Source organism: Streptomyces sp. HUAS TT7 (genome assembly GCF_051550175.1).
In the GTDB taxonomy this organism is placed as follows: domain Bacteria; phylum Actinomycetota; class Actinomycetes; order Streptomycetales; family Streptomycetaceae; genus Streptomyces.
Map to the genome: position 1 here is coordinate 4,642,429 of NZ_CP196175.1, position 56,215 is coordinate 4,698,643.

Sequence of the window (56,215 nt, forward strand, 5' to 3'; positions counted from 1 at the left end):
GATGCGGCCGGCGTACGCGCCGGGCGACGGCGCGGTACGGGGCCGGGTCGGCACGCCGGACATCCTGTCCATGCTGGCCCTGGAGTCGGCGCTGGACGTGTGGGACGGGGTCCCGATCGAGGCGGTGCGAGCCAAGTCCCTGGCCCTGACCGACTTCTTCCTCGAATGCGTCGAGGCGTACGTTCCGGCGGGGCGGGTGTCGTCGCTGACACCGGTCGCGCATGCGGAACGGGGCAGTCAGGTGTCCTTGAGCTGCGCGGAGGCGGGCGAGGTGATGCGCGCCCTCACCGCGCGGGGTGTGGTGGGCGACTTCCGCCGGCCCGACGTCCTGCGCTTCGGCTTCACGCCGCTGTACGTGGGCTTCGCCGATGCGGAGCGGGCGGCCGCGGAACTCGCGGCGCTGGTGGGCTGAGGGGGCTTTCCCTTGGGCGGGGGTGCCTGAGCCTGGGGCGGAGCCCCAGGGCACCCCGGGTTGCAGGGTGGGGGCGCCCTGGTAGCGTCCCTCGCGCCCGGGTGATCAACCGGCTTGGCCTGGCGAAAGGTTGGGGAATGACGGATTCCGCAGAGCGCGACGCGGCCGAAGAGGCCTCCGCCTTCTCCCATCCCGCCGTCGCCCCCGACACCACCGCCGCGTACGGCGACCACCCCGACCAAGTGATCGACTTCTACGCCCCCCGGAGCGGCCACGTTGGCGCCCCCCTCGTCGTGCTGCTGCACGGCGGCGCCTGGCGGGCCCCGTACGACCGCATGCACGTCACCCCGTTCGCGGACTTCCTGGCCCGGCGCGGGTTCGCCGTGGCCAACGTCGAGTACCGGCGCGGGAGTCTGCTGCCGCAGCAGGGGGGTGTCATTGGGGCCTCCCCTGCTCGAACGAAGTTGAGAGCTTGGGGAACGGTGGCCGGGCGCTGGCCCGACACCTTCGACGACGTGGCGGCGGCCCTGGACGCGCTGCCCTCCCTCGTACGGGACGCCGTGCCGCAGGCGGACCCCCGCCGCACCGTACTGGCCGGGCACTCGGCCGGCGGCCACCTCGCCCTGTGGGCCGCGGCCCGGCACGTACTGCCGGCCGGCTCCCCGTGGCGCACCCCCGGCCCCACGGCGCTGCGCGGTGTCGTGGCCCTCGCTCCCATCGCCCACTTCGCCACGGCTGTGGAGCTGGGTGTCTGCTCCGGGGCCGTCCTCCAACTCCTTGGTGGGGAAGGGGAGTTGGAGTCACGCGGTCCGCACGCCGACCCCGCCGCCCTGCTGCCCACCGGGATCGCCACGGCCGTCGTGCAGGGCCGGGAGGACATCGTCGTGCCGCAGGCCGTGGCGGAGGCGTATGTCGATGCGGCGGCCAGGGCGGGGGAGACGGTGGGGCTCACCCTGCTGGAGGGTGTGGGCCACTTTCCGCTGATCGACCCTGCGGCTGACGCGTGCGCGGTGGTGGCGGAGGAGATCGCTCAGCTGGCGTACTGAGCGCGTCCGCCTCCGCGGGGGTGCGGTTCATTCAGGTGCGGACCCCGTCTCACTGAACACCCCACCCCGGAAGGCGAGTTCAGCGAATCGCTCCCCCATCCGGCGATGCGTTGCCGCATCGGGATGCAGCGCGTCCGGCAGTGGCAGCTCCGCCGTGTCCCTCTCCCCGTACAGGGAACGGCCGTCCAGGTAATGCACGTGGGGGTCGTCCGCCGCGCGCATCGCCACTATCGCTGCCAGTTCCTCCCGGATCGTGGTCAGTGTCAGGCGGGTCGGGTCCGTCGTGTCGCCTGTGGCGCGGAACCTCAGGCGGCCGGAGGCCAGTTCTGTGAGGTCCGGGGCGCAGGGGCCCGGGGTGGTCTCGTGGATGGGGCACAGGATGGGGGAGATCACCAGGAGCGGGGTGGTGGGGTGGCCGTCCCGGATCGTGTCAAGGAAGCCGTGCACCGCCGGGACGAACGCCCGCAGCCGCATCAGATCGTGGTTGACCAGATTGATGCCGATCTTGACGCTGATCAGGTCCGCGGCCGTGTCCCGCATGGTGCGTGCGGTGAACGGGTCGAGCAGGGCGTTGCCGCCGAAGCCCAGGTTGACGAGCTCCGCGCCGCCGAGCGAGGCGGCCAGCGCCGGCCAGGTCGTCGTCGGGCTCGCCGCGTCCGAGCCGTGGCTGATCGAACTGCCGTGGTGCAGCCACACCTTGCGGCCCGAGTCCGGCACCGGCTCGACGGGCGCGTCGGTGCGCAGGGCGACCAGCTCGGTGGTCTCGTTGTACGGGAGCCAGATCTCCACGTTCTTGACGGTGGCCGGCAGGTCGGTGAAACGCAGGGTGCCCACCGGGCCGGGGTCGGTCGTGACGGACCCCGTTGCCATGTCGATGGTTGCGGTCCTGCCGCCCGCCACGCTGCCCTGACCCGCCAGGCGGCCATCTACCAGCAAGTCGTACATGCCGTCGGGACGAGCCGGCATGCCGACGTACACGCGCTTGGTCGGCAGCGTGTCCAGCTCCACGGTCGTGGCCCGGGTGCGGAAGGCGAGGCGCACGCCGGAGGGCTGGGTCTCGGCCATGGCGAGCTGCGCGTCGACGCCCCGGGCGCGGGCCCGGGCGGGCAGCCGGTGCGGCAGCACGCCGTGCTCGGTGTGCTCCAACTCGATGGCTCCGCGCAGGAGTTGGGCGGTTATGGGGGTCGTCGTCAGCTGGGTCATGAGGCCGGCCAGTTTCGTAGTAGGGCGTCGAGAGCGTCCAGGGTGCGCTCCCAGGTCTCCTGGGTGTCGGGCGCGCTGTGGCTGAACCCGCCGCCCATCTCCAGGCTGATGTAGCCGTGGAAGGCGCTGCCGAGCAGCCGCACCGCGTGCGTCTGGTCCGGCTCCGTCAGGTCGTAGCCGCGCAGGATCGCCCGCGTCATCTGCGAGTGCCTGCGTCCCGCGCTCGCGGCCGCCGCCTCGGCGTCGAGTCGCAGCTGGGTCGCGGCATAGCGGCCGGGGTGCTCGCGGGCGTAGTCGCGGTAGGCGTTGCCGAGCGCGGCCAGGGCGTCCTTGCCGGACCGGCCGGCCACGGCGTCGGCCACCAGGTCCGCGAGTTCCGCCAGGCCGAGGAGGGCGATCCTGGTCTTGAGGTCCTGGGAGTTCTTCACGTGCGAGTACAGGCTCGCGACCTTGACGTCGAACCGTCTGGCCAGCGCCGAGACGGTCACCTGCTCGAAGCCGACCTCGTCGGCCAGCTCCGCGCCCGCCAGGACCAGGCGCTCGGTGGTCAGTCCTACCCGTGCCATGCCCTGCCCTTCCTCTCTCTCGCATGCGCGCTGCTCGCATGCCTCGTTCTGCTTCCTCGAAGACTACCTTAATCAATTACCCATTTGCCTAAAACATTTAGGCAATCTACCGTGATGTTTATGAAGCCGCTGACCGAGCAAGAGATCCGTGCCGCCTTCGTGAACTGCACCAAGGGCGAGGCCAAGCGCCTGGCCGTCCCGCGCGACCTGGCCGACCGGCCCTGGGACGACCTGGACTACCTCGGCTGGCGCGACCCGCAGGCGCCCGACCGGGGCTACCTCGTCGTCGAGCTGGACGGCCGCCCGCAGGGTGTCGCCCTGCGCTGCTCCAGCGCCGCCGTCGGGCAGCAGCGGCGCAGCATGTGCTCGCTCTGCCTCACCACCCACTCCGGCGGCGTCTCGCTGATGGTCGCGCCGAAGGCGGGCAAGCCCGGCAAGCAGGGGAACTCGGTCGGCGCGTACATCTGCAGCGACCTCGACTGCTCGCTCTACGTACGCGGCAAGAAGGACGCGGGGGTCGGGGCGCGGCTGCACGAGACGCTCACCGTGGAGGAGAAGATCGGCCGGACCGTGGCGAACCTCGCCTCCTTCGTCGCCAAGGTGACGGCCGCCTGACCCGGGCCACCGCGGGCTCGTAGAGGCTCGTGGCGGCGCGTAGTCCCTGAGGCGGACCCCGCAGGATCCCCATCTGGCCGGACGCCCCGGCGGGGCCCGCCGCCTACCTTGGTGGGTGTGAACGAGACGACCAGGCTCCGACAGGGGAGCGGCAGTACAGCGGGTGGCGGCGCCGAGCGCACTCCGGAGTTCCGGCTGGCGATGGACGCGTACGGAGGGCTGCGCAGGGACCTGTTCCACGACGCGTTCGCCTACAGGCCGCTCCCGCGCATGCGGACCGACGGGGTGATCACGCGCCGGCTCCCGGGCCGCATACGCGAGGCCGCGGCCTGGACCCCGCACGCCGTGGTCTGCTTCCTCGCGTTCATCGCCATGCTGTTCGGCTACACGCGCAGCCTGAACGGACTCGGCGGGGGCCTCGCCTGGATGCTGAGCGGGCTGATCGTGGCGGTGCCGGTGGTGATGACGCTGGTACGCCCCATCGGCGCGTTCTGGCTGTCCTGCGGGGCGACGCTCTTCATCGGCATGACGGGCGAGCACGGCAGCATGACCCCGTGGACGCCCGGCTCGGTCTTCATGCACCTCAGCGTCCTGGTCGTGGTGGCGCTGCGCACCCGGCCCCGCATCGCGCTCTGGATGTGGGCGGTGACCGTGGCCCTCGGCGTGGTGGTGGGCACCGCACGCGGCCACTCGGGCTCCTTGGGCAGCGTGCAGATGGTCTTCTTCTACGGTGTGGTCCTGCTCGTCATCTCCGTCGTGCACATCCGCAAGGACGCCGAGCGGCAGGTCAGCGCGGAGAAGTCGGTCACCGCGGTGGAGCGTGACAAGCGGACGGTCCTGGAGGAGCGCACCAACATCGCGCGCGAGCTGCACGATGTGGTGGCGCACCACATGTCGGTGGTCGCCATCCAGGCCGAGGCCGCGCCGTACCGGGTCGAGAACCCGCCCCCCGAGCTCGCCCAGGCCTTCGCGACGATCCGCGAGAACGCGGTGGCGGCCCTCACCGAACTGCGCCGGGTGCTCGGCGTCGTACGCGCGGAGGACTACGAGGCGCCGGACGCCCCCCAGCCCACCCTCGCCGACCTGGAGGGCCTGCTCGCGAACGTCCGCGAGGCCGGGCTTCCGGTGGAGAAGGTGATCACCGGTGCGGTACGGGAACTCCCGCAGGGCGTCGAACTCTCGGCGTACCGGATCATCCAGGAGGCCCTCAGCAACACCCTGCGGCACGCGCCGGGGGCCGGGGCGCGGGTGGAGATCGGGTACGTTCTGGGCGGGCTCGGCCTGCGCGTCGTGAACGGCCCCGCGACCTCCGAGGCCGGCCCCTCGCAGGGTTCCGGGCACGGGCTCACGGGCATGGCGGAGCGGGTGGCGATGCTCGGCGGTGTGATGACCGCGGAGCGGACGGCGGAGGGCGGGTACGAGGTGACGGTCTTCATCCCGGTGGAGCCGGCCGAGCCGAGCGAGCCGACCGGGGCATCTGGGGCATCCGCAGCGACGGAAACGGAAGAAAAGGCATGACGATCAAGGTTCTGATCGTCGACGACCAGATGATGGTGCGCGAGGGCTTCTCCGTACTGCTCGGCGCGCAGCCGGACATCGAGGTCGTCGGCGAGGCGGTCGACGGCCGCGAGGCGGTCGCCCAGGTGCGGGCGCTGCGTCCCGATGTGGTCCTGATGGACATCCGGATGCCCGGCATGAACGGCATCGACGCGACGCGCGAGATCGTGGCGTCGGACGACTCGTCGAAGGTGCTCGTCCTGACCACGTTCGACCTCGACGAGTACGTGTACCAGGCGCTGCGGGCGGGGGCCTCGGGGTTCTTGTTGAAGGACGCGTCCGCTCGCCAACTCGCCGAGGGCGTACGGGTGGTGGCGTCCGGGGAGGCGCTGCTCGCCCCCTCGGTGACCCGGCGGCTGATCAACGAGTTCGCGCGGGTGGTGCCGGTGCAGCGGGCGGGGGCGTCCGCGCCGGCCGGGCAGGTGGAGGAGCTGACGGACCGCGAGACGGAGGTCCTGGTCCTGATCGCCCAGGGCCTCTCGAACCAGGAGATCGCGGACCGGCTTGTCGTGGCGGAGTCGACGATCAAGACCCACGTGAGCCGGATCCTGGTGAAGCTGGGGCTCCGGGACCGCACGCAGGCGGCGGTGTACGCGTACGAAACCCGCCTGGTGACCCCGGGTTGATTCCCCCACCCCGCCCCTTCCCGCTGTGACACTCTGCGGCTCCGCCGCGTGGCCTCCGGGGGTGAAGGACCCTGGGGCTCCGCCCCAGACCCCGTTCGCGCCTGAAGGGCGCTCGTCCTCAATCGCCGGACGGGCTGGGTATGCCTGCTGAGCACCCCGCCAAGGACGACTCTGCTAGGGGCGCGGGGAACTGCGCGAGCAACCACGCACGGCGCGAGGTCGAAGGCGGGTTTAGGGGCGCGGGGCTGTGACATTGTGCGGCTCCGCCGCGATGGGGGTCCCCCCTGTTCGAGCGAAGCCGAGAACTTGGGGGAGCGACCAGCCACTCACGGCCCGCACTCAACACACCGGCCCCCCAACCCCGCCCCCTTGATCCCCAGCCACCCGCACCCCATTGTCGAGCCCATGAACCCCACCACCCCCTTCCGCCCAGGCGCAGCCGATTTCGTCGCCAACCCCTACCCCGCCTACGCGGAGCTACGGGCAGCCGGCCGGGTGCACCACTACGCCCCCACCAACCAGTGGCTCATCCCGCACCACGCAGACGTATCCACCCTGCTGAGGGACCGCCGCCTCGGGCGGAGTTATCAACACCGGTTCAGTCACGAGGAGTTCGGCCGGACGCCCTCGCCCGCCGCGCACGAGCCGTTCCACACCCTCAACGACCACGGCATGCTCGACCTGGAACCCCCGGACCACACCCGTATCCGCAGACTGGTCTCCCAGGCCTTCACCCCCCGTACGGTCGAGCGGCTCGCCCCCACCGTGCACCGCCTCGCGGAACGGCTCGTCGACGACTTCTGCGCGGCGGGCGGCGGTGACCTGCTCGCCGGGGTCGCCGAGCCCCTCCCCGTCGCGGTCATCGCCGAAATGCTCGGTATTCCCGAGGCGGACCGGCCCCTCCTGCGCCCCTGGTCCGCCGCGATCTGCGGCATGTATGAGCTCGATCCAGGTGAGGAGACTGCCGCCAATGCCGTACGCGCATCGCTTGAATTCAGCGCCTATCTGAGGGAGTTGATCGCCGAACGGCGCAAAAACCCCGGCGAGGATCTCGTCTCCGCGCTGATCGCGGCCTACGACGGCGACAGCGGCGGCCATGCGGCCAGGCTGACCGAGCAAGAGATGATCTCCACCTGCGTACTGCTCCTCAACGCCGGCCACGAAGCCACCGTCAACACCACCGCCAATGGGTGGTGGGCCCTGTTCCGCAACCCCTCCCAGCTTGCCGGGCTCCGCGCGGCGCCCGACGCTCAACTCCCCACCGCCATCGAGGAGTTGATGCGCTACGACACCCCGCTCCAACTCTTCGAGCGCTGGGTGCTCGAAGACATCGAGTTCGCCGGGCAGAAACTCCCGCGCGGCAGCGAGGTCGCCCTGCTCTTCGGGTCCGCCAACCGTGACCCCGCCCGGTTCGCCGACCCCGACACCCTCGATCTGACCCGCGCCGACAACCCCCACATCTCCTTCGGCGCCGGTATTCACTACTGCCTCGGCGCGCCCCTCGCCCGACTCGAACTCCAGGCTTCCTTCGGGCAGTTGCTCAAGAAGGCGCCCCGGCTGCGGCCGGCCGCCGAGCCGGAGTGGGGCCCCGGATTCGTCATCCGGGGGCTCACGCGCCTCCAAGTGGAGTGCTGAGCCCACAGATACCCACCGTTACACCCCCCCGTTCAGCCGGCGACATCCCGCCGCCGCAGCGCGCCAAGGCCCGCCCCTACCAGCACCGCCGCCACCACCGTCAGCAGCACCACCGGCGTCCACGCCATCTCCGTGCCGGGCAGCTTCGGCAGATGGCCGAAGGGGGAGACGTCCAGGACGGCCTGGGGGAGGTTCAGCGCGGGGCCGATCCAGCCCAGGGCCAGGCACAGGCCCACCACGCCGAGCGCCGCCTGCGCCAGCTTCGGGAACGCGCCGAACAGCAGCACCGCCAGGCCCGCCAGCGCCCAGATCGCGGGGAGCTGGACCAGGGCGGCGCCCAGGATCGGGCCGGGCTCCCTGCCGTAACCCGCCGCCAGGCCGAGCCCGCCGACCACCATGATCAGGGCGGCCCCGCCGAACGCGATCACCAGATGTCCGGCCGCCCACCGCACCCGGCCCACCGAGGCAGCCAGGACCGGTTCGGCGCGCCCGCCGGTCTCCTCGCCGTGCAGGCGCAGCACCGACGAGGCGGCGTACAGCGCCGCGATCATCCCCAGCATCCCGACCATCGTCGCCAGGAACGCGTCGGTCAGGCCCGACTGGCCGCCCATCCGCTGGATGATCTCCTTTGTCCGCGCGTTGTCGCCGACCAGATCGGCCGCCCCGTCGGTCATCCCGCCGAACAGCAGCCCGGCCAGGGCGAACCCGAGCGTCCAGCCGATCACGCCGCCCCGCTGCAGCCGCCGGGCAAGCCCGTACGCCGTCGAGATGCGGCCCTCGGCCGGCCCCGGCCGGGGCGGCACGAAGCTCATCCCGATGTCGCGCCGCCCGGCCAGGACGTACGCCGCCGCCCCCTGCGCGAGCACCGCCGCCACGATCAGCAGCAGCGCCCACCACCGCTCGCCGGCATACGGCCGCACGTTCTCGGCCCAGCCCAGCGGGGAGAGCCGGTCGAGCACCGAGGAGGCGTCCCGCGTCGCGGTGTCGCCCGCCGCCTTCAGCAGGAACGCCGCGCCGAGGACCGCCCCCGTGAGGCCCTTCGCGAGCCGGGCGCTCTCCGTCAGCTGCGCCATGATCGCCGCCATGCCCGCGAACAGCATCCCGACCGCCCCGGTGGTGAGGCCGAGGGCCACTGAACCCGCCGTGTCACCCGTCGTCTTGGCGAGCCCTGCCGTAATGATCAGAGCGGCCAGCGCATTGGCCACGAAGGCAGCCAGCAGTGCCGACGTCAGGGACGCGCGCCGCCCCACCATCGCCGAGGACAGCAGCTCCTGGCGGCCCGTCTCCTCTTCCTCCCGCGTGTGGCGTACGACGATCAGCAGGCTCATCACCGCCGCGAGTACGTATCCGAACCCGCCGAACCGCCATGCGGTCAGCCCGCCGATCGAGTCGTCGAAGACCGGCCCGTACAGCGCCCGCAGCGAGCCGTTGCCGTTCATCGAGTGCGCCACGTCCGCGCGCTCCGCGGCGGTCCTGTACACCTTCTCCAGGGTGCTCGCGCCGCTCGCGACGAGCCCGCCGAGCGCGACCGACCACACGGGGATCATCACCCGGTCCCGGCGCAGCGCGAGCCTCAACAGGGCGGCTGTGCCTGCCAGTTGACCCGAGCCGCGCACCCGTACCGCCAGGGTGGTCATCGCGCCACCCCCTGTTCTTCGGCGCCCGTGTAGTGGCGCAGGAACAGCTCCTCCAGCGTCGGTGGGGTGGAGATCAGGGACCGTACGCCCGACTCGGTGAGCGAGCGCAGTACCGCGTCCAGCTTGTCGGTGTCGACCTGGAGTTTTACCCGGCGGCCCTGGCTGCCTTCGATTTCGTGAATGGCCAGGTCGTACACGCCCGGCAGGTGCGCCAACCCATTGGGCACGCCCGCGAGTTCGGCGGTGACGGAGGTGCGCGTGAGGTGGCGCAGCTCGGCGAGCGAGCCGGTCTCCACCGTCCGGCCGCGCCGGATGATGCTGACCCGGTCGCAGAGGCTCTCCACCTCGCTGAGGATGTGCGAGGAGAGCAGTACGGTGCGGCCCCGGTCGCGTTCCTCCTCGACGCACCTCTGGAAGACCTCTTCCATCAGCGGGTCGAGCCCGGAGGTCGGCTCGTCCAGGATGAGCACGTCCACGTCGGACGCGAACGCGGCCACCAGGGCGACCTTCTGCCGGTTGCCCTTGGAGTAGGTGCGGCCCTTCTTCGTGGGGTCGAGCTCGAACCGCTCGATGAGGTCGTGGCGCCGGGACCGGTCGAGGCGGCCGCCCCTCAACCTGCCGTACAGGTCGATGACTTCGCCTCCCGAGAGGTTGCGCCACAGCGTCACGTCGCCCGGTACGTACGCCACGTGCCGGTGGAGTTCGACGGCGTCGGCCCACGGGTCGCGGCCAAGGAGCCGGGCGGCGCCCGAGTCGGCGCGCAGCAGGCCGAGCAGGACCCGGATGGTGGTGGACTTCCCGGCGCCGTTGGGGCCGAGGAAGCCGTGCACCTCACCGGCCTCGACGGCGAGGTCGAGGCCGTCGAGCGCGTGGGTGCGCCCGAACGACTTGTGCAGTCCGGCGACCGTGATTGCCTTCGTCATGCTTTTGAACGTACAGTACTTTCACGAAGTTGTGAAGTTAAGGAAGCGTATAAAGTCGGCGGCGGAACCGGGGCGGGGTGGCGAGGGGAGACGATGGGCTCATGAGCAGCAGCGTGAACAGGGAGCAAGAGGTGCCGGACGGCCGCGACGAGGACGCGGTGGGCCGGTTCGTCGAACGGTTCGCCTCCGAGCTCACCGAGGCGGGCATGCAGCGGATGGCGGCCCGCGTCTTCGCGGCGCTGCTCGTCTCCGAGACCGGCTCGATGACCTCGGCGGAACTGGCCTCGGCGCTCCGGATCAGCCCGGCGGCGGTCTCGGGCGCGGTCCGCTACCTCTCCCAGGTCAACATGGTCGGCCGCGAGCGCGAGCCCGGCTCCCGGCGCGACCGGTACGTCCTGCACAACGAGCTCTGGTACGAGACCTTCACGAACCGGGACCGCATCCTGACCCGCTGGGAGCAGGTCATGAAGGACGGCGTCGCGAGCGCGGGCGGCCCGGACACGGCGGCCGGCGCGCGGATGGCGGAGACGGCGGCGTTCTTCGCGTTCCTGCACGGCGAGCTGTCCCAGCTGATGGACCGCTGGCGCGAACACCGCACGACCCTGGACCTCCCGCCGATCCCGCCCCGCTGAGCCCGCCGACCACTGGGTCTGCGTTGCCGATCCCGCCCCGCTGAGCCCGCCGACCACCGGGTCTGCGTTGCCGGTCCCGCCCCGCTGAACGCCCGGACCGGCTCAGGCCGGCAGGACCAGCTCCCACGCCCCCGCGAGCGCGGTCCACGTACGGGTGCGGACCGGGCCCGCGACGACCTGGTCCGCGCGGTAGCGGAAGCCGCCCACCGGGCCCGAGATGGTGACGGCGTGCGCGGCCGCCCGGGCCCGCTCGCCGGTCCGGCCGTGCACGACGACCTGCGCGAGCCCGTCGCAGGAGGCGATCGACACCCCCGCCACCGGCCGGTCCAGGTCGCTCAGGAGCACCCCGTCGGCCTCCACCCGCAGCCGGTGCGCCACGGCCGCCGTGACCGGCGCGGGCGCCCGCACCAGAGTGCGGACCAGCGAGCGGACGGCGCCCCACGCCGAGGGAGGGGCGGCCGGCGCGGGAGGCGGACTGACGGCAGGGATCCTCAGGGCGCCGAGGACGACCTGATCACTGTCGTCGGCCAGGAGGTCGAGGCGGTGCCCGGTGCCGTCGAGGGCGGCCCGCGCGGCCGCGACCGCGCCCAGCGGCACGCCGAGCGAGCGGGCCAGCTCCAGGGAGTCGGCCGCGCCCACCGGAACCAGGGCCAGCGCGCCCCGGTCGAGCTCACGCTCGCGGTGCAGCAGCGTCACGGTGCGTAGCAGCGCCTGGTCGTCACCGACCACCACGGTGCGCCGGCCGCCCCGCCGGGCCAGCGCCCGCGCAAACTCTTCCGGCCCCTGTGGCCAGCAGATTTTCGTCTGTGCTCCCGCACACAGCACATCCTTCGCGATCCGTACGGACTCGCCGTCAATACGGCGGGCGACCGGGTCGATGAGCACGACGAGCTGGTGCGCAGCCGACACCTCGGTCCTTCCTCGGGTAGCATCTTTGTGCAAGAGCCCCTTGCGCTATTGCGCCAGGGGCTTCGTCTATTCCGGGGCAGCTTTCTACGGTTCAGGCCCATGGTGTACGCATCCACATGTGGAGCGCGTATGCCCCTGACCTTGGACATGCCCCGCCCGGAAGGGGTGTACGCCTGTGCCCGCACTTGTGCTGCTCGGTGCTCAGTGGGGTGACGAGGGCAAGGGAAAGGCCACCGACCTCCTCGGTGGATCCGTTGACTATGTGGTGCGTTACCAGGGCGGCAACAATGCCGGCCACACGGTTGTCGTAGGCGACCAGAAGTACGCGCTGCATCTTCTCCCTTCCGGGATCCTCTCGCCGGGGTGTACCCCGGTGATCGGTAACGGTGTCGTCGTCGACCCGGCGGTCCTGCTCTCCGAGCTGAGCGGGCTGAACGAGCGCGGCGTGGACACGTCCAAGCTCCTCATCAGCGGAAACGCTCACCTGATCACGCCGTACAACGTGACGCTCGACAAGGTCTCCGAGCGCTTCCTCGGCAAGCGGAAGATCGGCACCACCGGTCGCGGCATCGGCCCGACCTACGCCGACAAGATCAACCGCGTCGGCATCCGCGTCCAGGACCTCTACGACGAGTCGATCCTGGAGCAGAAGGTCGAAGCGGCCCTTGAGGGCAAGAACCAGCTGCTCGCCAAGATCTACAACCGCCGCGCGATCGAGGCGGGCAAGATCGTCGAGGAGATGCTCCAGTACGCGGACCAGATCAAGCCGTACGTCACGGACACCACCCTCGTCCTCAACCAGGCGCTCGACGACGACAAGGTCGTGCTCTTCGAGGGCGGCCAGGGCACCCTGCTCGACGTCGACCACGGCACGTACCCCTTCGTCACCTCCTCGAACCCGACCGCGGGCGGCGCCTGCACGGGTGCGGGCGTGGGCCCGACGAAGATCAGCCGCGTCATCGGCATCCTGAAGGCGTACACGACCCGCGTCGGCGCGGGCCCGTTCCCGACGGAGCTCTTCGACGAGGACGGCGAGGCGCTGCGCCGCATCGGTGGCGAGCGCGGTGTCACCACCGGCCGTGACCGCCGCTGCGGCTGGTTCGACGCGCCGATCGCCCGCTACGCGACCCGCGTGAACGGCCTCACCGACTTCTTCCTGACGAAGCTGGACGTCCTGACGGGCTGGGAGCAGATCCCGGTCTGCGTGGCGTACGAGATCGACGGCAAGCGCGTCGAGGAACTCCCGTACTCCCAGACCGACTTCCACCACGCGAAGCCGATCTACGAGACCCTGCCCGGCTGGTCGGAGGACATCACGAAGGCCAAGACCTTCGCGGACCTGCCGAAGAACGCGCAGGCGTACGTGAAGGCGCTGGAGGAGATGTCGGGCGCCCCGATCTCCGCGATCGGCGTCGGCCCCGGCCGCACCGAGACGATCGAGATCAACTCCTTCCTGTAAGCGGATCCGGAGTTGAGCGGGGCCCTGGGCAGCCCGGGACCCCGCTCAGCCGTTTGCGCAGTTCCCCGCGCCCCTTTAACCCGGCTTTCGGCCTGCGGGCCGTGGGCGGCTGGTCGCGCAGTTCCCCGCGCCCCTAAACCCGCTTTCGGCCGCGGGCCGTGGGTGGTTGCTCGCGCAGTTCCCCGCGCCCCTGGCAGGGTTGACCTTCGCAGGGTGCCCTCGCAGGCATACCCAGCCCGTCCGGCCTCTTGCGTGCCGCCCGTGCAGGCATTCCCAGCCCGTCCGGCGTTTGAGGACGAGCGCCCTTAAGGCGCGAACGGGGTCTGGGGCGGAGCCCCAGGAAACCTGGCTTCCCCTTACCCCAACCCCCGGCGGGTTTCGGGAAGGGGCGGGGTGGGGCATCCGGGGTCTGGGGCGGAGCCCCAGCGCACCCCGCTCGGGGCGCGCCGGAGCCCAAACCCCCTGGCGGGCCCGGGGGTTAGCCCCACCCGTGTGCGGGTAGGTGGCAGGATCGCCCCGAAGCGCCCCCTCCGGAAATGCTGGGCCCAGCAAACATCCCAGCCCCCCCGGAGGAGTCCGCACGTGCGTGAGCAGGCACCACAACGGCCCGGCCCGAACAGAGCGCGGCGGACCACGAGGCGCGGAGTGGCCACCGCAGCCGCACTGGCCGCCGGCATCATGACGCTGACCGCCTTCACCCCGCCCCCGCCCCCGGCATCGCCGTCCCCGTCGCCCCAAATCCAGCAGAGCCTCAACACCCTGGTCACCAACGACGGCTTCCCCGCAGCCCTGGCCGCCGTGCAGGACCGCAAGGGCCACACCCGTAACTACACGGCAGGCGTCGCCGACCTGACCACCAAGGCGAAGGTCCCGGTCGACGGCCAGGTCCGAATCGGCAGCAACACCAAGACGTTCACGGCCGTGGTCGTCCTCCAACTCGTGGGCGAGGGCAAGGTCAGCCTCGACGCCATGATCGACACCTACCTCCCGGGCCTCGTACGCGGCGACGGCATCGACGGAAGCCACATCACCGTCCGCGAACTCCTCCAGCAGACCAGCGGACTCCCCAGCTACACCAACGACGACGACCTGGAGCCCCGCTACTACGAACCCCGAGACCTCCTGGACCGGGCCCTCAAGCACAAGGCGGACTTCGCCCCCGGCGAGAAGTGGGGGTACAGCAACACGAATTACGTGGTGGCCGGCCTGATCGTCCAGCGGGTGACGGGCCGCCCCCTCGCCGCGGAAATCGACCGGCGCATCATCAAGAAGATCGGCCTGCGCCACACGTACTTCCCCGCCCCCGGCGACCCGACGATCCGCGAGCCGCACCCCAAGGGCTACGCCCAGGATGCGCCGGGCGCCCCCCTGAGCGACATCACGGAGATGGACCCGTCCTGGGCCTGGGCGGCAGGCCAGCTGATCTCCACGAACTCCGACCTGAACCGCTTCTTCGGCGCGCTCCTGGAAAACGGCCGCCTTCTCCCCGCGGCCCAGCTCAAGGAGATGCGGACGACCGTCCCCGCCGGGGCCCCCTTCGCCCCCAACACCCGTTACGGACTGGGCCTGTTGAGCACCCCGCTGTCGTGCGGCGGCGCCTACTGGGGCCACGGCGGCAGCTTCCCGGGCTACGAGACCCGGGGAGGCGCCACGGACAAGGGCCGTGCCGCGAACGTGGCGGTGACCCTCCAGCCGGCCGACCCCAAGGCGATGCCCCGAGTGGAGGCCCTGGTGGACAAGGCTTTGTGCGGCGCCGCGTAGCCGCGGACTCCCCGGGGCCTACGTCGGGAATTCACCGAGCCAGGCGCGGCGCAGGAGCTCCCCCGGCAAGTAGGGGGTGTCGATGTCGATGGCGAAGCCGGCGTCGTGGGCGAGGCACGCGATGGCGAGCGGGCCGAGGGCGAGGTAGCCCTCCACGCTCCCCTCCCGCTTCTCGGTGGCCGTCCAGTACGCCTTGTGAGCCCGGATCGCCTCCAACAGGGCTTGGTTGAAGGCCTCGTGGTCCTTGACCAGGAAGCGATGGAAGAGGCTGATGGGCTGGTAGAGGATGTTCTGGAGCAGATCGCGGGGGGCGATGGTGGCAACATCGGGGTTCGACGTCTGGATGGCGAGCGTCAACTTCTCGACCAGGCCCGGACGTTCGAGCCAGTAGGTCTGGAGCGCGTCGACCCAGTGGTAGACGTACTCGTCACCCTCGGCACCGGATGCGCGCAGCACGTCGAGGGGGATCTCGCAGAGCGCGGTCATCCGATCCTGGTCGCGGCAGACGATCGCGAGCCAGAACGCGGTCAGCCAGTTCCCCGCGTTCGCGTAGTACTGGGGCCCGGTCGCCGGGACGGTGTGGAGCTCGTGGCTGATCCGGTACTCGCTGGTGCCCTCCGTGGCGGCAGCCGCGGCGAACGCGGCGGAGTGCACCTGCATGGCTGTGACCACGGCCTCCCAGGTTTCCAGCTGGGAGCCGTCGGGGTTGACGGCGAGCCAGGCGTGCACGCAGGAGAGCGATTCGTTCAGAGCGAGACTGAAGTTGCGCGGCGTCTCCCGAAGGGTTTCGATCGAGTCCGCGAGATCTTCCCCGAGTTCCTGCGCGTACTCCTCGTCGTCGGGGCCGGGGCTGCCGTGTCGCGTTACGGTCACCGTCATCAGAAACTCCCGTCATCCCAGGTTGAAACGCCGCATGGAATATCCAGCGTACGTTCCTGCCTTGGGGTTCCCCTTCACGAGGATGTAGTCGATCTTCCCTCGCTTGAGGGCTTTGCTGAGCTCGCGGTAGAGCCGGCGCTCATTCTTGTTGGTACGCCCGCGTTCCTTCATTTCATTGAGGATGTCCTCGAAGTATTCACGGGACCCCTGGCGTGCGTTGAATCCGTTCGGCAGCCTGCGTTGACCGAGTTCGGTTTCGAGGCTGCTCTTCGCCTCGACCACGACGAAGCTGCCGTCTTCGCGCTTCCATACCTGGTCGAACTGGTCGTTGCCGTTCTTGGGGCCGTCGAGCGTCTCCCACTTCGCATCGGGATAGTGCTCCGGGATCACGTGATGCCTGGCGACCGCCTCACCGAAGGCCTCGGTGTCCTTCGTCATCTTCTCGTGCAGCGGTGCGTGCTCGGCCTTCGCCTCGTTCCAGGCGTCGAGGTTCTCCTGTGTCGGGTGTGCCTCGTAGAGCTTCTTGGCGTCGTTGACCTTCGGGTGGATCGCATTGTCGGCGGTGACCGACACGTGTCGGTCGTGGGCGGCCTGGTTGAGCGTGTCCCGGCTCTCATGCGTGATCACCGTCGAGGCGTCGCGCTTCACGTTGCCGCCCACGACGTACTTCTCCGGGATCGGCGGCGGCTCGTCGCTCTTGGATATCCACTCGCCCGTGGTCGGATGCCTGACGAGCTGCGGCGGTACGAGCCCGCTCTCGTCCGGGATGTTGGAGCGCTTCCGGTAGCCGTTGTCCTTGTAGTACTTCTCGAAGTATCCGTTCTCGTGCCGGGCGCGCTGGACCTGGTGGTCCATGATGTCGCGCGCACTTGCGCCGTTCCACCGGCTGGGGCCGTCGTAGCCCGGGTGCGGTCCGCCGCCACCGTGCCCGCTGCTCGGCGGCCCGTCGCCGGCGCCATCCGGCTCTCCGGAGCCGTCGTGGCCCCCGCCGTGCCCTGCGCCGCCCGTCGGGTGCCCTGCGTCGCCCGACGTAGAGCCGTGACTTCCAGGGGCCCCGCCGTGCCCGCCCGTCTCCGCCGCATGCCCCGCCGTGTCGCCCGCGCCCGCGGCCGGGGTCCCGCCGCGGGAGCCGCCCGTCGCACCCCGGTCGAGGTCGTTCGCAGCACCCCGGCCGAGGTCGTGGGCGGTGCCGCCCGCACTCGGTACGTGAGTTGAGCCGCCCGGGACGTGTCCGGGATCGCCGCCCCGGGCCCCGGCCATGGCCGGTTCCTTCACGTCCGCGCCGACCTTGACCGGCTCGTCCACATGTGGCAGGGAGTTCTTGAGGCGGGTGATGTCGTCGGCGCTGAGTTCGACCTTGGCCGGCGATATCGTGCCGTCGGGTTTGTAGACCTTGCCGTCGTCGAGGTTGAGGCGGCTGCCGCCGGGCCATTCGATGTAGTTGCCCTTGACGACGGGGACGTCGGGGTTTTTGACGTAGGTGCCGTCGATGTTGAAGCGGCCGCCGCCGGCGAGGACGTCGGTGTAGGCGCCGGTGTGGATGTTTTTGAGGCCGGTGAAGAGGTCGCCGACTTTGATGAGTCCGAATTTGCCGGCTTTGGCGACGTAGGTCATGGGGTCGACGACCTTGGCGACCTTGCCGGTGACGGAGAGGACCTTGGCGACGGCGCCGCCCTTGGCCGCGCTGCCGGAGCCGCCGGTGAAGACGGTGGTCAGGACGTTGAAGGTGACTCCGCCGGCGGCGCGGGCGGGGTTCTTGCCCCATTCGTCCCAGGCGACGAGTGCTTTGCCGGTCTCCTTCATCGCGGTCCGCGAGTCGCGGAGCCAGGACGGCATGTCCTTGTCGGGGACGGTCCAGAACGCGGCGGCGAAGGGGGTGGAGGAGATGGCGAGACCGGTGGCGAGTTTGGCGAGGCCGGTCCAGGCCTGGCCGGCCTTGTCCCAGCCGTCGGTGCCGACCAGGGTGCCCAGGCCCTTGATGGTGCCCCAGATCCCGTCGACGATGAACCCGTCCCACACGAAACTCTTGACCTGGTGCCAGGCCCAGGCCAGACCCGTGTACTCGCGCTCGGCGTGCCCGCCCCAGGGGGTCTCCTCGGCGTGCTGGAGGGCATCCGCCGAGTACCCGTACATGCCGGGCTTGTGGCTGCCGTCGTCGACGGTCAGCTTGCTCCCGCCGACCAGCGCGGTGATCTTGTCGTGGCAGGCCCGCTCGGCATCGGTGAACGCGGCGACGGTGGCACCGACGTCCTTCATCAGCCGCTCGTTGTGGTCGATCTTGCTCTGGTCGCGCCGCCAGTGATCATCACCCGCGATGCTGTCGGTGAACGCGAACGCTTCGGTGCGCAAGCTCTGCAGCTTCGCGACCAGCGGCCGCACCACACCCTCGTACTCGGTCAGCGCCGCGGCAGCCTTCTCCAGCCCGTCCGCGAAATCATCCGCCTTCGTCTTCACCGGCAGGGTGGTGGCGAACAACTGGTCGGCCTCGGGCGCCTGGTAACAGGCGGACAGCCCCTGGAACTCCTGGTGGACGTTGGACCCGCCGTCACGGAACTCACCGGCCTGCTTCGTCAGCGCCGCCGCGTCCTTGGCCAGCTGCTCCAGGTTGCCGGTGAACATCGGGATGCCGCCGGGCTCGATGACGTCCTTGCTCACTTACCCGCCCCCGCCTTGTCGTCCGGCTTCTCGACCGGCTTGCCGTCCGGGCCGAGTTCCTGGCCCTTGTCGTTGATGACGGGTTCCTTGACGGCCTGCTTCTGCTTGTTCGCCGCCATGTCCAGGTCACCCTTGGCGTACTCGGTCGTCGCATCGTAGGCACCGTTGAGCGAGTGCTCGGTGCGCACGGCGATGTAGCCCAGCTCCTGCGCCTTGTGCTGCATGAACTCGCCGAGGGCGCCGCCGACGGGGCCCATCGGGGCTTCCGTGCCGCAGTACGGGCCCGAGATCGTGCCCGCCGACGACGCCGCCGATTTCAGGCTTTCCTGCATCGCTGTTCCGGCCTTCGACATGGCCTCGGCCGCGGTGGCCGTCTTCTTCAATACGCCCGAAACCCCGGACGGTTTGATGTCCCAAGCCGACACGAAATCTCCCCCGTTCCCCGCCCGCTGCCCAACTGCCATGCATATGCGGCGAGTCGCCCCGCTCGCGTTACCTGCCCTGCCTGCCGTACGTGCTTACGTGCCTCAGCCGATGGCGTCGACGGCGGCCTTCGCCTTGGAGAGCGTGGACTGGGCGGTGCCGTCGTTCAGCTCCAGCGTGCCGCGCACCAGGCGGATGATCTCGCGGACCTCGGCGGCGGCCTTGTTCCAGCGCAGCTCCTTGCCGTGGTACTCGTCCGAGACGCCGTCGGCGGTGAACTCGGCCATCGCGGCCTTCACGGCCCGGTCGCGGTCGTTGAGCACACGCTCCAGGTGCCCGACGATCCCGGCGAGACCGCCCTGCACCTCAGTCGATGCGCCGGTGTCGTAGCTGAGCCGGTCCAGATTCTGACCCATGTCTGTATCTCCCCCTGTGCTTAGTGGCGTCCGCCGAAGCGGGCCGCGTCGAAATTGGCCGCCGACATGTTCTGGTGCGCGTTGGACTCCTGCTCGTGATCACCCGTGCCGAACGCCGTGTCCATCCCGGACTGACCACCCAGAATGTCCTGCAGCGACCCGTTCAGATCACCTGTGATCTCGTCCGCATGATTCTTGAACGAGTCGAACGCGGCCTTCCCCGCCCCGTTGAACTTGCCCTCCAACGGCTCCGCCGCCGCCACCAACTGCCGGATCAACGCACCCAGATCACCACTCGAACCCTCGGTGCTCTTCCCCAGATCGGACAGCGTCGTGGACCCCATGTCGAACTTCACGCACACACCCCCGTAATCGTCTTCGTCGTAACCGTTCGCAGTTCGCGGATTCCGCAGTACCCGCGAATCGCCACACGTGCCCCGTGCGACGCCTTGCATGTCTATCGAACGCGTGTCGCAGGTGCAACGCGCTTCCGTCGCAGGTTTGTCACCACAGTTTGTCCACGGGGCCCGGGTGCAGGGCGATGCGTGCGGCTCGGAACGAGGGTTCGGCGGCGCGGGACTTCGCGGTGAAGAACGCGGCCAGGGTGACCTTGTCGAACCCCGGCCGGTCGCTCGGGAGGGGGTCGTCGGCGGTGCCGCCCACGAGCACCGTCCCCGGCAACACCTCCCAGCCCGCGCCCTCGTAGAATCCGGCGAGCGGGCGGTCGCAGGTGAACAGGCCGAGGTCCAGGCCGTACGACGGCATCGCCTCGCGGGCCGCGCTCACCAGGCGGTGGCCGTGCCCCTGCCCGCGCGCGGCCCGACGCGTGACCACCGTGCTGAGCCCGCCCGCGCGCAGCGTGATGCCCGCGTGCTCGATCTCCTTGCGCAGGATGTCCAGCGCGGCGAGCACGACGCCGTCCTCGACGAGCAGCATCGACAGCGGGGCGAGTGCGGGGTCGTGGCTGAGCCCGCTGCTCGGTACGTCCGGCGGCCAGGCCTCGTCCTGGAGGGCGAGCACCTGGTCGCGCAGCGGGGGCGGGGTGACCGCCTCGGGGTAGGTCAGGATCGGCATCCCGCGATTATGGACTCGGCCGCCCAGCCGGTCGCCCCGCCGGTCGAAACCGCCTCCCCGTCCGCCCCCTCCGCACGGGTCGAAGGCGACCCGCACCGGTCGAAGACGAAGAACAGCCCAGCCGCCACCAGAGCCACGCCTCCCGCTGGTGCGGCGATCAGCGTCGAGGACGTAAGCGAGACAGACGCCCCCCGATGCTCGCCGTCGAGCCGTTGATGAGGGCCATGACCTCAGTCGGGCTGGGTGCATCGGGTGTGCGGTGCCGCTCCTGCGCCCCATCGCTGTCCAACCTTTCCGTTGGGATATCGGAAAGGGGCAGGGAGGGCGTTTGGTGCGTAACCCGGACGGGATGGTCAATCCCTGCCCAGGGTAAGGGGGTTGAGGAAGGCGAGCATGCCCCACGGCCATTGCACGGACCCGGTCCCTCGCCCCTCTCTGCGGGGGGCCATCGAGGAGCGCGGAGAGAGCGGACTGTGCGGCAGCCGCGCTGGTCCTCAACTATCCAATTAGTAGGGGGAGTTGATGATGCCGAAAGATGCGCATCAGCAGTGGAAGAAACTAAATAGCGGGGTCGGCTGGACCAACCATGTCGTAGGCGCGACACAGAAGCTGAGGTACGGGCAACTGGACGACCTGGGTGAGGTGGTGGCCCGGTCGGGCCGTGAGGTCGGGTTCGAACGCCTCGGCGCCGCCGGCAAGGGCCTGGGGCTTCTGGGAAATGTGGTGAACGTCAGCGTGTGCTCCAAGGCCCAGTGGGACCGGGACAAGGAGGAGCGGCCCGGGATGGGGGCCGTCGAACACGGGACGCGGTGCGCGTACCGGGGTGCCGTCGTCGGCGGCGCGGGTGCGCTGGGAGGTGGGGCCGGGACCGCCGCGGGCTCGGCCCTCGCCGTGAGCCTGGCAGGCGCCTACTCGGCGTTCATGGCCGGAGCCGCCGCCGGAACCGCGGTCGCCCCCGGTCCCGGCACCGTCGTGTGCGCCGTGGTCGGCGGCATCGTTGGCGGCGTCGTCGCAGGCATGGGAGCGTCGAAGGTCGCCGACGTGCTCGTCGACGACACCATCGACGACGTCGGCTCCGGCGCCACGGCGGCCGCCGACCACCTCAAGAAGAGGCTGAGCGCGGTACGAACCCGCTTCAGCCGCTGATCCGCCCCGCCTCTTCCCAGTCCAGGAAGGCCGTCCACGCGCGGGGAGCGACGGAGAAGGAGGGTCCGTCACTCACTTTCGAGTCCCGTACGTGGACGGCTTGGGGGCAGGTGGCTACCTCTACGCACTGCCCGCCGCTGTCGCTGCTGTGGGAGGACGTTTGCCAGGGGAGGCCTACTTCTATGCACTCGCCGCCGCTGTCGCTGCTGTGCGATGACTTGCGCCAAGCGATAGCCGTCTCTACACATTGGCCACCGCTGCTGTCGCTGTACGACGACTTGTACCAGGTGAGAGACACCTCGACGCACTGGCCGCCACTGTCGTCGCTGTAGCTGGACTTGAACCACCGGGGGGTGCTGCTCATCTGTGCTCTCCCGCCAACTCCTCGATGAGGCCCAGTGATTCGCGAGGACCCAGGGCCTGTGCTCGGATCTTCGCATAGCGTCGGGCATACGTACTCACCTTTGCGGGGTCGGTGATGAGCAGGCTCTCGCCTTGCAATTCCAGGTACCCAAGGTGGTCGTGCTCAGGGGTCTCCACGAGGGTCATTCCGCCCTGGTCGCCCGCATGCTCGCCGCTTATGCCGCAGTCCAGCGGCAGCACGTCGAGCGTCACATTCCGCCTGCGCGCACAAGTGGCGAGGTGTCGGAGCTGGTTGCGCATGATCTCCGCGCTGCCGATGGGCCTGCGCAGTACCGCTTCCTCCAGGATCAGCTCGATCGAGGCGGCCGGTTGTCGGTCGAAGAGCGCCTGCCGTTCCATGCGCGCTTGGACCAGTTGCTCGACCCTCTGTTCAGGTAGCGACGGGTAGCCGCCGCCGATCACTGCACGCGCGTAATCCTCCGTCTGGAACAGCCCGTTGATGAGGAAGACCTCGTACATCTGGAGCACCACCGCGCGCTGCTCGATGGTGGCGAAGTCCTTGAACTGCTCAGGGAACTTCTCCAAGCGCAGCGGCACCCGCGCGTCCTCGAAGATGTCCATCCCATCCCCGAGCACCCGCTCAAGCTCCACCAGCATGTCGTCGGACGCGGGCTGGGCCAGCGTCTCCATGGCGCTCACGGCCGCGCCGGAGAAGCCGAGTTCGCTTCCCAATTGCTCCTGGGTCCACCCCTTCCGTACGCGCAATTTGCGGGCCAGATTGGCCACCATCTGCGCTGTCGGTCCTGCCGTCACCTTGTTTTCCGCTCGTGCCATATGCGATCACGCTCCGACTCAACCGGTCTCAACCGGTCATAACTCAACCCCGCCGAATTCGACTCGCCTCAAAGGAGGTTGGGGCTGGTCAACGGCTCCCCGACGGTCCCCATGAGGCCATGGAAAACGCTAGCGGGACGGCCCGAAACTGTCCCCGTGGATACGCAAATTGGCGAGGTAAACCTGGACTGGATTCCGCTCTCCGGGTTCCATCTGAGAAAGGCAGGCGTGCAATTCGACGCCGTACGGATCGAAGGGGACGCGGGGTGCTGCGTGGCGGACCTGATGGAGGAGCTGACCGGGGGTGACCCGGGGCCGATCGTGGCGGATGCGACGGGGCGGCGGCCGGTGTACTTCCTGGTGCCGCCGCGCAGCACGTCCCACAGGCCGTGGCCGGAGCTGGCCGTGCCGTTCAACTCGGGGCCGGGCAGGGTGAGTTATGTACCGGTCCCGGCGCTGTGCGGGCACACGTGGCCGCTGTCGTGGCGGTGCGTGCCGTCGGGCCCGGACCGGTTCGTCCACACGCCGTTGCTGAACTCGGTGGTGTGGCAGCTCCGCGGGGCGGGGGATTCCGGTGGCCGGTGGCCGTAAGCGATCGGGGGGCGGATCGATCGCACGACCAGTCGGCCGGTGACCCGTCCGGCCCCGCGTCCGGCGTCCGGCTCGTCCCGCTCGCGGCACACCGTCGTCGGCGTTGGCCGGGGCGGCGTCTGTACGGTCCTCTATGACAGGGTGGACGGATGACGACGAACCACGGGTACTCATCCGATCCGCACTCCATCGGACTCGTACCGTGGTCGGACACCGCTTCCACCCACAGTGATCTCCTGGCGGCGAAAGAGCTCGTCTACGACCCTTGTGGATTCATCTGCTCGCAGCCGGTTCCCGAATCCGAGAGTGCCGAGTACGCCGCCCACGAATTCACCCTGGACAGTCTCGCTGTCCGGTTCCGGGCGGCCAAGACGACTCCCACGAAGGTCGGCCAGTTCGTCACCGTGTGGAAGAGGTCTCCGGGTGGGCCCATCGCGCCGTTCGACGCGGCGGACCCCGTAGACCTCTTCGTCATCAGCAGCCGCGACCAGGACCACTTCGGGCAGTTCGTCTTTCCCGTGGACGCGCTTCGCCGGCGCGGTGTCGTATCAGTGAACGGTGCCGGCGGGAAACGGGCCTTCCGCGTTTACCCGCCCTGGGTGACCACCACCAACCGCCAGGCCGCCAAGTCGCAGGAATGGCAGCTGGACCATTTCCTGCGCCTGGACGAGGACGGGCCCATCGATTCGGCTCGCGCGCGAGAGCTCTACCACCCGTAGGACCGGACAGGGTCGAACGACTCGTCCCTGGCGTGTTCAACTCGCTTTTCGTGCGGTGATGCTCTGAAGCCGTGCGATACCGATTTCGTCGGTCTGCTCGGCGTTTCCGGAGAGGCGGTGGATCAGGACCCAGGTGCCGTCGGGGAGGGCGCCGGTGAAGACGGAGGCGTCGCGGGTGGCGCCGTTGTGCCAGCGCAGGGGGCCCGCGGTCTGCCAGAACGGTGTGGGTTCGCCCAGCTTCCGCTCGACGAGCAGGTCCACGACCAGGCGGGCGGCGGCGCGGGGAGTGGCCCAGAGTCCGCCGGCGGGCAGGATGGCGCCGTCCATGGTCCAGGGGCGGACCGGGCGGCCGAACATCCCGGTCCGGTGGAGCCGCAGATGCGGCGGCGGGCTCACCGATATCTCGGTGATGCCGAGCGGGGCCAGGACGTGGCGCTCCAGAAGTTCCTCGTACGAGCTTCCCGTCGCGGAGGCGAGGGCGGCGCCCAGGACGGCGTAACCGAGGTTGGAGTACTCCTCGGCGTGCCCAGGGGCGGCGGTGGGCAGCGTGTCGAGCCGGCGTACGAGCGTGTCCAGGGCCTGGTCGTCGAAGGGGGCGTACGGGTCGCGTCGGTGCAGGTGAGGTGGCAGGCGGGGGAGGCCCGAGGTGTGGGCGGCGAGGTGGCGCAGGGTGATGCCGGTGCCGGGCGGCGCGGGGAGGAACTGCTCGATGGGATCGTCGAGTTGGAGCGCCCCGGCCTCGGCGAGGCGCGTCAGGACGGTGGCGGTGAGGGGCTTGGTCAGCGAGCCGATCTGGACGTACCGATCGAGATCGTGGCCGTCCACGGCCCGAGGGGCATCGGCGCTGCTGAGTATGCAGGTGGGAACGGGGCGCATGCGGGGAGGCTTTCAGGTTCGGGTGCGCGGACACCAGCCCCGGCCGGTGGAGCGACTGGAGGGAGGCGGTCGAATTCCTGTCGCTGGGCTCAACTCTCCCTGAAGTATGAATAGTTGGCCGGTCGGAGGGAGGGGCGTCGGTGTCGGAGTACAGCGAATTCGTGTGGAGGCACTGCATACGCCTCAACGCCCCCGCGCCGCCGCCCCCCTGCCGTGCCTGATGTTGACCGCCGAAGCCCTGGCCAGTGCCAGAGGGTTCAGGAATTGCAGGGGGTCTATCAGGCGGGAGGCGAACAGGTGCATGTGTCGGGCCAGTGATGCGTCGCGTGCTGCCGCCGAGAACATCAGGCGCTCTACGGGGTTGAACGGGCGAGCCCGGGCGTAGTCGGCGGCCAGGTACTGGTGGCCGCGCAGGCGGCGGCGGTGTTCGCGTGCGTACGCCGCGAGTGACCTGTCCAGGTCGCCCCGGCCGGTCGCGGCCGGGGCGGCGGCCTCTGCCAGCCAGTGGGCGGACTGCAGGGCCCACCCGCATCCCACTCCCCACAGGGGGTCGCTGGTCAGGGCGGCGTCGCCGATGAGCGCGAGGCCCGGTGCGGTCGGCTTGCGGCTGTGCAGAGGGTAGTTGACCGTGCCGGTGATCTTCGTGATGCGTTCGGCGGAGTCGATGGGCGGCGCCTCGGGGAGGGCGCGGATGAAGGAGAGGAAGCTGCCCTCCAGGTCTTCCCGGAACGCCGGCAGCCGCTTCTTTTCCGGGAGCACCGCCATGACCGTCACCCCGTCGTCGTTCGGGAACGCGTACGCCATGTCGGGTTCGAGGAACCAGGCCTGGCCGATCCCGCCGTGCAGCGGAAGGTTGCGGAAGTGCGCGAGATAGCCGAACCGCGCGTTCTCGTGACTCCGGGTGGGCACCCCCGCGAGCTTCGCCACGGCCGAGTCCTTGCCGTCGGCGCCGACCACCAGGCGGGCCCGGATCTCGCGGTCGCCCTGTGGTGCCGAGGTGCGCACCCCCACGGTCCGCCCGGCCTCCCGGACCAGCCCGGTCACCTGGTGACCCGGGAGCAGATCGACGCCGGGGGTTTCCGCCGCGTGGGTTCTGATCAGCGGGTCGAGGGTGCTGCGCCGGACGTTGTACGCGTACGGCAGCTCCGGGCCCATCGGCGCGGGCCTCGGCTCGATCCAGCCCCAACGGGTGTACCAGCGGGCCGTGTTGCGGACGGCGCCCGCCTTCTCCAGGGCCGGGACGAGGCCGAGTTCGTCGAGAACCGGGTAGGCGTTGGCCGTGATGGAGTGGGTGCACAGCGCCTTGTACGCCTCGGGGTCCGAGCGGCGTTCGAGGAGTGCGACGCGGGCACCGCGCCGAGCCAGCAGGATCGCCGCGGCACTGCCCGCGAGTCCGGCTCCGCCGATCACGACGTCGTAGTCGTGTCCCGCGCTCTCAGGCCTGGTCATGCGCTGATCGCCCCCTTCGGGGTGTGCTGCGGTCCGCGCGAACCATCGCCGACCGGGGTGGTGACGGCGCCTGTCTCATGGACACCTCAAGGTCGCTCCAAGAGTGGCTCATGCCCCTGGTGCCGCGCATCCCTCACGCCGTACGAATCCCGGCGGGGTTCGGTCAACTCGCGGGAAGCCGACCGGATCCAGCACGGCACCGGCACCGGCCTCCCGCGGGGTTCAGCCCCCCGCCCGCGTGTAATCGAGGAACTCCCCCGTCCCCACCGTCTGGCGGTGCAGGCGGCCGTCCGGCATCAGGGATACCGTGCTCGGCCTGCCCGGGTTGCAGGCGCCCGTCGAGCCCGGGGCCACCTCGGAGGGGCCGATCTGGAGCGGGGTGTCGGCCGAGGCGGGGGTGTCCGTGAGGCGGGCCTCGAAGATGCAGTGGTAGCCCTCGCCGTCGGCCGTCAGGGTGAGGACCTTGTCGCCCGCCCTGCCCGCCCGGATCACCAAGTGGCGGGTGTTGTCACCGGAGTTGCTCGGAATCACCGCCGACCAGCTGCCTATGTACGGCTGGGGTACGCCGTCCACGGGGGTGGGGGGCTTCGTCGTGCCCGTGCCGTCCGGGCTCACCTCCCGGGAATTCGTTGAACTGCCGGAGGGGGAAGGGGAGTTGGCAGCCGTCCTCCCTCCCTTCTGGTCGCCGCTGCTCATGAACGCGTACACCGAGCCGCCCGCGACCACCGCCACCACCAGTGCCACCGCTATCAGCGCCGCCGTCGACTTGGCGCTGCGGGTCGGCGGGGGCTCCGGCGCGGGGGAGTAGTACAGGCCGATGGGCGGGGGCGGGGGCGGGTACGACGCCGGGGGCTTCAGCTGGGTCGGGGCTCCGTGCGGATCCGGGGGCGCCTCGGTGCCGCCCGGGTTCTCTATGTCGAGCAACTGCACGGCGTGGCTGCCCAGTTGGGCCACCAGCGGCGCGGGCAGCCACGGGTCGGTGGTGTCCTCGGGGACGCGCTCCAGGATCCGGTCCAGGGTGGGGCGGGCCGACGGGTCCTTGTGCAGGCAGTCGCCGATCAGCTCCTGGAGGGACTCGGGTACGCCGTCGAGGTCCGGGGGCTCCTGCGCGATGCGGAACATCAGCGCGTGCACCCCGCTCGACGCCTCCCCGAAGGGCAGCCTGCCGCTCGCCGCGTACGACAGGACCGAGCCGAGGCAGAACACGTCGCAGGCCGGGGTGATCCGGTCGCCGCGCACCTGCTCGGGGGCCATGAAGCCGGGCGAGCCGACCAGCGCGCCCGTGCGGGTCAGGCCGGCTTCGGTGCTGGTCTCCAGGGCGCGGGCGATGCCGAAGTCGATGACGCGGGGGCCGTCGATGGTGATCAGGACGTTGGACGGCTTCAGGTCGCGGTGGACGAGGCCGGCCGCGTGGATGTCCTTGAGCGCGTGGGCGAGGCCGCGTGCCAGGACCCGTACGGAATGCTCCGGCAGCGGGCCGTGCGGGCCGGCCACCACGGACTGGAGGGAGGGGCCCGCGACGTAACCGGTGGCGACCCACGGCACCGGTGCCTCGGTGTCCGCGTCCAGGACCGGCGCGGTCCACCGGCCGCCGACCCGGCGTGCGGCGATGACTTCCCGGCGGAACCGGCCCCGGAACTCGTCCTGCTCGGCGAGGTCGGGCCGGACCAGCTTGACGGCGACGGTACGGCCGCGGTCCGAGCGGGCCAGGTAGACCTGGCCCATGCCGCCGGACCCGAGCCGGCCCAGAAGCCGGTAGCTGCCTATTCGTTCCGGATCGCCCGGCTCAAGACGCTGAGTGCTGCCCATGTCGGACGCGCCTCCCCTGCTCACACCGCCCCAACGCGCTGAGAATAGTGGCGCGCCGGGGCGGGTGGAGCGGGGCCCACCTCACGGTTTCAGTACGCCGTGACGCGGTCGGGTTCCTGGGCGGGGTGCGGGTGGGTGTTCGTGGTGGGGCGCGGGCGGACCGGCCACCAGACGGCCCGGCCGAGGAGTGCGGCCAGGGCCGGGACCAGCACCAGTGACAGGACGAGCGCGGAGAGCATGATGCCCAGCGCCATCGCGAAGGCCACCTGCTCGCTGCCCGGCGTCGTGGCGAGGCTCGCGAACGAGCCGGCGAGGACGAGGCCGGCCGTCGCGATGGCCGGTGCCGTGTGCCGTACGGCGCGGGCCACGGCGGCGCGGGGCGGGCCCGGGCGGCGCATCTCCTCCCGGATCCGGTCGGTGATCAGGATGTTGTAGTCGGTGCCGAGCGCCACGACGAACAGGAAGAGGACGAGGGGGAGGGTGAAGCTCACGCCCGGTTTGCCGAGGGCGTGCTGGAACAGCAGGGTCGCGGCGCCGAGGGTGGCGGCGAAGCCGAGCCCGACGGAGACCATCAGGATCGCGGGGGCGAGCAGGCTGCGCAGGAGCAGCAGCAGGATCAGCCCGATCAGCGCCGCCGCGACGGGGAAGACGACCCTGAGGTCGTGGTCCACGGCGGCCGAGATGTCGGCGATGATCGCGGGCGTTCCGCCGACGTGGGCCGTCGTCCCGGCGGGTGTGTGCCGGGCGACCGCGTCCCGGATCGGCCCGGAGGCCAGGTCGCGGGCCTCGCGGCTCTGCGGGTCGGCGGTCGGGTAGAGGTCGATGCGGGCGGCCCGGTGGTCGTTGTTCAGTACGGTCGGCGCGACCTGGCCCACGCCCTTGACCCGGGTCAGCGCGTGGGAAAGGCCGTCGAGGCGGGCGGTGGTGAGTTGGCCGTCGTCCTGGGCGGTGACGTACACGCTGGTCGGGTCCGAGACGCCGGCCGGCAGCGCGCGGGAGATCTCGGCGGCGGTGGCCGCGGCCGGGGTCCTGTCGCCCGAGCCGCCGCCCTGGCCGTAGTCCATGCGGATGCCGATCAGGCCGGCGGCCAGCGCGGCGAGCAGGGCGACGGAGGCGGCCAGCATCGGCAGCGGGCGCCGCGTGACCAGCGCGCCCAGGCGGGCGGCCCGGCCCTCGCGCGGCTCGCGGCGCAGCGCGCGGGACGGCCAGAACATCTTGCGCCCGGCGGCCGCGAGCAGCGCCGGCATCAGGGTGAGGCTGCCGAACAGCATGACCAGGACCGCCACGGCGATCGCCGGGCCGAGCGAGCGGAACTGCCCGAACGTCGCGACGCCAAGGGTGGCGAACGCGGCCACGATCGTCAGCGCCGCCGACGTGATCGCGGTGCCCACCCGGGCACATACCTGCGCGGCCGCCTCGCGCGCCAACTGCTGTGGCTGGGACCTGAGTTGCTCGCGGAAGCGGAACAGCAGGAACAGCAGGTAGTCGATGCCGATGCCGAGCAGGACCACATTGATCAGGCTCGGGGTGCTCGCATCGAGCTTGAGCCCGGTGAGCATCGCGGCCACCGCGACGGCGCCCGCCGCCGCGCCGCCGATGACCGCGACCGCGAGCAGCGGCAGGACGGCCGCCAGCACGCTGCGGAACACCAGCACGTTCAGCAGGACGATGAGCCCCGTCAGGAGAGCGCCCCCGATCGTCGTGGCGGTCTTGTTGGCGTCGGTGGTGTCCACGGTGTCGGCGAGCGCGCCGGTGAAGCCCGTACGCATCCCCGCCTCGGCGAACTGAGTCCGGGCGGCGTCCCGGAAGGCCCGGTAGACGCCCTGCACGCCGGTGTCCGAGGGATTCCCGGTCAGCTCGACGGAGAGCAGCTCGAAGCTCCGGTCCGGCGCGGTCATCGCCGGGGCGACGCGGGGTGTCTGCGAGCGGTCCGGGACCAGGAACTTCGGTGCGTCGTCCTCCCTCGGCATGTCGACCCGCCGCCCGCCGAGCTTGGCCGCCTCGGCCTCGACGCGCTTGTGGTCGGCGGCGCCGAGGGGTCGGCCGTCGGCCCGCCCGACAAGCACCGTCACGGTGGTGGCATCCGGATCCATCCCGAACCGCTCCTCGGCTATGCGCAGGGCGGCGGCCGAATCGTAGCTGCGGGGCAGGAAGTTGCCGGTCTGGTTCTGGGTGACACGGGCGAACAGGGTCGGGGCGAGGGCGATCAGGGCGAGCCCGAGGACGGCCCAGAGAGCGATCACCTTCCAGGGGTGGCGGGTGGAGTATCCGGTCAGGGCGCGGATCACGAGGTCCTCCGGCGGACGGGCGTACGTCGGCCGGGTGCTCCCGGCTGCTCTCCAGCCCATCAGGGGGAGGGGCGGTCCGGCGTCCTGGTTACGGATGATCCGGTCGGGGGCCCTGGGTCCTGGGCGGGGCGGCGACCAGGACCGTGGTCCTGGTCGGGTCTCGCCCCGGCGCCGGTGCCGGCGGGGGGACGGCCGTGACACGCTGGCCGGGGCGGACAGAGGGGGACAGGCATGCGCGGGCTGCGACACGTGGGGCGGAGCGGTGCGGGCGAGGCGCCGGGCGGCGAGCCGGGCGCGGTTCGGCAACTACCGCGTTCCGGGCGGCCCGACGACGTGCGGGAGCGGCCGCACGCCGGTCCCGGCGACGGCCGGGCGGAGCAATCCGCCGGGCGCGGCAAGGGCCGGATACTCCCACGCCTTCGGCTCGGGAGTATCCGGCCTTTGCCGCGCCCCGACACCCCCCAACCTCCCTGGACCCGCAACGACGCCCTCGTGGCCGGGGCTTCCTGTGCCATCAACCTCCTCAGCTACGTCTTCGTCAGCGACCCCACGGGCCGGCACGGCATCAGCGTCGCCGGGGCCCTCCTCGTCGCGCTCGGGGCCGTGCCCCTGCTCGCCCGGCGCACCCACCCCGTCGCCACCCTCGCCGCCGTCCTTGTCCTCGACGCGGCGGCGTCCCTCGCCCTGCCGCTCTCCACCCACTTCGGGGCCGTCCTCATGGTCGCCCTGTACTCGGTCGCCCGGGCCCGCAGCGGCCGGGTCGCGGCGGGCGCGGTCCTCGTGACGGCCGCGGCGAGCCTGCTCAGCCAGAGCGGGGGGCGGTTTCCGCCCTGGCAGGAGACCGTCTCCGCGATCCTCTCGCCGCTCATCGTCGTCGGCGCCGCCCTGGCCGTCGGCCGCTGGCAGCGCGAGGTGGACGCCAATCGCCGGCTCCTCGCCGACCGCGCCGTGGCCGACGAACGCCGCCGCATCGCGCGGGAGTTGCACGACATCGTGGCCCACCACATCACCACCATGCAGCTGATGGCCGGCGGCGCCCGCGCCAACCTCGCCCACCCCGAGGTGGCCCGGGACGCCCTGGTCACCCTGGAGTCCTCCGGGCGGCTCGCGCTCGGCGAGATGCGCCAGCTCCTCGACGTACTGCGGGCCGGAGACGAGCCGGAATCCGCACCGGCCCAGCCCCAGCCCGGCGCCGACGACCTCGGCCGCCTGGTCGACGAGGCCCGGCTCGGCGGCCTTTCGACCGAGTTCAGCGTGCACGGGCAGCCGCGCCCGCTGCCGCCGACCGTCGGCCTCACCGTGTTCCGGGTCGTCCAGGAGGCTCTCACCAACGCCCGCAAGCACGCCGGGTCCGCCCGCGCCTCCGTACGGCTGACGTACCGTCAACAGCACGTAACCATCGAGGTGTTGGACGATGGAAAGGGTGCGGCGTCCCCGAATCCCGGCTCCGGCGGCGGCTACGGGCTCATCGGCATGCGCGAGCGCGTCGCCCTGCACGGTGGCACCCTCACCGCCGGGCCCCGGGCCGACGGCGGGTTCGCCGTGCTGGCCGAGCTGCCCCTCACCCCGGACGAGGCGGCCGTCGAGCAAGAAGCCGAGCAAGAAGGAGTACGCCCATGACCGAGGCTCCGATCAGGGTGCTCATCGCCGACGACCAGCCGCTCGTGCGGCGAGGGCTTTCGCTGATCCTGTCCCCCGACCCGTCCTTCGAGGTGGTCGGGGAGGCCGAGAACGGCGCGCAGGCCGTCGACCTGGCTCGTCGGCTGCGCCCCGACGTCGTCGTGATGGACATCCGGATGCCCGTACTCGACGGGGTCGCGGCGACCGGCGAACTCGCCGCCGCCGTGCCCGGCAGCCGCGTCCTCGCGCTGAGCACCTTCGACATGGACGAGTACGTCGTGGGCGCGCTGCGTGCCGGGGCCTACGGGTTCCTGCCCAAGGACAGCTCGCCGGAGGACCTGGGCGCGGCGATCCGTACCGTGCACGCGGGCGAGGCCGCGGTCGCGCCGCGCCTGCTCACCCGGCTGATCTCCACCTTCGTCACCGCGCCGCGCGACACGCGGCCCGCCCCGACGGGCCTCGGTGAGCTCACGCCCCGCGAGGTCGAGGTGTGGCGGCTGATGGCCACCGGCCTAGACAACGCCGAGATCGCCCGCGCCCTGGAGCTGAGCCCGTCCACGGTCAAGAACCACATCACCAGCATCTTCGACAAGCTCGCCGTCCGGGACCGCGCCCAGGCGGTCATCGCGGCGTACGAGTCGGGGCTCGTCACCGCCCGCGCGACGGCCGGGGAGCGGCACGGGTGAGGCGGGGCCCCGACACCTTGCCGAGCCTGGGAGGTCTCGGTGGACAAGATGGTCATGGCCGCTCCCACCTGCGCGTCCTTACCCTGGAGGCATGACCCCTCAAGGCACTCCCGATCCTCAGGCCGGCGCGGCTGTGAAGGCCGCCGACCGTGCGCACGTGTTCCACTCCTGGTCCGCCCAGGGCCTGATCGACCCGCTCGCCGTGGCCGGCGCGGAGGGGTCCTACTTCTGGGACTACGACGGCAACCGCTACCTCGACTTCACCAGCGGGCTCGTCTTCACCAACATCGGGTACCAGCACCCGAAGGTCGTCGCCGCGATCCAGGAGCAGGCCGCGAAGATGACCACGTTCGCGCCCGCTTTCGCGGTCGAGGCGCGGTCGGAGGCGGCCCGGCTGATCGCCGAGCGCACCCCCGGGGACCTCGACAAGATCTTCTTCACCAATGGCGGTGCGGAGGCCGTCGAGAACGCCATCCGCATGGCCCGCCTGCACACCGGCCGCCACAAGGTGATGAGCGCCTACCGCTCGTACCACGGCGGTACGAACACGGCGATCAACCTCACCGGCGACCCCCGGCGCTGGGCCTCCGACAGCGGCTCGGCGGGGGTGGCCCGGTTCTGGGCGCCGTTCCTGTACCGCTCGCCCTTCCACGCCAGTACGCAGGAAGAGGAATGTGCGCGGGCGCTCAAGCACCTTGAGGAGACCATCGCCTTCGAGGGGCCCGCCACGATCGCCGCGATCATCCTGGAGTCGGTGCCCGGCACGGCTGGCATCATGACGCCTCCGGCCGGCTACCTGCCCGGCGTGCGCGAGATCTGCGACAAGTACGGGATCGTGCTCGTCCTGGACGAGGTCATGGCCGGGTTCGGCCGGACCGGCAAGTGGTTCGCCTCCGAGCACTTCGACGTCGTGCCGGACCTCATGACCTTCGCCAAGGGCGTCAACTCCGGCTATGTGCCGCTCGGCGGCGTCGCCATCAGCCAGAAGATCGCCGAGACCTTCGAGCACCGGCCCTTCCCCGGCGGTCTCACCTACTCCGGGCACCCGCTGGCCTGCGCCGCGGCCGTCGCCTCCATCAACGTGATGGAGGAGGAGGGTGTCGTCGAGCAGGCCGCTCACATCGGGTCGAGCGTCCTGGAGCCCGGGCTGCGCGAGATCGCCGAGCGGCACCCCTCGGTCGGCGAGGTGCGCGGCATGGGCGTGTTCTGGGCCCTGGAGCTCGTCCGCAGCAAGGAGACCCGCGAGCCGCTGGTGCCGTACAACGCGACCGGGGCGGACAACGCGCCGATGGCCGCGTTCGGCGCCGCCTGCAAGAAGAACGGGCTGTGGCCGTTCATCAACATGAACCGCACCCATGTCGTGCCGCCCTGCAACATCACCGAGGCGGAGGCGAAGGAAGGACTCGCCGCGCTCGACGAGGCGCTGACGGTCGCGGACCAGCACACCGTGTGACGCTTGCGTCCCGATCCGGGAGCAAAAACCCGCTCTCCTTTGTCCGGTTTCCGGGCACCCCATAGGGTGGCCCGAAGCCGGAGGAGGGGAGCGAGTCATGCCCGCTAGCGGAGCGGTCACCCGCAGCACCCTCCGACAACAGATCGCGGACGCGCTCCGTGACGAAGTGCTCGCGGGGCGTATGCAGCCCTGCGAGGAGTTCACGGTCAAGCAGATAGCCGAGCAGTACGGCGTCTCCGCCACGCCCGTGCGCGAGGCGCTCGTCGACCTCTGCGCGCAGGGCCTGCTCGACTCCGACCAGCACCGCGGCTTCCGGGTACGGGCCTTCTCCGTCGAGGACTACAAGGGCATCGTCGAGGCGCGGGCCCTGGTGGTCGACGGGATATTCCGGCGGGCCGCGGGCGCCGGCTCCCTGGAGGCCTACGGACCGGCCCTCGTCTCGGTGCGCCGCCGGGGCGAGGAGGCCGCGCGGGCCGCGCGCGGCGGCGACCTGAACATCCTGGTCGGCTACGACCTGCGGTTCTGGCGGGAGCTGTGCGCGTTCGCCGGGAACACCTACATCTCCGACTTCCTGCACCGCCTGCGCATGCAGAGCTGGGTGTTCGCGGTCCCGTACCTGCGCACCCACAGCGACCTCAGCGACTGGCTGTGGACCGGCCACGGCGAGGTCGTCGCCGCGCTCGGCCGAGGCGACTTCGAAGAGGCACGGCTGCTGATCGCCGCCTACAACGACGAATCCCTGATGTGGGCGGAGCGGCTCCCGCGGTGATCACCGAACCGGCCGGACAGGTCGAACTGAGCGTCGTCGTCCCCGCGTACAACGAGGAGCAGCGCCTCGCGCCTACCCTGGAGGCGATCCGCGGCCACCTCGGCGACAGCTGCAGCTGGGAGCTCATAGTCGTCGACGACGGCTCCGCGGACGAGACCGTGCGGGTGGCCCGCGAGGCCGCCGCCACCGACCCCCGCATCAACGTCGTCGTCAGCGAGAGCAACCGCGGCAAGGGCCACGCCCTGCGGCTCGGGGTGCTCGCCTCCTACGGGCGCCGCGTCCTGATCACGGACGCCGACATGGCCACCCCCATAGAGGAGCTGGACCAGCTCGCCAAGGCGATGACCGAGGGCGAGACGGCCGCCGCGATCGGCTCGCGCGCCCACCCCGAGGCCCGCATCGAGGTCCACCAGAGCCGGCTGCGCGAACTGCTCGGCCGGATGGGCAACCGGCTGATCCGGGCCGTCGCCGTCCCCGGCATCCGCGACACCCAGTGCGGCTTCAAGCTGTTCGACGGCGAGAAGGCACGCGCCGCGTTCGCCGACGCCCGGCTGGACGGCTGGGGCATAGACGTCGAGATCCTCCAGTTCTTCCGCCGCAGGGGCTGGGCGGTCTCCGAGGTGCCGGTGCGCTGGTCGCACCAGGACGGCTCCAAGGTGGGGGCCGCGGACTACGGCAAGGTGCTGTGGGAGCTGGCCCGCCTCAAGGCGCGCGCGGTCCGCCGCGTCGACCTGGTGCTCGGCGCCCTCTACCTGCTCTCCTCCGTACTGCTCTACAAGAACCTGTGGGGCGGCCTCGGGCGGAGCTACCTCACCGACTCGATGCAGGACCAGAACCAGTGGGAGTGGTTCTTCTCGGTCACCGCGGACAACGTGACCCACCTGCGCGACCCCCTGTTCACAGACGTCCAGAACTTCCCCGACGGCGTGAACCTCATGGGCAACACGCCGATGCTGGGCCTGTCCGTGCCGCTCACCCCGGTCACCCTCGCCTTCGGGCCGACGCTCACCTGGGCGCTCGTCCTCACCCTGGGGATATCCGCGACCGCGTACGCCTGGTACTGGCTCTTCGCGCGCCGGGTGACCGAGAACCGGTGGGCGGCCGGGCTCGGCGGGGCGCTCGCGGCCTTCGCGCCGCCGATGATCTCGCACGGCAACGCGCACCCGAACTTCTGCGTCCTGTTCATGATCCCGCTGATCATCGACCGCGCGCTGCGCCTGTGCGAGGGCCGGGACGTGCGCCGCGACGGGGTGATCCTGGGCCTGTTCACGGCGTACCAGATCTTCCTCGGCGAAGAGGTGCTGCTGCTCGCCTCGCTGGGCATGGCCCTGTTCGCGCTGTCGTACGCGCTGGCCCGGCGCGATGTCGCGCGTGCGGCGGTGCAGCCGCTGGCCACCGGCATGGCGTACGCGCTCGGGGTCTGCCTGGTGCTCATCGCGTACCCGCTGTACCGGCAGTTCGCCGGGGCGCAGAGCTATCACAGCGTGCTGCACGGCGACAGCGCGGGCAATTCGCCGCTCGCGCTGATCGAGTTCGCGGGGCGCTCGCTGATGGGCGACGACGCGACCGCCGACAAGCTGGCCCTCAACCGCACCGAGCAGAACGCGTTCTACGGCTGGCCCCTGGTGGCCCTCGCCTTCGCGATCGTCGTACGGCTGTGGCGGCGGCCGCTCGTCAAGGCGCTGGCATTCACGGGTGTGGCGGCCGCGGTCCTCTCGCTCGGCCAGAAGATCCGCATCCCGTACACCGACGTGGTCCTCCCCGGCCCCTGGAAGCTGCTCGCGCACAAGCCGCTCTTCGAGTCGGTGATCGAGGGCCGGGTCGCGATGATCTGCGCGCCGGCGCTCGGCGCGCTGGTCGCGCTTGCCGCGGGACGCCTCGCGCTCAGCCGGGTGCGGGCCACGCAGGCGGCCGGCTTCACGGCGATCGCGCTGGCCCTGCTCCCGATCGTCCCGACGTCGTTCCCGACGAACGCGCGCCCCGAGGTGCCCGAGTTCATCGCGTCCGGCCTGTGGAAGAAGTACGTGAAGCCGGGGGAGTCCCTGGTCCCGGTGCCGCTGCCCGACCCGGGCTCGGCGGAGGCGCTGCACTGGCAGTCGTCGACGGGCCTCGGCTTCCCGGTGCCCGGCGGCTACTTCAACGGCCCCTGGGGGCCGGACCGCATCGGCATCTACGGCGCCTCCCCGCGCTGGACGTCGAACCTGTTCAGCGACGTGCGCTCCGGCAAGCCCGTCCCGGACATCGGCACGGACTGGCAGAACCAGGCCCGCGAGGACCTCGCGTACTGGCGCGCGGGCGTCCTGGTCCTCGCCCCCCAGCCGCAGGCGCCCGAGCTGTACGACACGGTGACCCGGCTGCTCGGCCGCGAGGGCACGAAGGTGGGCGGGGTGTGGATCTGGGACGTGTCGTCGGTCCGGTGACACCTTCCGCGTCCGGGGCACGCGCTCAAGTCCGGCCATCCGAGTAATGGACGGGCTGGTGGGTAAACCCTCCCGACCGGGGCGCGGGGGGATCCAGTCACCTCGCAACAGGAGTTGACGGGCACTCTTCGCGCGGCGTGCCCGGCGCACTACGCTGTCCCGACCATCGAACCAAACGAGTTGAGAGCGAGGCCGTCTTGGCCTGTGACCTGTGGCTGGTCCCCCTCGTCGATGTGCTGTGCCACAGCCCCGACAACCCGTTCGCGGAGGAGATCGCCTCGTACGACAAGGCGCTCGGCGACGCCGGGCTCCCGCCCGTACCGGTCTTCGCGTACATGCCGGGCCTGTCCGGCGACGTGGCACCCGTCGCGGGGTTCGACTACGACGCGCTGCACTTCCTGCGCCGCGCCTACCTCCTCCAGCTGTGCGGCCTCGCGGTCACGCCCGTCGACGAGCTCGGCGGCGACTACGAGCAGCTCCTGGAGATGTTCGAGACGACCGCCCAGCAGTCGCACCTGGTGTGGCACTACGACCACGCCGGGGCCTACGTCCCGGTCGACTTCGCGATCCCGCTCTCCAACGAGGAGCTCCTCGCGGGCGGCGGACCGCTCGGCTCCTCGCAGGGGCTGTTGCGGGAGCTGGAGTTCGTGGGGCCCGCCATCGGCATAGATCCGGCCAACCCGCCGACCGCACCCGCCCCGCCGGACCGGCCCACCTCGCTCGAAGAGCCGGCCGGACCCATCCCGTACGACGAGAGCCCCTTCGCGCGCGAGCGGCACGTGTGGCTCGGGCTGCACGCGGCGGCGACCCGCAGCCTCGCCCAGGGCTCGATGATCATCTTCAGCTGAACCCGCTGCCGAGGGGCAAGACCTCGCCCCCGGCGCCCCGGCTACTGGCGCGGCCCCTCCGGCGGCCGCTGGCGCGGCATGTTCGGGCGGGTGGCCGGGGGGAGGGGGAAGCGGCCCGGGCCGGGGGCGCCGTCCGCGCGCGGAGCCGCCGTGCTCAGGGTCTGCATGACGAGCGGCGCGGGACCCGAGCGGAACTCCACCATCCAGTCCGCCGTCTCCGAGCGGACCAGCTCGGTGACGTCCTCGGTGAACCGGCGCAGCAGCGAGAGGCACCGCTCGGCCGCCTCGCTCGCGGTGCCCTCGGTGGGCCCGAGCACCTCCCGCACGCTCTCCGAGGCCCAGTCGAACTGGAGGCTCTGGAGCCTGCGCTGCACGGCCTGGGCGGTGGCGACGTCCCGCATCCAGCCCGAGGTGAGCCCGAAGTAGCGGTCGCAGGCCATGCACGCGGCGCCGAGCAGCAGACACAGATAGCCCCAGCCCGCCGCGCCCTTCAGGGCGCCGGTCAGATCGAGCAGCGGGAGCACGGCCCCCGCGATCGCGCCGCTCGCCGTGCCGCAGCGCAGGGTACGGGCGCCGCGGCGCTTCCAGAGCCGGTCGGCGAGGTACCAGTCCGCGGTGCGCAGGGCGCCGTCCTCCGCCCAGCGGTACAGCGCGTCGAGGCGCTCGGCCGGCTCGCCCCAGTCGCCGAGCGGGAACGGCCTCCCGGTCAGATCGCCCGTCTGCGCGCCCTCGTCCCGCCGGGCCTGGCCCGGGGGCCCCTCGGGCTGCATGTCCGGCTGGCTCACCCGGCCGCTCCCTCCGCACTTGCTGCTGTGACCCTCTGCGACATCGAGTGACGTACGGGCACCTGGATGTGGATCTGGACGTACTGGACGTGTACTGGACGTAGTAAATGCCGTGTAAATGCCGTGACGCCGTGCGGCCATCCGCGGGGCGCGCGTGCGTATTGACGCGTGCTGACACACCCGACCGCCATTCCTACCGCCGAATGGAGGGCCGAGGGGGCGATATCCAGGTATTTCCGCCCGGAAGTGGCCCTTGATCAGGTATAGGAACCCGCACCGCATCACTCGAAAGAGTTGCGGAGCAGGGCGCCTGTCGACCACGTAGGCTCGGAGTGCCGAAAGAGACAACCGTCCTACCGAAACCCGGAGTGAAACGTGATCCCTGGTGGTGGCCAGCCCAACATGCAGCAGCTTCTCCAGCAGGCCCAGAAGATGCAGCAGGACCTCGCCCTTGCCCAGGAGGAACTCGCGGCGACCGAGGTCGACGGACAGGCCGGCGGCGGTCTCGTCAAGGCGACCGTGACCGGCTCGGGCGAGCTGCGCGCCCTGGTCATCGACCCGAAGGCGGTCGACCCGGAGGACACCGAGACCCTCGCGGACCTCGTCGTCGCGGCCGTGCAGGCCGCCAACGAGAACGCGCAGCAGCTCCAGCAGCAGAAGCTGGGCCCGCTGGCGCAGGGCCTCGGCGGCATGCCGGGACTGCCGTTCTAGGACCGGGCCACTGGCGTGCACCCGCCCGGGCGCACGTACCCGTGCGCCTGACCTACTGAGGCGGACGCACAGCAACTACCGTAGGCGTCAGAGCAACCCACGAGAGGCGTTCCGTTGTACGAAGGCGTGGTTCAGGACCTCATCGACGAACTGGGCAGGCTGCCCGGCGTCGGTCCCAAGAGCGCGCAGCGGATCGCCTTCCACATCCTCCAGGCCGAGCCGACCGACGTGCGCCGCCTCGCGCACGCCCTGCTCGAAGTGAAGGACAAGGTCCGGTTCTGTGCGGTGTGCGGCAACGTGGCGCAGGAGGAGCGGTGCAACATCTGCCGCGACCCGCGCCGCGACCAGACGGTCATCTGCGTCGTGGAGGAGCCCAAGGACGTCGTGGCCATCGAGCGGACCCGCGAGTTCCGCGGCCGCTACCACGTGCTCGGCGGCGCCATCAGCCCGATCGAGGGGGTCGGCCCGGACGACCTGCGCATCCGCGAGCTGCTCGCCCGCCTCGCGGACGGCACGGTCACCGAGCTGATCCTGGCCACCGACCCGAACCTGGAGGGCGAGGCCACCGCGACGTACCTCGCCCGCATGATCAAGCCCATGGGTCTCAAGGTCACCCGGCTCGCCAGCGGCCTGCCGGTGGGCGGCGACCTCGAATACGCCGACGAGGTCACCCTGGGCCGGGCCTTCGAAGGAAGGCGGCTGCTCGATGTATGACGCCCACGAGGGGTACGAGGAAGGTCAACTCGATGTCTGACGCAACGCTGCACGCGACCAACCAGGACCCGGACTCCTTCGCGGTCCAGATCGCCGACCAGGTCGAGTCCTTCATCGTCGCGGTCACCGAAGTGGCCAAGGGCGACGAGCCCGACAGCGCCGTGCCGTTCCTCCTCCTGGAGGTCTCCCAGCTGCTGCTCGCCGGCGGCCGGCTCGGCGCGCACGAGGACATCGTCCCGGACGAGCGCTACGAGCCGGACCTCGGCCCGGAGGCCGACGTCGACGAGCTGCGCGAGCGGTTCGCCCGGCTCCTGGAACCCATCGACGTGTACTCCGAGGTCTTCGACCCGTACGAGCCGCGCAAGGCGCCGGTGGCGTGCCGGATCTCCGACGACCTCGCCGACGTCGTCACCGACCTGCGCCACGGCCTGGCGCACTACCGCGCGGGCCGCACCACCGAGGCCCTGTGGTGGTGGCAGTTCTCGTACTTCTCCAACTGGGGCTCGACGGCCTCCGCCGCGCTGCGCGCGCTCCAGTCCCTGGTCGCCCACGTCCGCCTGAACCAGCCGCTCGAAGCGCTGGACGGCCTCGACACCGACGAGGACCTGGCGGCGGACGCCCTGGAGGAGGAGGCGGGCCGCGTCATGGTCGAGGAGCTCGCGGGTCCGCTGGGCCTGCACGACCTCAAGTAGGGCTGTGCGCAAGGGAGTTGGCGCCGACTCCGGTCCGCCCCCTCGGTCTCGCCGCTGTGACCCCGGCCACAAGCCGCGTACAAACCGGGATGCAGGGGCAGGCGGATCTCGCGAGCGGATCGGACAACGCCCGGTGATCAATTCGTGAGCGGGACATCTCACGAAGTGATACGGCGCGGGCGAATCCGGCCCGCTCGTTAGACTGAGCCGACCGCAGTAATGAACTGAGCGAGGAGCGCACGTGGGCCTTGTCGTGCAGAAGTACGGAGGCTCCTCCGTTGCCGATGCCGAGGGCATCAAGCGCGTCGCCAAGCGGATCGTGGAAGCCAAGAAGTCCGGCCACCAGGTGGTCGTCGTGGTTTCCGCGATGGGCGACACGACGGATGAGTTGATCGAGCTCGCGGAGCAGGTGTCACCGATGCCTGCCGGGCGGGAATTCGACATGCTGCTGACCGCCGGAGAGCGGATCTCCATGGCACTGCTCGCCATGGCGATCAAAAACCTGGGCCACCAGGCCCAGTCGTTCACGGGCAGCCAGGCCGGTGTCATCACCGATTCGGTCCACAACAAAGCGCGGATCATCGACGTCACCCCGGGCCGCATCCGGACCTCGATCGACGAGGGCAACATCGCCATCGTCGCCGGGTTCCAGGGCGTCAGCCAGGAGGGCAAGAACATCACCACGCTCGGCCGCGGCGGGTCCGACACGACCGCCGTCGCCCTTGCGGCCGCGCTCGACGCCGAGGTCTGTGAGATCTACACGGACGTCGACGGCGTCTTCACTGCGGACCCCCGCGTCGTGAAGAAGGCGAAGAAGATCGACTGGATCTCCTTCGAGGACATGCTGGAGCTGGCGGCGTCCGGCTCCAAGGTGCTCCTGCACCGGTGCGTCGAATACGCCCGCCGTTACAACATCCCGATCCATGTGCGGTCGTCCTTCAGCGGACTTCAGGGCACCTGGGTCAGCAACGAACCACGTTCCCAGTCGGAAGGCCAGCAGGTGGAGCACGCCATCATCTCCGGAGTCGCGCACGACGTCTCCGAGGCGAAGGTCACGGTCGTCGGGGTGCCCGACAAGCCGGGCGAGGCCGCGGCGATCTTCCGCACCATCGCGGACGCCGAGATCAACATCGACATGGTGGTGCAGAACGTCTCCGCCGCGTCGACGGGTCTGACCGACATCTCGTTCACGCTGCCCAAGGCCGAGGGCCGCAAGGCCATCGACGCCCTGGAGCGCTCCAAGCCCGCCATCGGCTTCGAGTCGCTGCGCTACGACGACCAGATCGCCAAGATCTCGCTGGTCGGCGCCGGCATGAAGACCAACCCGGGTGTCACGGCGGGCTTCTTCGAGGCCCTGTCCGACGCGGGCGTCAACATCGAGCTGATCTCGACCTCCGAGATCCGCATCTCGGTCGTGACCCGCGCCGACGACGTGAACGAGGCCGTGCGCGCCGTGCACACCGCCTTCGGTCTCGACTCCGACAGCGACGAGGCCGTCGTCTACGGAGGCACCGGGCGATGACCCGCAGGCCGGCGCTCACGGTCGTCGGAGCGACCGGGGGCGCCGGTTCGGTGATGCTCCAGATCCTGTCCCAGCATGCCGATGTCTGGGGCGAGGTCCGGCTCGTCGCGTCCGCGCGCTCGGCCGGCCGCAAGCTGCTCGTACGGGGCGAGGAGTGCGAGGTCCTCGCGCTGAGCGAGGAGGCCCTGGACGGGGCCGACGTCGTCGTCTTCCTCGCCCCCGACGAGATCGCCGCCCGCTGGGCGCCGGTCGCGGCCGCCAAGGGCGCGGTGGTGGTGGACAGTTCGGCCGCCTTCCGCATGGACCCGGACGTGCCGCTCGTGGTCCCGGAGCTCAATCCCCATGCCGTACGGATGCGTCCGCGCGGCATCGTCGCGAGCCCGCACCCCACCACCCTCGCCATGAGCGTGACGGTGGGCGCGCTGCACGCCGAGTTCTGCCTGAGCGAGCTGGTCCTCTCCACGTACGAGGCGGTCAGCGGCGAGGGGCAGGCCGCGGTCGAGGCGCTGCGCCGGCAGATCTCGCTGGTGGCCGGGAGCGGGCTCGGCACGAGTCCGGGCGATGTGCGGCGGGCGGTCGGCGACGACCTCGGCCCGTTCGCGGCGCCGGTCGCGCTGAACGTGGTGCCGTGGACCGGGGAGCTCGCCGGGGACGGCTGGTCCTCGCAGGAACTGGGCCTGCGGGACGAACTGCGCAAACTGCTCGACCTGCCGCGGCTTCCGGTGGCCGCGACCTGTGTGCGGGTCCCGGTCGTCACGACCCACTCGGTGTCGGTGCACGCCCGCTTCGAGAACGAGGTGGACGTCGCGCGGGCCCACGAGATCCTGGCGACCGCGCCGGGCGTGGTGCTCTTCGACAACCCGGCCGTCGGCGAGTTCCCGACGCCCGCGGACGTGGTCGGCACCGACCCCACGTGGGTGGGCCGGGTGCGCAGTTCGCCGGACGATCCGCACGTACTGGAACTTTTCGTCTGCGGCGACAACCTCCGCAAGGGCACGGCCCTGAACGCCGCGCACATCGCGGAGTTGGCGGCCCGTGAATTCAGCGCGCGATGAGGTCCACTGATTTGTAGGATCTGTGAACGCTCTGTGAGCAAGTCGCTGGTCTGTACCACTTGAACTGCGCCGATGCCTTGTTACACGATTCATTTCCGTGTCCCTGCAACCGCAGTCCGGCATGGAGCGTCTATGCGGTAGCCCCTCAAGGTGCCGTAAAAATCGGGGCATTGGGGAAGAGCGGGTACGGATGAGGGTATGTAGTGCACCGCCAAAAACAGTGTCGTACGCGTACAACCCTGACGGGGAGGAACGTGTCCAACAGGCGTGGCAGAGGTACTCGATTTCCGAGCGGTACCGGCACGCGGTGGCACGGTCGTCCGCCCGCGTCGGCGCCTCGGTGCGCCCGGCGGCATGCCGGTGATCGCGCCCATGCCCGCCACCCGTCCGGCCCGCGTTCCCTCCCAGGCGCCCTCGCGCGAGAGCGCTGACGAGGTCATGGCGGCCGGCACCACTGTCGATCACCTCACCGAGACCTACCGCGCGCACTACCGCTCGCTGCTCGGCCTCGCGGCCCTGCTCCTGGACGACACCGCCTCCTGCGAGGACGTGGTGCAGGAGGCGTTCATCCGGGTCCACTCGGCGCGCGGCCGGGTGCGCGAGCCGGAGAAGACCCTCGCCTACCTGCGCCAGACCGTCGTCAATCTGTCGCGGTCCGCGCTGCGCCGCCGCATCCTCGGGCTCAAGCTGCTCTCCAAGCCGATGCCCGACATGGCGAGCGCCGAGGAGGGCGCGTACGACCAGCTGGAGCGCGACGCGCTGATCAAGGCGATGCGCGGGCTCCAGCGCCGCCAGCGCGAGGTGCTCGTGCTGCGCTACTTCGCGGACATGACGGAGGCCCAGGTCGCCGAGACGCTCGGGATATCCCTGGGCTCGGTGAAGGCGTACGGATCGCGGGGCATCGCCGCCCTGCGGATCGCCATGGAGGCACCGGCATGACGGGCCCCGACAAGAACGGCGACAGGGACGGCGCCGGGCGCCCGGGGAACGGCGGCCATGGGGAACACGGAGCCTACGGAAGGCATGGCGCCCACGGACGGCGTGGCGCCCACGGGGAGCACGGGAAGAGTAGGCCGGACCAGCGGCCCAGGAATGACCTGAACGACCTGACTGGATACGGATTCGTGGACAAAACGCCGGAAAAGAACAGCACCGGCAATCCCCCCTTCGGCCTGCCGCCCGCCTCGGCGGGTTCGGACGCGGCCGACGAACTCGCGCTGCGCAGGCTGCTGCACGGCGCGGTGGACGACCTGATGCCCTCGGAGGGGGCACTCGAACATCTGCGGGCCGCGGTGCCCGTGCGGAGGGCCCGCAAGCGCCAGGCCGTCGTCGGCTCGGTCGCCGCGGCCCTCCTGGTGGCCACCGCCGTACCGGCGTTCATCCACGTCGCCAACACCTCGGGCAGCGCGGACGACCGTGCCGCCGTCGCGGGACACGGCGAGCAGACGCACGGCAGCACCGCGGGCTCGGCCTCCGGCAGCTCGGACGGCGTGCGGGAGAGTACCGTGCCCTCCGGCACCGGCAGCCCGGCCGGCACTCCCGACAGCACGGGCCGTACGCCGCAGCCCAGCAAGGGCACGACGGGCGCCACGGCCGGCGGCGCGACCGGGGCGGGCAGCGGGCCCGTGCAGGCGAACTCGCCGGTGTGCGAGGCGGGCGAGCTGAGCGTGAAGTCCGCGAGCGTCGGCAAGCCCGACTCGACCGGCAAGGTCTACGGCGCCTTCCGCATAGTGAACGCGTCCAACAAGCAGTGCGCGATCGGCGGCGCCGGCAAGTTCAACGTGAAGGCGCAGGGCGCGGCCAACCCGGCGAAGATCACCGTCGTCGAGCACGCGGCGGGCGACCCGGCCGCCGGGCTCCCCGATCCCTCGAAGGACACCACCCGCCTGGTCCTGAAACCGGCCGCGGCGTACGAGGTGCGGTTCGCCTGGGTGCCGTCGGACACCTGCCCCAAGACCCCGCCCCCGCCCGACCCGAGCCCGTCGAACGGCAGCTCCGGCAGCACCAGCGGGGTCGTCTCCCCGACGACGGCGGCCGGCGGCGGCCAGACCGCCCAGCTCGGCGCGGACGGCGGCTCGCCCACCGCCACGGCGGACGGCACGGTCGCGGTGACCCACGTCGCCGAGCCGGGCGCCCCGTCCGCGGAGGCCAAGATCCCGAACGCGTGCGCCGGAACGATCTACAAGACGGGTGTCCTGGACGCGGGAACACCGTCGGTGGCCCCGCAGCAGTAGCACGGGCCGGAAGCGAAATATTGGGGACGGCTCCTCGTTCGCGGAGGGGGAGGAGCACGAAGGGGGCCCGCCTGGTGGCGGGCCCCCTTCGCTTTGCCCGGCTCTTCGCTTTGCCCCGGCTCCTATGGAAGCGAGGCGGAAGCGCTCGGGGCGTCATCCGTCTCGGGGATCTCGGGGGTGAGTCCGAGCTCGGCGTCCTCCAGAGCCTCGGCCTCGCGCCGAACCAGCCGGAACCACATGAAGACCACGAACCCGGCGAAGACGAACCACTCGCCGGTGTAGCCGAGGTTCTGGAACGCCTTGAGGTCGAGCCCGCTGTTCTGCGGGGCGCTGGCGGGCACGGGAGTCATGCCCGCGTCGGCGCCGGGCAGCGTCACCCAGGCGTCGTACACCTGGTACGGAACCAGGTTGACCAGGGCCGCCGCGCTGATCATGCCGACCTGGCCCTGCGGGAGCCCGCCCTGCGCGTGCACCCCGTCGGAGCCGGCGTTCTCGGAGGCCTGCAGTACGCCGGTGACGTCGACCTCGCCGGCGGGCGCGGCCGGGGCCTTGGCGCCCCGCGGGATCCAGCCCCGTACGACGGGCAGCGCCTTGCCGCCGTCGGTACGCAGCATCGTCAGCACATAGCTGCCCGACTTGCCGTTGACCTCGCGGTCGGGCACCAGGAACTGCTCGGCGTACCGTCCGCGTGCCTCGGCGGGGCGGCCGGAGGTGCGCTGGTCCACGGGGAGCAGGCCGGCGAGCGGTTCGGCCTTCCGCGTGGCGGGGTCGGGCGCCTTCTCGGCCGCGTCGTGGGACTGCACGCGGTCCTCGAAGCGGCCCAGCTGCCAGCTGCCCATGAAGATGCAGAAGGGGATGGCCAGCAGGACGAAGACGTGGATTCCCCACCAGCGGGGTGTGAGCAGGAACCGGTACACACCCCCCACGGTACGGAATCCTGCCGGGGGGTGGGGCTGCGGGGTCCCCGCAAGTCCCCCGGGGCCTCGGCCCCGGGCCCCCTCGGGGGCTCCGCCCCCGGGCCCCCGAACCGGTCACTTCGACTGCGGGCCGTCGTTGGCCGGTCGCGCAGTTCCCCGCGCCCCTAGCGGCATGCGGTACGGGCATACCCAGCCTGTCATGGGGGTCCCCCCTGGCCCTTAAGGCCTTGGGAGAGTTTGAGGACGAGCGCCCTTAAGGCGCGAACGGGGTCTGGGGCGGAGCCCCAGGAGTCCAGCTCAGCCCACCACACCCCGGAGGCCACGCGGCGGAGCCGCAGAGTGTCACAGCGGGAAGGGGCGGGGTGGGGGATCTCACCCCGCCAAGTGGCGTGCCGCGAAGTCGAGTTCGAGGCGGACCTGCTTGATGCGCTCCTCCACCACCAGCGAGCCGTGCCCCGCGTCGTAGCGGTAGACCTCATGCGCCGCCCCCCGCGCCACCAGCCGGTCCACATAGTTCTCCACCTGCCGGATCGGACAGCGCGGATCGTTCACCCCGGCGGAGATGTAGACGGGAGCCCGGACGGCGTCGACGTACGTCAGGGGGGACGACGCGCGGAAGCGGTCCGGGACCTCCTCCGGGGTGCCGCCGAGCAGCGTCCGGTCCATCGCCTTCAGCGCCTCCATCTCGTCGTGGTACGCCGTGACGTAGTCCGCGACCGGCACCGCCGCGAGGCCGAGCGCCCACGCGTCCGGCTGCGTGCCGAGGCCGAGGAGCGTGAGGTAGCCGCCCCAGGAGCCGCCGGCCAGGATGAGGCGCGCGGGGTCGGCGAGGCCCGAGGAGACCGCCCAGTCGCGGACCGCCGCGATGTCCTCCAGCTCGATGAGCCCGACCCGGTGCTTGAGCGCGTCGGTCCAGGCCCGCCCGTACCCCGTGGAGCCCCGGTAGTTGACCCGTACCACCGCATAGCCGTGGTCGATCCAGGCGGCAGGTCCCGAGGCGAACGCGTCGCTGTCGTGCCAGGTGGGCCCGCCGTGGATCTCGAAGAGGGTGGGGAAGGGGCCCTCGCCGGCCGGGCGTTGGACCAGGGCGTGGATGCGGCCGCCGGGCCCCTCCACCCAGGCGTCCTGCACCGGCACGGAACCCGGCGCCTTGAACCCGGGAGGGTCGAGCACGACCTCGCCCGTCGTGGAGCGCACCTCGGAGGGGCTGGCCGCCGACGACCACAGGTACTCCACCGTGCCGTCGGGCCGGGCCGTCGCCCCCGACACCGAACCGGCCGGGGTGTCGATCTCGATCAGCGAGCGCGTCGCGAGGTCGAAGCGGAAGAGGCCGCTGCGCGCCTCGAAGCTGTGGACGACGAGCAGCCCCGAGCCGTCCGGGTACCACTCGGCCGACACGTCGCCCGGCAGGTCGAGCGCGAGGTCGGTCTCCTCGCCGGAAGCCACGTCCCAGATCATCGGCTCCCAGCGGCCGCGGCGCTGGTGCGCGATCAGCAGGCGGGTGTCGCCCGCCAGCGGTGCGAACCCGAGCACCTCAAGGCCCAGCTCCTCGGTGCCGCCCTTGGTGTCGTCGAGATCGGCGACCGCCGTGCCGTCCGGGCGCACCACGCGCAGCGCCGAGTGCATCGCGTCGCCGTGCTCGGTGTGCTCGACGGCGATCATCGTCCCGTCGTGCGACAGGTCGCCCACGCCCGCCGACTCGCGGTGCCGGTAGATTTCGACGGGCGTGGAGCCGGGGCGTACGACGTGGATCGTGGAGCCGTCGTCGTCGGTGGAGCGGCCGATCACCGCCGTGCCGTCCCGGCCGAGTGCGAGGCCCGCCGGGTAGGACGGGTCGAGCCCCGGCACGGCCGCCTCGTCGTCGCCGCCCGTGAAGGGCTGGCGGCGCCACACCCCGAACTCGTCGCCGTCGGTGTCGTCGAACCACCAGATCCACTCGCCGTCCGGCGTCAGCACCCCGTCGGTGGTGCCGTTGGGGCGGTCGGTGGCCCGGCGCTGGGACCCGCTCCTGCGGTCCCAGGCATACAGCTCGTACGTCCCTGTCGCGTTCGACACGAACAGCGAGCGGTCCGGGGCGTCCTCCGCCCAGTCGGGGAGCCCCACCCTCGGCGCCCTGAACCGCTTCTCCCACTCCGGCATCTCGTTCATCCCCCCATCATGCGCCGCGCCGCTCCGCCGGGGTGGCCGGGGTTTCGACCGCGGGCACGTCGGGGGCCGTTTCGCGCGGTTCCCCGCGCCCCTAAACCCCGCTTTCGGCCTCGGGCCGTGGGTGGCTGGTCGCGCAGTTCCCCGCGCCCCTAACGGCGTCCATGCTGGCCTGCGCTGGAGCATTTCAGCCTGTCATGGGGGTCCCCCCTGGCCCTTAAGGCCTTGGGGGAGTTTGAGGACGAGCGCCCTCAAGGCGCGAACGGGGTCTGGGGCGGAGCCCCAGGGTCCTTCACCCCCGGAGGCCACGCGGCGGAGCCGCAGAGTGTCACAGCGGGGAGGGGCGGGGTGGGGGACTAAGCCACCAGCTCAGCGAAGCGGGACATGCCCACGTTCCCCCCGCTCACGATCACCCCCACCCGCCCACCCCGGAACCGCTCGGCCAGAGCAACCGCCGCTGCCAGGCCCAGGCACCCCGTCGGCTCCACCACCAGCTTCAGCCGCGCGGCGAACAGCCGCATGCAGTCAACGAGTTGGGCATCCGACGCCGTCACGATGCCCGTCACGCGGTCACGGATCACCGGGAAGGTATGCGCGCCCAGATGCTGCGTCTGGGCGCCGTCCGCGATGGTCGCCGGCGTGTCGATGTGCACGATCCGGCCCGCCCGCAGTGAGCGGCGCCCGTCGTCGCCCGCCTCCGGCTCGACCCCGTAGACCTCGCAGGACGGCGACAGCGCGCCCGCCGAGAGCAGGCTGCCCGACAGGAGGCCGCCCCCGCCGAGCGGCACGAACAGCGCGTCGAGCGGGCCGGTCTCCTCGAAGAGTTCCTTCGCGGCGGTGCCCTGGCCGGCCATCACATGGGGGTGGTCGTACGGCGGGACCAGCGTCAGGCCGCGCTCCTTCGCGAGCGCGGCGCCGATCTCCTCGCGGTCCTCGGTGTAGCGGTCGTACGGGACCACGCTCGCCCCGTACCCCTGGGTGGCGGCGAGCTTGGCCGCCGGGGCGTCGTGCGGCATGACGATGGTCGCCGGGATGCCGAGCAGGGACGCGGCGAGCGCGACGGCCTGGGCGTGGTTGCCGGACGAGAAGGCGACCACGCCCGCCCGGCGCTGCTCCGCGTCGAACCGCGACAGCGCGTTGAACGCGCCGCGGAACTTGAAGGCCCCCATCCGCTGGAGGTTCTCGCACTTGAAGAAGAGGCTCAGGCCGAGCTCTGCGTCGGTGAGCCGCGAGGTCAGGACCGGGGTGCGGTGGGCGTGCGGGGCGATCCGCTCATGGGCGCGGACCACGTCGTCGTACGTCGGCAGCTGTTCCATGCCTGCCGAGCGTACGGCGCGATCACTGAACCGGGCGTGCGTCCGTCGGGGCCGGCGTCTGGACCGGGGCCCGGGCCGGGGTGACCTGCGGGGCCGGGGCGGCCGCGGCGGGCGCCGGGTCGCCGGAGTCCTCCCGCATCGCCTTGGTCTCGCTCTTGAGGATGCGCAGGGACTTGCCCAGCGCGCGTGCCGTGTCGGGCAGCTTCTTCGAGCCGAACAGCAGGATCAGTACTACGGCCACGATCAGCAGATGCCAGGGCTCTAGCCCGTTGCGCAGGAACATCCCGCCGTCCTCCCTCGTTCGCGTCCTACAGCCGTTTCGTCCAGCCGATTTCTTCGTACGGCTGGGGCTGATGGCTCTCAGTGAGACTTGCTACATTGCGCAACTGTACAACCAGAGTGTGCGACTCACCGTCTCCTCTACAGAAGAGGCGTGAATGAGGGATGAGGGGTCCGATGGCGGGCAGCCACAAAGCGGGAACGGCGAGCAGGCGCGAGAGCGGCAGCTCCGCCGCGCCACGGCGGCGCAACAAGCGCAGCCGCGCCCGCATCGCCGGGGTCACGGCCCTGTCGGTCGTCGTCCTCGCGGTCGCCGGAGGCGGCTGGATCTACTTCCAGCTGAACGGCAACATCAGGACCTTCGACGACGGCGGCGTCTCCGCCAATCGCCCCGCTGCCTCGACCAAGGGCTCGAACGTCCTGGTCATCGGCTCCGACACGCGCTCCGGCGACAACGCCGAGTACGGCCACGGCACGGGTGACATCGGCCGCTCGGACACCGCGTTCCTGATGCATGTGTACTCCGACCAGAAGCACGCCGTCGCCGTGTCCATACCGCGCGACTCCCTGGTCGACATACCCCCGTGCAAGCTGCCGAACGGGACGTGGACCAAGGAGAAGCACAACGAGATGTTCAACTCGGCCTTCGAGGTCGGTGAAACGGTTCAGGGCAACCCGGCCTGCACCCAGAACACCGTCGAGAAGCTGACCGGGCTGCGCGTGGACCACACCGTGGTCGTCGACTTCGCGGGCTTCGCGAGGATGACCGAGGCCGTCGGCGGCGTCCAGGTCTGCGTCCCCAACGACGTCTACCAGGGGGACCTCAACCCCAAGCTGGGCCACAAGGGCGACCGGATCTTCGCCAAGGGCCCGCAGACCGTGTCCGGCCAGAAGGCGCTCGACTACGTACGCATCCGGCACGGCATCGGCGACGGCTCCGACATAGGCCGCATCCAGCGCCAGCAGGCCTTCGTCGGCAGCCTGATCAAGAAGGTCAAGGGCAACGGCCTCGACCCGACCAGCCTGCTGCCGCTCGCCACCGCGGCCACCAAGTCGATGACGGTCGACCCGGGCCTCGGTTCCCCCCAGAAGCTCATCTCCTTCGCCATGTCCATGAAGGACATCGACCTGCACAACACCAAGTTCGTGACGCTGCCCTGGCGGTACGAGGGCGCGCGTGTCGCGGTCGTCAAGCCCGAGGCCGACGCGCTGTTCGCCGCCCTCAGGGCGGACCGTACGGTCGACGGCCAGGACGCCGCGGGCAAGGGCGAGAAGGCCGCGCCGAGCCCGTCCGCCTCCGCCCCGGCGCCCGCCTCCGGCCAGGGGATCAGCGTCGCCGTCTACAACGGCACCGTCGAGAAGGGCCTCGCGGGCAAGGCCGCCGAGTCCCTGAAGTCGGCGGGCTTCACGGTGACCGGCGCCACGACCGCCGCCACCCAGGACTACACGCACACCGTCATCGAGTACGGCCCGAACGACGAGGCCAAGGCCAAGACGCTCGCCACGCACTTCCCCGGCGCGCTCATGCGCCAGTCGAAGACGCCCGGTCTGAACGTCGTCCTCGGCACCCAGTACAAGGAAGGCGGGGCGGACGCGGCGCCCAGCGCCCCCGCCTCGGTGCCGCCCAGCGTCTCGGACAAGGCCCGCTCGGCCGACGACAACATCTGCTCCAACCTGTCGTACGGGTAAGGGCGACCGGAGGTAAGGGACGCACCCAGGGCAGGCAAAGGGGCGGGACGCAAAAGTTATGCGGCAGGTAAAGGCGTTCGCCTCGCGGTCGCCTGAACCTCCCGGTCCGTTCACGTGCGACTCATAGCTTCGCCGCCATGACACACAAGGCAATGAAGGTGCTCGCGGTGTTCGCGGCCGCCTCCGCGGTCGCCGCGGGCTCGGCCGTCACCGCCAACTCCGCGCCCCAGCAGGGCGGTCACGGCGGCGGCCGCGAGATACGCAACGTCATCTACCTGCTCGGCGACGGCATGGGCCGCACCCACGTCACCGCGGGCCGCGAGCGCTACTACGGCGCCCAGGGCAAGCTGAACATGGAGCGCCTGCCCTACACGGGCGCGGTCGCCACGTACGCCGTCGAGAAGGGCAGCGACCGGCCGGCCCTGGTGACGGACTCGGCGAGCGCCGCCACCGCGTGGGCCTCGGGCGTCAAGACGTACAACGCCGCGATCGGCGTGGACAGTTACGAGAAGAAGCGCGCCACGCTGATGGAGCAGGCCAAGGCGGCCGGCTTCGCCACCGGCAACGTCTCGACCGCCGAGGTCACCGACGCCACGCCCGCCGCCCAGTACAGCCACGCGCTCCTTCGCGGCTGCCAGGGGCCGACGTACTCGGACGCGGCCTGCCTGCCGAAGAACGCCGACGGCAGTTACGAGAAGGCGCCCGCCGACAAGACGCTGATCACGCCGATCGCCGAGCAGATCGCCCGCAACGGCACCGCCGACGTGGTGCTCGGCGGCGGCCTCGCCCGCTTCGAGCCGGAGGACCAGCAGGCGCTCCAGAAGCAGGGCTACCAGGTGCTCGGCTCGTTCGGCGACCCCAAGCTGCCCGCGCAGACGGCCGGTTCGCAGAAGGTCGCCACCAAGGCGGACCTCGACAAGGCGCGCGGCAAGAAGGTCGTCGGGCTCTTCAACCGCGGCAACCTGACCGTCGAGCAGGCGAAGGCGGGTCTGCCCGCGGGCGCCCCGCAGAAGCAGGAGCCGACGCTCGCCGAGATGGCGAAGAAGTCGATCGACCTGCTGGACGGCCGCTCGAAGAAGGGCTTCTTCCTCCAGGTCGAGGGCGCCCAGATCGACAAGCGCTCGCACGCGAACGACGCAGCCCAGACGCTCGCCGAGGTCAAGGCGTTCGATGACGCGGTGAAGGCGGCGACCGACTTCGCGAAGAGGGACGGCCACACGCTGGTCGTCGTCACCGCGGACCACGAGTGTGCGGGCTTCAACATCATCGAGAAGGGCACGTACACCAACGCCGAGTCGGCGGCGCCCCCGGCAAACACGGACGCGGGCAACCCGGCGAACAACTCCCTTCCCTCGCGCGCCACTTCGGGTGCCAAGGACCCGGCCCGCTCGTCCGGAATCGTGAACGGCGCGGGCGCGGGCGACGCCAAGAACTTCGGCCCGGCCACCTTCCGCACCCCGGACGACCCGAAGAACGTCAAGGACGGCAGCCCCGAGGCGAGCCTGTGGCTGACGTACCTCTCCGGCAACCACACCGGCGCGGACGTCCCGATCTTCGCGTACGGCCCGGGCGCGGACCGCTTCGCGGCCAGCCAGCTCAACACCGACCTGTACGGGAAGATGTACGGCTCGCTGTTCGGCCGCTCGCCCCGCGGCTGACCCCGCCCCGCCGATGAGGGGCCGGGGGGCAGGCATCCCCCGGCCCCGTCCGCCCAAGTACGCAGGAGTACTCACGCCATGAGACTGAGCCGCATCGCAGCCCCGGCCGTCCTGGCCGCCCTCACCCTCGCCCTGGCCACGGCCTGCGGCGGCTCCGGCTCCGGCGGGGACAAGGCCGAGGACGCCCCGGCCCCCGTCCCCTCGGTGAGCTTCGCGGCACCCGAGCAGGCCGCCGCCCCCGTCGCGTACCGGAAGCTGGCGAAGGGGGAAGTGCGCCTGGAACAGGGCCCGTTCACGGACCGGGTGAAGGTCACGGGCAGCGCCCTGGCCGCCGGATCCGCCGTGACCGGTCACCTCGCCGTCACCTCGGACGTCAGCGAACTGATCGCCCTGGAGCTGAGCGCCGCCTACTACGACGCGGACGGCAAGCTGCTCGGCACCGGCTCGTTCCAGTACGCCGAGGAGGGCCACGACGACCACAAGGGCGCCCACACCCCGGCCGCCGAGGGCTCCGGCATCGACTTCGAGGTCCGGCCCAAGTCGCCGCTGACCGGCACGCCGACCAGCGCGGTGCTCTCCGTCCCCGTACTGGTCAACGAGTAGCGGAACGGGCAGAGAAGCAGCCGGAGTTCAGAGCCGGGCGGCCATCGCGTCGAGCTCGTCGTCCATGTCCGGGCCCGCGTTCCAGCTGCCCACGCCGATCTCCGCGGTGATGCCCGGGCCGAAGCCGGCGATCACGCCGCGGGCGCCGTCGGCCATGCCGCCCGCGTCGAAGAGGCGGGCCAGGGCGTCGAAGACCACCGAGCTCGCGATGTTGCCGCGTTCGGTGAGGGTGGTGCGGCTGAAGCGGAACATCTCGGGGCCCAGCTCCAGGAAGTGGCACAGGTCGTCCAGGATGCGGGGGCCGCCCGCGTGGATGATGTAGAAGTCGAGCGCTCCGACGTCCCAACTGTGCTGTTCCACCAGGGACTTGAGGGCGGGGGCGAGCATTTCCATGGTGCCCGGGACCCGCTTGTCGAGCTGGAAGTGGAAGCCCGTCTCGCGCACCGCGTACGAGATCCAGTTCTCGGTGTCCGGCACCAGGTGCGAGCCGTTGCGCTCGATCCGCATGCCGGTGCCGCCCTCGCCGCGGACCACCGCGGCCGAAAGGGCGTCCCCGAACAGGCCGTTGGACAGCAGCGAGCCCACCCCGATGTCGGTGGGCTGGTAGAGCAGCGAGCAGAACTCGCACGACACGATCAGCACGTTGGAGCCGGGGTAGGCCTTGATGAAGTCGTGCGCGCGGTTGATGGCGGCGCCGCCCGCCGCGCAGCCGAGCTGGGCGATGGGCAGCTGCCGGGTGTCGTTGCGGAAGCCCATCGTGTTGATCAGCCAGGCGGTGAGCGAGGGCATCATGAAGCCCGTGCAGGACACGAAGACGATCAGGTCGATGTCGGCGGGCTCGACCTCGCCGTGGGTGAGCGCCTCGCGCACCACCGCGGGAACCCGTCTCTTGGCCTCGGCCTCGTACACCTGGTTGCGGAGCTCGAATCCGGGGTGGGCCAGGGTGGCTTCGAGGGGCTGGACGAGGTGGCGGGTCTTGACGCCGGTGTTCTCGATGAGGCGCAGGACGAGGTCGCGCTGCGGGTGCCCGTCGTGGGTCTCGCGGGCCAGAGCCAGGGTCTGCTCCTGGGTGATGACGTGGTCGGGCACGGCGACCGCCGGTCGGCACAGGGTGGCCATCTAAGTTCCCTTCGTTGACGGGGGGCCGGTCACCAGGCGGTCTGTGGTCTCCACGAGGCGTACTCCGGTGTGTCAGGGACAGGGGGCAGCGGACAATCCTGTATCCCCGAACAAGGTCATGAACATGTCCCCATTTACCCTAATTAACCGATTAGAGGGAAAATGTGCGCTGCCGAGGTGACAAATCCGTTCCGGTGCGTATTACGGGGCCTCCCCGGTGCCGGTACGGGCTCGGACCGGTGGCGGTGGCGGTGCCGGTGGCGGTGCCGGTTACGACAGCGGTGTGCGGCAATAGCGGCCGACCACGTGCAGGTCGGCCTCGATGGCCGCGGCCGTGGCGCGCAGCTCGGGCAGCACCTCGGCGAGGCACTCCGGCACGGTGCGCCGCGTGGTGTGCATGGCCACGTTCACGGCCGCCACCGCCCGCCCCCCGGCGTCCCGCACCGGCACGGCGATCGAGCGCAGCCCCTCCTCCAG

Annotated in this window: 52 protein-coding genes (2 of these 52 running past the window's edge); 28 read left to right on the top strand and 24 right to left on the bottom strand. The window is 71.0% G+C overall.

Translation table 11 applies throughout. The annotated features are described in order from the left end of the window. Both kynU and ACSHXC_RS20975 read left to right on the top strand, forming a co-directional pair. Positions 1 to 412 carry the 3' portion of a kynureninase gene (kynU, locus tag ACSHXC_RS20970; protein ID WP_438293058.1) on the top strand. 779 nt of this gene lie to the left of the window's left edge, so 412 of the gene's 1,191 nt are visible here — the last part of the coding sequence; its start codon lies beyond the left edge, outside the window; the stop codon is at positions 410 to 412. A gap of 137 nt (positions 413 to 549) precedes the next feature. Further along, a complete protein-coding gene (locus ACSHXC_RS20975) occupies positions 550 to 1,458 on the top strand; it encodes an alpha/beta hydrolase (protein WP_438293059.1) in 909 nt (302 codons plus the stop codon). A gap of 27 nt (positions 1,459 to 1,485) precedes the next feature. On the opposite strand, the gene ACSHXC_RS20980 is transcribed toward ACSHXC_RS20975, so the two are convergent. Both ACSHXC_RS20980 and ACSHXC_RS20985 read right to left on the bottom strand, forming a co-directional pair. Continuing rightward, the gene (locus ACSHXC_RS20980; RefSeq protein WP_438293060.1) at positions 1,486 to 2,661 is read right to left on the bottom strand and encodes a GDSL-type esterase/lipase family protein; all 1,176 of its coding nucleotides are present in this window, start codon (positions 2,659 to 2,661) and stop codon (positions 1,486 to 1,488) included. Further along, a complete protein-coding gene (locus ACSHXC_RS20985) occupies positions 2,658 to 3,227 on the bottom strand; it encodes a TetR/AcrR family transcriptional regulator (RefSeq protein WP_438293061.1) in 570 nt (189 codons plus the stop codon). The genes ACSHXC_RS20980 and ACSHXC_RS20985 overlap by 4 nt, the downstream gene beginning before the upstream one ends. 120 nt (positions 3,228 to 3,347) lie before the next feature. On the opposite strand from ACSHXC_RS20985, the gene ACSHXC_RS20990 reads away from it, so the two are divergent. From ACSHXC_RS20990 to ACSHXC_RS21005, 4 genes are all read left to right on the top strand, one after another. Continuing rightward, complete coding sequence (locus ACSHXC_RS20990) at positions 3,348 to 3,842, top strand: FBP domain-containing protein (protein ID WP_438293062.1); 495 nt, start codon at positions 3,348 to 3,350, stop codon at positions 3,840 to 3,842. A gap of 117 nt (positions 3,843 to 3,959) precedes the next feature. Further along, positions 3,960 to 5,360 carry a sensor histidine kinase gene (locus ACSHXC_RS20995; protein ID WP_438293063.1) on the top strand — a complete coding sequence of 467 codons (1,401 nt, stop codon included), beginning with the start codon at positions 3,960 to 3,962 and terminating at the stop codon, positions 5,358 to 5,360. After that, a complete protein-coding gene (locus tag ACSHXC_RS21000) occupies positions 5,357 to 6,025 on the top strand; it encodes a response regulator (RefSeq protein ID WP_438293064.1) in 669 nt (222 codons plus the stop codon). Before ACSHXC_RS20995 ends, ACSHXC_RS21000 begins: the two co-directional genes overlap by 4 nt. A 405-nt stretch (positions 6,026 to 6,430) precedes the next feature. Further along, positions 6,431 to 7,660 (top strand): cytochrome P450, encoded by a 1,230-nt coding sequence (locus ACSHXC_RS21005; RefSeq protein WP_438293065.1) that lies wholly within the window; start codon positions 6,431 to 6,433, stop codon positions 7,658 to 7,660. A gap of 32 nt (positions 7,661 to 7,692) precedes the next feature. On the opposite strand, the gene ACSHXC_RS21010 is transcribed toward ACSHXC_RS21005, so the two are convergent. Further along, positions 7,693 to 9,297: an ABC transporter permease gene (locus ACSHXC_RS21010; RefSeq protein WP_438293066.1), complete on the bottom strand. Its 1,605-nt coding sequence runs from the start codon at positions 9,295 to 9,297 to the stop codon at positions 7,693 to 7,695. After that, a complete protein-coding gene (locus ACSHXC_RS21015; RefSeq protein ID WP_438293067.1) occupies positions 9,294 to 10,220 on the bottom strand; it encodes an ATP-binding cassette domain-containing protein in 927 nt (308 codons plus the stop codon). The genes ACSHXC_RS21010 and ACSHXC_RS21015 overlap by 4 nt, the downstream gene beginning before the upstream one ends. Before the next feature lie 101 nt (positions 10,221 to 10,321). Here ACSHXC_RS21015 and ACSHXC_RS21020 point away from each other — a divergent pair, with 101 nt between their 5' ends. Then, positions 10,322 to 10,852: a GbsR/MarR family transcriptional regulator gene (locus ACSHXC_RS21020; RefSeq protein WP_438293068.1), complete on the top strand. Its 531-nt coding sequence runs from the start codon at positions 10,322 to 10,324 to the stop codon at positions 10,850 to 10,852. 102 nt (positions 10,853 to 10,954) lie between these two features. On the opposite strand, the gene ACSHXC_RS21025 is transcribed toward ACSHXC_RS21020, so the two are convergent. Then, positions 10,955 to 11,761 (bottom strand): diacylglycerol kinase, encoded by an 807-nt coding sequence (locus tag ACSHXC_RS21025; RefSeq protein ID WP_438293069.1) that lies wholly within the window; start codon positions 11,759 to 11,761, stop codon positions 10,955 to 10,957. A 175-nt stretch (positions 11,762 to 11,936) separates the two neighbouring features. On the opposite strand from ACSHXC_RS21025, the gene ACSHXC_RS21030 reads away from it, so the two are divergent. Continuing rightward, positions 11,937 to 13,220, top strand: coding sequence for an adenylosuccinate synthase (locus tag ACSHXC_RS21030; RefSeq protein ID WP_438293070.1), 1,284 nt, complete (start codon positions 11,937 to 11,939; stop codon positions 13,218 to 13,220). Between the two features lie 645 nt (positions 13,221 to 13,865). Then, positions 13,866 to 14,981: a serine hydrolase domain-containing protein gene (locus ACSHXC_RS21035; RefSeq protein WP_438296723.1), complete on the top strand. Its 1,116-nt coding sequence runs from the start codon at positions 13,866 to 13,868 to the stop codon at positions 14,979 to 14,981. Between the two features lie 18 nt (positions 14,982 to 14,999). Here the strand turns inward: ACSHXC_RS21035 and ACSHXC_RS21040 are convergent, their stop codons facing one another. The 6 genes from ACSHXC_RS21040 to ACSHXC_RS21065 form a co-directional block, all read right to left on the bottom strand. Then, a complete protein-coding gene (locus ACSHXC_RS21040; protein ID WP_438293071.1) occupies positions 15,000 to 15,860 on the bottom strand; it encodes an immunity 49 family protein in 861 nt (286 codons plus the stop codon). Positions 15,861 to 15,872: 12 nt separating this feature from the next. Beyond that, a complete protein-coding gene (locus ACSHXC_RS21045) occupies positions 15,873 to 18,515 on the bottom strand; it encodes a hypothetical protein (protein ID WP_438293072.1) in 2,643 nt (880 codons plus the stop codon). Next, positions 18,512 to 18,940: a DUF6507 family protein gene (locus ACSHXC_RS21050; protein ID WP_438293073.1), complete on the bottom strand. Its 429-nt coding sequence runs from the start codon at positions 18,938 to 18,940 to the stop codon at positions 18,512 to 18,514. The genes ACSHXC_RS21045 and ACSHXC_RS21050 overlap by 4 nt, the downstream gene beginning before the upstream one ends. Before the next feature lie 102 nt (positions 18,941 to 19,042). Continuing rightward, positions 19,043 to 19,354, bottom strand: a complete 312-nt coding sequence (locus tag ACSHXC_RS21055) for a pore-forming ESAT-6 family protein (RefSeq protein ID WP_438291678.1) — start codon at positions 19,352 to 19,354, stop codon at positions 19,043 to 19,045. Positions 19,355 to 19,374: 20 nt separating this feature from the next. Then, a complete protein-coding gene (locus ACSHXC_RS21060; RefSeq protein WP_438291677.1) occupies positions 19,375 to 19,710 on the bottom strand; it encodes a hypothetical protein in 336 nt (111 codons plus the stop codon). Positions 19,711 to 19,858: 148 nt separating this feature from the next. Continuing rightward, positions 19,859 to 20,428, bottom strand: coding sequence for a GNAT family N-acetyltransferase (locus ACSHXC_RS21065; protein WP_438293074.1), 570 nt, complete (start codon positions 20,426 to 20,428; stop codon positions 19,859 to 19,861). Positions 20,429 to 20,950: 522 nt separating this feature from the next. Between ACSHXC_RS21065 and ACSHXC_RS21070 the strand changes: the two genes are divergently transcribed. After that, positions 20,951 to 21,574: a hypothetical protein gene (locus ACSHXC_RS21070; RefSeq protein WP_438293075.1), complete on the top strand. Its 624-nt coding sequence runs from the start codon at positions 20,951 to 20,953 to the stop codon at positions 21,572 to 21,574. On the opposite strand, the gene ACSHXC_RS21075 is transcribed toward ACSHXC_RS21070, so the two are convergent. Together ACSHXC_RS21075 and ACSHXC_RS21080 are read right to left on the bottom strand one after the other, a co-directional pair. Then, a complete protein-coding gene (locus tag ACSHXC_RS21075; protein ID WP_438293076.1) occupies positions 21,564 to 21,938 on the bottom strand; it encodes a DUF397 domain-containing protein in 375 nt (124 codons plus the stop codon). The two genes, ACSHXC_RS21070 and ACSHXC_RS21075, sit on opposite strands and share 11 nt — an antisense overlap. Continuing rightward, positions 21,935 to 22,771, bottom strand: coding sequence for a helix-turn-helix domain-containing protein (locus ACSHXC_RS21080; RefSeq protein WP_438293077.1), 837 nt, complete (start codon positions 22,769 to 22,771; stop codon positions 21,935 to 21,937). Before ACSHXC_RS21080 ends, ACSHXC_RS21075 begins: the two co-directional genes overlap by 4 nt. A gap of 156 nt (positions 22,772 to 22,927) precedes the next feature. Between ACSHXC_RS21080 and ACSHXC_RS21085 the strand changes: the two genes are divergently transcribed. After that, positions 22,928 to 23,362, top strand: a complete 435-nt coding sequence (locus tag ACSHXC_RS21085; RefSeq protein ID WP_438293078.1) for a hypothetical protein — start codon at positions 22,928 to 22,930, stop codon at positions 23,360 to 23,362. A gap of 149 nt (positions 23,363 to 23,511) precedes the next feature. Further along, positions 23,512 to 24,081 carry a MepB family protein gene (locus ACSHXC_RS21090; RefSeq protein ID WP_438293079.1) on the top strand — a complete coding sequence of 190 codons (570 nt, stop codon included), beginning with the start codon at positions 23,512 to 23,514 and terminating at the stop codon, positions 24,079 to 24,081. 36 nt (positions 24,082 to 24,117) lie between these two features. Here the strand turns inward: ACSHXC_RS21090 and ACSHXC_RS21095 are convergent, their stop codons facing one another. The 4 genes from ACSHXC_RS21095 to ACSHXC_RS21110 form a co-directional block, all read right to left on the bottom strand. Beyond that, complete coding sequence (locus ACSHXC_RS21095) at positions 24,118 to 24,957, bottom strand: serine hydrolase domain-containing protein (protein WP_438293080.1); 840 nt, start codon at positions 24,955 to 24,957, stop codon at positions 24,118 to 24,120. A 183-nt stretch (positions 24,958 to 25,140) separates the two neighbouring features. Next, a complete protein-coding gene (locus ACSHXC_RS21100) occupies positions 25,141 to 26,406 on the bottom strand; it encodes an NAD(P)/FAD-dependent oxidoreductase (protein ID WP_438293081.1) in 1,266 nt (421 codons plus the stop codon). A gap of 222 nt (positions 26,407 to 26,628) precedes the next feature. Continuing rightward, complete coding sequence (locus tag ACSHXC_RS21105; RefSeq protein WP_438293082.1) at positions 26,629 to 28,215, bottom strand: serine/threonine-protein kinase; 1,587 nt, start codon at positions 28,213 to 28,215, stop codon at positions 26,629 to 26,631. 89 nt (positions 28,216 to 28,304) lie between these two features. Then, the gene (locus tag ACSHXC_RS21110) at positions 28,305 to 30,563 is read right to left on the bottom strand and encodes an MMPL family transporter (RefSeq protein WP_438293083.1); all 2,259 of its coding nucleotides are present in this window, start codon (positions 30,561 to 30,563) and stop codon (positions 28,305 to 28,307) included. A gap of 171 nt (positions 30,564 to 30,734) precedes the next feature. Here ACSHXC_RS21110 and ACSHXC_RS21115 point away from each other — a divergent pair, with 171 nt between their 5' ends. The 6 genes from ACSHXC_RS21115 (at position 30,735) to ACSHXC_RS21140 (ending at position 38,299) form a co-directional block, all read left to right on the top strand. Next, positions 30,735 to 32,123 (top strand): sensor histidine kinase, encoded by a 1,389-nt coding sequence (locus ACSHXC_RS21115; protein ID WP_438293084.1) that lies wholly within the window; start codon positions 30,735 to 30,737, stop codon positions 32,121 to 32,123. Then, positions 32,120 to 32,809, top strand: a complete 690-nt coding sequence (locus tag ACSHXC_RS21120; protein ID WP_438293085.1) for a response regulator — start codon at positions 32,120 to 32,122, stop codon at positions 32,807 to 32,809. Before ACSHXC_RS21115 ends, ACSHXC_RS21120 begins: the two co-directional genes overlap by 4 nt. A gap of 91 nt (positions 32,810 to 32,900) precedes the next feature. Beyond that, positions 32,901 to 34,262 carry an aspartate aminotransferase family protein gene (locus ACSHXC_RS21125; RefSeq protein ID WP_438293086.1) on the top strand — a complete coding sequence of 454 codons (1,362 nt, stop codon included), beginning with the start codon at positions 32,901 to 32,903 and terminating at the stop codon, positions 34,260 to 34,262. Positions 34,263 to 34,359: 97 nt separating this feature from the next. Next, positions 34,360 to 35,031: a GntR family transcriptional regulator gene (locus tag ACSHXC_RS21130; RefSeq protein ID WP_438293087.1), complete on the top strand. Its 672-nt coding sequence runs from the start codon at positions 34,360 to 34,362 to the stop codon at positions 35,029 to 35,031. Beyond that, positions 35,028 to 37,451, top strand: a complete 2,424-nt coding sequence (locus tag ACSHXC_RS21135) for a dolichyl-phosphate beta-glucosyltransferase (protein WP_438293088.1) — start codon at positions 35,028 to 35,030, stop codon at positions 37,449 to 37,451. Before ACSHXC_RS21130 ends, ACSHXC_RS21135 begins: the two co-directional genes overlap by 4 nt. A gap of 197 nt (positions 37,452 to 37,648) precedes the next feature. Further along, positions 37,649 to 38,299, top strand: a complete 651-nt coding sequence (locus tag ACSHXC_RS21140; RefSeq protein ID WP_438293089.1) for a hypothetical protein — start codon at positions 37,649 to 37,651, stop codon at positions 38,297 to 38,299. A gap of 41 nt (positions 38,300 to 38,340) precedes the next feature. Here the strand turns inward: ACSHXC_RS21140 and ACSHXC_RS21145 are convergent, their stop codons facing one another. After that, positions 38,341 to 39,084 carry an SLATT domain-containing protein gene (locus ACSHXC_RS21145; RefSeq protein ID WP_438293090.1) on the bottom strand — a complete coding sequence of 248 codons (744 nt, stop codon included), beginning with the start codon at positions 39,082 to 39,084 and terminating at the stop codon, positions 38,341 to 38,343. Positions 39,085 to 39,459: 375 nt separating this feature from the next. Here ACSHXC_RS21145 and ACSHXC_RS21150 point away from each other — a divergent pair, with 375 nt between their 5' ends. From ACSHXC_RS21150 to ACSHXC_RS21180, 7 genes are all read left to right on the top strand, one after another. Further along, complete coding sequence (locus ACSHXC_RS21150; protein ID WP_438293091.1) at positions 39,460 to 39,795, top strand: YbaB/EbfC family nucleoid-associated protein; 336 nt, start codon at positions 39,460 to 39,462, stop codon at positions 39,793 to 39,795. A gap of 114 nt (positions 39,796 to 39,909) precedes the next feature. After that, a complete protein-coding gene (gene recR, locus ACSHXC_RS21155) occupies positions 39,910 to 40,509 on the top strand; it encodes a recombination mediator RecR (protein WP_161248166.1) in 600 nt (199 codons plus the stop codon). 32 nt (positions 40,510 to 40,541) lie between these two features. After that, the gene (locus ACSHXC_RS21160; protein WP_438293092.1) at positions 40,542 to 41,201 is read left to right on the top strand and encodes a DUF5063 domain-containing protein; all 660 of its coding nucleotides are present in this window, start codon (positions 40,542 to 40,544) and stop codon (positions 41,199 to 41,201) included. A gap of 241 nt (positions 41,202 to 41,442) precedes the next feature. Next, the gene (locus ACSHXC_RS21165; protein ID WP_399491526.1) at positions 41,443 to 42,723 is read left to right on the top strand and encodes an aspartate kinase; all 1,281 of its coding nucleotides are present in this window, start codon (positions 41,443 to 41,445) and stop codon (positions 42,721 to 42,723) included. Further along, positions 42,720 to 43,778, top strand: coding sequence for an aspartate-semialdehyde dehydrogenase (locus ACSHXC_RS21170; protein ID WP_438293093.1), 1,059 nt, complete (start codon positions 42,720 to 42,722; stop codon positions 43,776 to 43,778). The genes ACSHXC_RS21165 and ACSHXC_RS21170 overlap by 4 nt, the downstream gene beginning before the upstream one ends. 267 nt (positions 43,779 to 44,045) lie before the next feature. Beyond that, positions 44,046 to 44,717: a SigE family RNA polymerase sigma factor gene (locus ACSHXC_RS21175; RefSeq protein WP_438293094.1), complete on the top strand. Its 672-nt coding sequence runs from the start codon at positions 44,046 to 44,048 to the stop codon at positions 44,715 to 44,717. Between the two features lie 185 nt (positions 44,718 to 44,902). After that, the gene (locus ACSHXC_RS21180) at positions 44,903 to 46,012 is read left to right on the top strand and encodes a hypothetical protein (protein ID WP_438293095.1); all 1,110 of its coding nucleotides are present in this window, start codon (positions 44,903 to 44,905) and stop codon (positions 46,010 to 46,012) included. A 122-nt stretch (positions 46,013 to 46,134) separates the two neighbouring features. Here ACSHXC_RS21180 and ACSHXC_RS21185 read toward each other — a convergent pair whose 3' ends face one another. The 4 genes from ACSHXC_RS21185 to tatA all read right to left on the bottom strand — a co-directional run bounded on the left by ACSHXC_RS21185 (position 46,135) and on the right by tatA (position 50,673). Continuing rightward, positions 46,135 to 46,929: an SURF1 family protein gene (locus ACSHXC_RS21185; protein ID WP_438293096.1), complete on the bottom strand. Its 795-nt coding sequence runs from the start codon at positions 46,927 to 46,929 to the stop codon at positions 46,135 to 46,137. Positions 46,930 to 47,301: 372 nt separating this feature from the next. Continuing rightward, positions 47,302 to 49,077, bottom strand: coding sequence for a prolyl oligopeptidase family serine peptidase (locus ACSHXC_RS21190; protein WP_438293097.1), 1,776 nt, complete (start codon positions 49,075 to 49,077; stop codon positions 47,302 to 47,304). Positions 49,078 to 49,430: 353 nt separating this feature from the next. Beyond that, positions 49,431 to 50,390 carry a threo-3-hydroxy-L-aspartate ammonia-lyase gene (locus ACSHXC_RS21195; RefSeq protein WP_438293098.1) on the bottom strand — a complete coding sequence of 320 codons (960 nt, stop codon included), beginning with the start codon at positions 50,388 to 50,390 and terminating at the stop codon, positions 49,431 to 49,433. 22 nt (positions 50,391 to 50,412) lie between these two features. Continuing rightward, the gene (tatA, locus tag ACSHXC_RS21200; protein WP_438293099.1) at positions 50,413 to 50,673 is read right to left on the bottom strand and encodes a Sec-independent protein translocase subunit TatA; all 261 of its coding nucleotides are present in this window, start codon (positions 50,671 to 50,673) and stop codon (positions 50,413 to 50,415) included. 173 nt (positions 50,674 to 50,846) lie between these two features. Here tatA and ACSHXC_RS21205 point away from each other — a divergent pair, with 173 nt between their 5' ends. The 3 genes from ACSHXC_RS21205 (at position 50,847) to ACSHXC_RS21215 (ending at position 54,619) form a co-directional block, all read left to right on the top strand. Beyond that, entirely contained in the window at positions 50,847 to 52,358 is a 1,512-nt protein-coding gene (locus tag ACSHXC_RS21205; protein WP_438293100.1) for an LCP family protein, read from the top strand. Between the two features lie 137 nt (positions 52,359 to 52,495). Further along, the gene (locus ACSHXC_RS21210) at positions 52,496 to 54,016 is read left to right on the top strand and encodes an alkaline phosphatase (protein ID WP_438293101.1); all 1,521 of its coding nucleotides are present in this window, start codon (positions 52,496 to 52,498) and stop codon (positions 54,014 to 54,016) included. Between the two features lie 78 nt (positions 54,017 to 54,094). Continuing rightward, positions 54,095 to 54,619, top strand: a complete 525-nt coding sequence (locus ACSHXC_RS21215) for a hypothetical protein (protein ID WP_438293102.1) — start codon at positions 54,095 to 54,097, stop codon at positions 54,617 to 54,619. A gap of 27 nt (positions 54,620 to 54,646) precedes the next feature. Here ACSHXC_RS21215 and ACSHXC_RS21220 read toward each other — a convergent pair whose 3' ends face one another. Then, positions 54,647 to 55,738 (bottom strand): type III polyketide synthase, encoded by a 1,092-nt coding sequence (locus ACSHXC_RS21220; RefSeq protein WP_438293103.1) that lies wholly within the window; start codon positions 55,736 to 55,738, stop codon positions 54,647 to 54,649. Between the two features lie 270 nt (positions 55,739 to 56,008). Next, positions 56,009 to 56,215, bottom strand: partial view of an IclR family transcriptional regulator domain-containing protein gene (locus ACSHXC_RS21225; protein WP_438293104.1) — the 3' portion only. The gene runs 1,437 nt beyond the window's last position; 207 of the gene's 1,644 nt are visible here — the last part of the coding sequence; the start codon falls outside the window, past its right edge; its stop codon occupies positions 56,009 to 56,011.

Excerpts from the sequence above, each read along its gene's own strand:
- ACSHXC_RS20975 (WP_438293059.1), top strand. The coding sequence starts at position 550 with ATGACGGATTCCGCAGAGCGCGACGCGGCCGAAGAGGCCTCCGCCTTC.
- ACSHXC_RS20980 (WP_438293060.1), bottom strand. The coding sequence starts at position 2,661 with ATGACCCAGCTGACGACGACCCCCATAACCGCCCAACTCCTGCGCGGA.
- ACSHXC_RS20985 (WP_438293061.1), bottom strand. The coding sequence starts at position 3,227 with ATGGCACGGGTAGGACTGACCACCGAGCGCCTGGTCCTGGCGGGCGCG.
- ACSHXC_RS20990 (WP_438293062.1), top strand. The coding sequence starts at position 3,348 with ATGAAGCCGCTGACCGAGCAAGAGATCCGTGCCGCCTTCGTGAACTGC.
- ACSHXC_RS21000 (WP_438293064.1), top strand. The coding sequence starts at position 5,357 with ATGACGATCAAGGTTCTGATCGTCGACGACCAGATGATGGTGCGCGAG.
- ACSHXC_RS21005 (WP_438293065.1), top strand. The coding sequence starts at position 6,431 with ATGAACCCCACCACCCCCTTCCGCCCAGGCGCAGCCGATTTCGTCGCC.
- ACSHXC_RS21010 (WP_438293066.1), bottom strand. The coding sequence starts at position 9,297 with ATGACCACCCTGGCGGTACGGGTGCGCGGCTCGGGTCAACTGGCAGGC.
- ACSHXC_RS21015 (WP_438293067.1), bottom strand. The coding sequence starts at position 10,220 with ATGACGAAGGCAATCACGGTCGCCGGACTGCACAAGTCGTTCGGGCGC.
- ACSHXC_RS21020 (WP_438293068.1), top strand. The coding sequence starts at position 10,322 with ATGAGCAGCAGCGTGAACAGGGAGCAAGAGGTGCCGGACGGCCGCGAC.
- ACSHXC_RS21040 (WP_438293071.1), bottom strand. The coding sequence starts at position 15,860 with ATGACGGTGACCGTAACGCGACACGGCAGCCCCGGCCCCGACGACGAG.
- ACSHXC_RS21055 (WP_438291678.1), bottom strand. The coding sequence starts at position 19,354 with ATGGGTCAGAATCTGGACCGGCTCAGCTACGACACCGGCGCATCGACT.
- ACSHXC_RS21065 (WP_438293074.1), bottom strand. The coding sequence starts at position 20,428 with ATGCCGATCCTGACCTACCCCGAGGCGGTCACCCCGCCCCCGCTGCGC.
- ACSHXC_RS21070 (WP_438293075.1), top strand. The coding sequence starts at position 20,951 with ATGATGCCGAAAGATGCGCATCAGCAGTGGAAGAAACTAAATAGCGGG.
- ACSHXC_RS21075 (WP_438293076.1), bottom strand. The coding sequence starts at position 21,938 with ATGAGCAGCACCCCCCGGTGGTTCAAGTCCAGCTACAGCGACGACAGT.
- ACSHXC_RS21080 (WP_438293077.1), bottom strand. The coding sequence starts at position 22,771 with ATGGCACGAGCGGAAAACAAGGTGACGGCAGGACCGACAGCGCAGATG.
- ACSHXC_RS21090 (WP_438293079.1), top strand. The coding sequence starts at position 23,512 with ATGACGACGAACCACGGGTACTCATCCGATCCGCACTCCATCGGACTC.
- ACSHXC_RS21095 (WP_438293080.1), bottom strand. The coding sequence starts at position 24,957 with ATGCGCCCCGTTCCCACCTGCATACTCAGCAGCGCCGATGCCCCTCGG.
- ACSHXC_RS21100 (WP_438293081.1), bottom strand. The coding sequence starts at position 26,406 with ATGACCAGGCCTGAGAGCGCGGGACACGACTACGACGTCGTGATCGGC.
- ACSHXC_RS21105 (WP_438293082.1), bottom strand. The coding sequence starts at position 28,215 with ATGGGCAGCACTCAGCGTCTTGAGCCGGGCGATCCGGAACGAATAGGC.
- ACSHXC_RS21110 (WP_438293083.1), bottom strand. The coding sequence starts at position 30,563 with ATGGGCTGGAGAGCAGCCGGGAGCACCCGGCCGACGTACGCCCGTCCG.
- ACSHXC_RS21115 (WP_438293084.1), top strand. The coding sequence starts at position 30,735 with ATGCGCGGGCTGCGACACGTGGGGCGGAGCGGTGCGGGCGAGGCGCCG.
- ACSHXC_RS21120 (WP_438293085.1), top strand. The coding sequence starts at position 32,120 with ATGACCGAGGCTCCGATCAGGGTGCTCATCGCCGACGACCAGCCGCTC.
- ACSHXC_RS21125 (WP_438293086.1), top strand. The coding sequence starts at position 32,901 with ATGACCCCTCAAGGCACTCCCGATCCTCAGGCCGGCGCGGCTGTGAAG.
- ACSHXC_RS21130 (WP_438293087.1), top strand. The coding sequence starts at position 34,360 with ATGCCCGCTAGCGGAGCGGTCACCCGCAGCACCCTCCGACAACAGATC.
- ACSHXC_RS21160 (WP_438293092.1), top strand. The coding sequence starts at position 40,542 with ATGTCTGACGCAACGCTGCACGCGACCAACCAGGACCCGGACTCCTTC.
- ACSHXC_RS21170 (WP_438293093.1), top strand. The coding sequence starts at position 42,720 with ATGACCCGCAGGCCGGCGCTCACGGTCGTCGGAGCGACCGGGGGCGCC.
- ACSHXC_RS21190 (WP_438293097.1), bottom strand. The coding sequence starts at position 49,077 with ATGAACGAGATGCCGGAGTGGGAGAAGCGGTTCAGGGCGCCGAGGGTG.
- ACSHXC_RS21195 (WP_438293098.1), bottom strand. The coding sequence starts at position 50,390 with ATGGAACAGCTGCCGACGTACGACGACGTGGTCCGCGCCCATGAGCGG.
- tatA (WP_438293099.1), bottom strand. The coding sequence starts at position 50,673 with ATGTTCCTGCGCAACGGGCTAGAGCCCTGGCATCTGCTGATCGTGGCC.
- ACSHXC_RS21205 (WP_438293100.1), top strand. The coding sequence starts at position 50,847 with ATGGCGGGCAGCCACAAAGCGGGAACGGCGAGCAGGCGCGAGAGCGGC.
- ACSHXC_RS21210 (WP_438293101.1), top strand. The coding sequence starts at position 52,496 with ATGACACACAAGGCAATGAAGGTGCTCGCGGTGTTCGCGGCCGCCTCC.
- ACSHXC_RS21215 (WP_438293102.1), top strand. The coding sequence starts at position 54,095 with ATGAGACTGAGCCGCATCGCAGCCCCGGCCGTCCTGGCCGCCCTCACC.
- ACSHXC_RS21220 (WP_438293103.1), bottom strand. The coding sequence starts at position 55,738 with ATGGCCACCCTGTGCCGACCGGCGGTCGCCGTGCCCGACCACGTCATC.